Below are 57,671 nucleotides of genomic sequence, written 5' to 3'. Positions count from 1 at the left end.
TGGGCGGGTGGAAACGATTCACGCCCAGGCCGAGAAAGCGGCTCAGGCTGTGGTCGAGACCACGGCCAGTGGCAAGGTATTGGATAGTCTGGCGGCGCAGTTGAAGGCGAGCCTGGGGCAGTTCAGGGCTTGATGGGCTGATCGGGCTGGCCCCTTCGCGAGCAAGCCCGCTCCCACAGTGGGTGGCGTACTCATGAAGTACTTGATCTACTGTGGGAGCGGGCTTGCTCGCGAAGGCGGTTTTAGCGGCTCAGATACATCCGAGTCGCCAGCCAATAAGGGGTAACCCCAGAAACGCAAAAACCCGCTTTCGCGGGTTTCTGTGGGTTCAAGGCCGTAACCTTGAAGCTTGAATTGGTGCCCAGAAGAAGACTCGAACTTCCACGACCTTGCGGTCACCAGCACCTGAAGCTGGCGTGTCTACCAATTTCACCATCTGGGCAGCATCTTCAGCGTTGCCGCTGTCGATGTGGCGCACTATACGGAGCGAGTTTTGATCTGTAAACCCCTGTTTTTGTTTTAGTAATTGCCCGCCAGGTTTCATGGGGGCGGAAACGCAAAAACCCGCTTTCGCGGGTTTCTGTGGGTTCAAGGCTGTAACCTTGAAGCTTGAATTGGTGCCCAGAAGAAGACTCGAACTTCCACGACCTTGCGGTCACCAGCACCTGAAGCTGGCGTGTCTACCAATTTCACCATCTGGGCAGTATCGGCAACGTGTGTACGACGTCGATGGCGCGCACTATACGGAGCGTGTTTTTAACTGTAAACCCCTCCCGAGAAAAAAACCGGTAAATTTCACGAGCGGTGCATTTCCGGGCTTCAAAAGGGGTCAAAAGACTTCAGAAAAAGGCATCGGGTGCTCGAAATTTCCCGTTTCATTACGCCTATGCCAAACTAACCCGCATATAGACAAGGTGAAAACTCTCTAATGGCCGATTGGCAGTCCCTCGATCCCGAGGCCGCTCGTGAAGCGGAAAAATACGAAAACCCTATTCCTAGCCGCGAACTGATCCTGGCGCATCTCGCCGATCGGGGTTCGCCTGCTAGCCGCGAGCAACTGGTCGAAGAGTTCGGTCTGACCACCGAAGACCAGCTCGAAGCCCTGCGCCGCCGTCTGCGCGCCATGGAGCGCGATGCTCAGTTGATCTATACCCGGCGCGGCACCTATGCGCCGGTGGACAAGCTTGACCTGATCCTGGGCCGCATCGCTGGCCACCGTGACGGTTTTGGCTTCCTGATCCCGGACGACGGCAGCGACGATCTGTTCATGAGCCCGGCGCAAATGCGCCTGGTGTTCGACGGTGATCGGGCCCTGGCCCGGGTTTCCGGGCTGGACCGCCGCGGCCGCCGTGAAGGCGTGATCGTCGAAGTGGTGTCCCGTGCCCACGAAAGCATCGTCGGCCGTTACTTTGAAGAAGGCGGCATCGGTTTTGTCGTCGCCGATAACCCGAAGATCCAGCAGGAAGTGCTGGTCACCCCGGGCCGTAATGCCAACGCCAAGGTCGGTCAGTTCGTCGAGGTGAAAATCACCCACTGGCCAACCCCGCGCTTCCAGCCCCAGGGCGATGTGGTGGAAGTGGTCGGTAACTACATGGCGCCGGGCATGGAAATCGATGTTGCCTTGCGCACCTACGACATTCCCCATGTCTGGCCCGAAGCAGTCCTCAAAGAAGCCGCCAAGCTCAAGCCTGAAGTCGAAGAGAAAGACAAAGAGAAGCGCATCGACCTGCGCCACTTGCCGTTTGTCACCATCGACGGCGAAGACGCCCGGGATTTCGACGATGCGGTCTTCTGCGAAGCCCGGCCGGGCAAATTGCGCCTGTTCTCCGGCGGCTGGAAGTTGTACGTCGCCATTGCCGACGTTTCCAGTTACGTGAAACTCGGTTCGGCGCTGGACGCCGAAGCCCAAGTGCGCGGCAACTCGGTGTACTTCCCCGAGCGCGTCGTACCGATGCTGCCCGAGCAACTGTCCAACGGTTTGTGTTCGCTCAATCCTCATGTCGATCGCCTGGCCATGGTTTGCGAGATGACCATCTCCAAATCCGGCGAAATGACCGACTACTGCTTCTACGAGGCGGTGATCCATTCCCACGCCCGCCTGACCTACAACAAGGTCAGCGCGATGCTGGAAACCCCGAAACTTGCCGAATCGCGCAAGCTTCGCGGCGAATACACCGATGTCGTGCCGCATCTCAAAGAGCTGTACTCGCTCTACAAGGTGCTGCTGGCGGCCCGTCACGTGCGCGGCGCGATCGACTTCGAAACCCAGGAAACCCGGATCATTTTCGGCTCCGAGCGCAAGATCGCCGAGATTCGTCCGACGGTGCGCAACGATGCCCACAAACTGATCGAGGAATGCATGCTGGCCGCCAACGTGGCCACTGCTGAATTCCTGAAGAAGCACGAAATTCCTGCGCTGTACCGGGTCCACGATGGCCCGCCGCCGGAGCGCCTGGAAAAACTGCGCGCCTTCCTCGGTGAGCTCGGTCTGTCCTTGCACAAAGGCAAGGATGGTCCGTCGCCCAAGGATTACCAGGCCCTGCTGGCCGGTATCAAGGATCGCCCGGATTTCCATCTGATCCAGACCGTGATGCTGCGCTCGTTGAGCCAGGCGGTATACAGCGCCGATAACCAAGGGCACTTCGGCCTGAATTACGAAGCCTACACCCACTTCACGTCGCCGATCCGTCGCTACCCTGACCTGCTCACGCATCGGGCGATCCGCAGCGTGATCCACTCGAAGATGAACACCCCGCACGTCAAGCGTGCCGGTGCGATGACCATTCCCAAGGCACGCATCTACCCGTACGACGAGGCCGCCCTGGAGCAACTCGGCGAGCAATGCTCGATGAGCGAGCGCCGTGCCGATGAAGCGACTCGCGACGTAGTGAACTGGCTCAAGTGCGAGTTCATGAAAGATCGTGTGGGTGAGTCATTCCCGGGCGTGATCACTGCCGTGACCGGTTTTGGCCTGTTCGTCGAACTGACCGACATCTACGTCGAAGGCCTGGTGCACGTCACCGCGCTGCCGGGCGATTACTACCACTTCGACCCGGTGCATCACCGCTTGGCGGGTGAGCGTACCGGTCGCAGCTTCCGCCTGGGCGATACGGTTGAAGTGCGGGTCATGCGCGTTGATCTCGACGAGCGCAAGATCGACTTCGAGATGGCAGAAAAAACCATCAGCGCGCCGATTGGCCGCAAAAAACGTGGCACTGAAACTTCTGCGCCTGCGGCCAAGACCGCCGCTGAGCCTGCTCCCGCCAAATCCGGGCGCCGCGGTCCGGCCAAGGAAAAGGCGGTCGAGGCCTATCGCCCGAGCGATGCGGCGGCGAAAAACGCCGAGCTGCGCAAAAGTCGTGAGATGAAACAGGCGTTGCTGGCCGAAGCCAAGAGCGGCGGTAAAGCGCCGTCTGGGGGAAAGACCGGACGGTCGGCGCCGGACAAGGCGACCGGCAAGCCGAGCAAACATCGTAAAGGCCCGCCGAAAGCGGGCTCGGCCCCAGCCAAGAGCGGCGGGGCGCGTAAACCCAAGGCCAAGTCATGAGTCAGTTGGAAAAAATCTACGGTGTGCATGCCGTGGAAGCATTGCTGCGTCACCATCCCAAGCGGGTCAAGCAGATCTGGCTGGCTGAAGGCCGCAGTGATCCGCGGGTCCAGACCCTGATCGAGCTGGCTGGCGAGAATCGCGTAGCGGTCGGCCAGGCCGAGCGGCGGGAAATGGATGCTTGGGTCGAAGGTGTGCACCAGGGGGTGGTGGCTGAGGTCAGCCCGAGCCAGGTCTGGGGCGAGGCGATGCTCGACGAGCTGCTCGATCGCACCGAAGGCGCACCTCTGCTGCTGGTGCTGGACGGCGTGACCGATCCTCACAACCTCGGCGCCTGCCTGCGTTCGGCCGATGCGGCCGGTGCATTGGCGGTGATCGTGCCGAAAGACAAGTCGGCGACGTTGACGCCGGTGGTGCGTAAAGTCGCCTGCGGCGCGGCGGAAGTGATCCCGCTGGTGGCCGTGACCAACCTGGCGCGTACCCTGGAGAAACTCCAGCAGCGCGGCCTGTGGGTGGTCGGCACGGCGGGCGAGGCCGAGGTCAGCATTTATGATCAGGACCTGACGGGCCCGACGATCCTGATCATGGGGGCCGAAGGCAAGGGCATGCGCCGCCTGACCCGCGAGCACTGCGACTACCTGGTCAAGCTGCCAATGGCCGGCAGTGTCAGCAGCCTCAACGTTTCGGTCGCGACCGGCGTGTGCCTGTTCGAGGCCCAGCGCCAGCGTGGCGTGAAAGCAGCCGCCAAAAAGCCCTAAGCCAGACGCAAATTAAATGTGGGAGCGGGCTTGCTCGTGAATGCGGCGTGTCATTCAGCGAATATGTTGAATGTTCGACCGCATTCGCGAGCAAGCCCGCTCTCACAGTGTCATGTGTTGGGGCAAGGAACGGTGGTTGTTCAAATAATCACCAATCACCTTGCGCCGCCCTCGGCCCTTCTCTACAATTGCGCCCCTTGCTGTGATGGCAGGCACTTATGTGTCTAGCGTCCACAAGTCCATAAGTGTCATTCACTCCTTGTCTGACCGTTTTTGAGCGGCAGGCTACAACCCGTAAGGAGCATTCATGCGTCATTACGAAATCATCTTTTTGGTCCACCCGGATCAAAGCGAGCAAGTCGGCGGCATGGTTGAGCGTTACACCAAGCTGATCGAAGAAGACGGCGGCAAAATCCACCGTCTGGAAGATTGGGGCCGTCGTCAACTGGCCTACGCAATCAACAATGTTCACAAGGCTCACTACGTGATGCTGAACGTTGAGTGCACCGGCAAGGCCCTGGCCGAGCTGGAAGACAACTTCCGCTACAACGATGCAGTGATCCGTAACCTGGTCATCCGTCGCGAAGAAGCCGTCACCGGCCAATCCGAGATGCTCAAGGCTGAAGAAAACCGCAGTGAGCGCCGTGAGCGTCGCGACCGTCCTGAGCACTCTGACAGCGCCGAAGGCGATGACAGCGATAGCGACAGCGACAACAGCGATAACGCTGACGAGTAATCCACGGACCTTTTAAGGAGCCAATCACATGGCACGTTTCTTCCGTCGTCGTAAATTCTGCCGCTTCACCGCTGAAGACGTGAAAGAGATCGATTACAAAGATCTCAACACTCTGAAAGCCTACGTATCCGAGACCGGCAAAATCGTTCCAAGCCGTATCACCGGTACCAAAGCTCGTTATCAGCGTCAGCTGGCCACCGCTATCAAGCGCGCCCGCTTCCTGGCCCTGCTGGCCTACACCGACAGCCACGGCCGCTGAGACCGGGCAGTCGACACGTAGCAAAGGATTGAATGCATGCGCGCCTTAGCTGAGTTCATCATGCGCGGTCGTATGCAGGCCACTCTGGTAGTGGCTGGATGCGCGGCATTGCCGTTGTTGTATTGGTTGGGTGCTGCCGCGGTGAGTCTTGTACTCCTGCGGCGCGGATTGAAGGACGCCCTTGGCGTACTTGCTCTGGGACTGCTGCCGGCTTTGCTGTGGTGGCTGTATTCCGCTGACCCGCGGGCACTGATGGTGCTGCTGGGGTCTTCGGCGCTGGCGTTGGTGTTGCGCGCTAGCGAATCCTGGAACCGCGTGCTGCTGGTCAGCATAGCGATGGGAGTGGTGTTTTCAGTGGTGCTCGGGGTGGCTTTCGCGCCCCAGATCGAGATGCTGTCGCAGGCTTTGATAAAAATCCTGCCCGAGGCCCTCGGTGATCTCTACCAGCAGATGTCGGTAGAGGAGCAAGCGCGCTTTGCGTCCCTGATCGCACCGGTCCTGACCGGCCTGATTGCGGCCTTGTTACAAATCGTCAGTGTGCTGAGCCTGATTATCGGGCGCTACTGGCAGGCGTTGTTGTACAACTCGGGTGGTTTTGGTCGCGAATTTCGCGCCATCCGTTTCCCGCTTGGGCTGGCGATGTTGCTGCTGGCGGGCATGCTTCTGGGGCCGAACTTCGGTCCGCAGATGGCCATGCTCACGCCGTTGTGCAGTGTACCGCTGGTATTTGCTGCTCTGGCCCTGATTCACGGGCTGGTGGCGCAAAAGCGACTGGCCAGGTTCTGGCTGGTGGGGTTGTACGTCACGTTGTTGCTGTTCATGCAGCTGATCTATCCGTTGCTGGTGGTCCTGGCCATCGTCGACAGCCTGATTGATTTTCGCGGTCGTATGGCGCCGAAAGACGCCGACAACGCGAACGGTGAAGGTTAAAAGTTAGAGGATTTTCACATGCAACTGATCCTTCTGGAAAAAGTCACCAACCTGGGCAACCTGGGTGACAAAGTAAACGTTAAGGCCGGTTACGGTCGTAACTACCTGCTGCCTTACGGCAAAGCCACCGCTGCGACCGCTGCCAACCTGGCCGCGTTCGAAGAGCGTCGCGCTGAGCTGGAAAAAGCCGCAGCAGACCGTAAGACCTCGGCTGAAAGCCGTGCTGCCCAACTGGCCGAGCTGGAAGTGACCATCACTGCCACCGCTGGCGACGAAGGCAAGCTGTTCGGTTCGATCGGTACTCACGACATCGCTGACGCACTGACCGCCTCTGGCGTTGAAGTGTCGAAGAGCGAAGTTCGTCTGCCGAACGGCACCATCCGCAACGTAGGCGAATTCGACGTAGCCGTGCACCTGCACGCCGAAGTTGAAGCCACCGTACGCGTTGTCGTGGTAGCAGCTTAAGCAATACCTGTCGGCTGGCACCCTCGGGTACTAGTCGGTAACATCGGGCACGATCCTGTTTACAGGTCGTGCCCTTTGTCTTTCTGCAATTGCTGATTTTCAAAACCCCCTGCGTTTCCAAAAGAATCAAGTGGCCATGAACGAAATCACCGCTCCCGAGCAATACGATCTGCAAACCGCTGCCCTGAAGGTGCCTCCGCACTCCATCGAGGCCGAACAGGCGGTGCTCGGTGGTCTGATGCTGGATAACAACGCCTGGGAACGCGTGCTCGATCAAGTATCCGACGGCGATTTCTACCGGCATGACCACCGCCTGATTTTCCGTGCCATCGCACGATTGGCCGATCAGAACATGCCGATCGACGTGGTGACCCTGGCCGAGCAATTGGACAAGGAAGGCCAGACCTCTCAGGTTGGCGGCCTCGGTTACCTGGGTGAGCTGGCAAAAAACACGCCGTCTGTCGCCAACATCAAGGCCTATGCCCAGATCGTGCGTGAGCGGGCGACTTTGCGCCAATTGATCGGTATCAGCACCGAAATCGCTGACAGCGCCTTCAACCCGGAAGGCCGAACCGCTGCCGAGATCCTCGACGAAGCGGAACGGCAAATCTTCCAGATCGCCGAGGCCCGGCCAAAAACCGGCGGCCCGGTCAGCGTCAACGACCTGCTGACCAAGGCCATCGACCGCATCGACACCCTGTTCAACACTGATAACGCCATCACCGGTCTGTCCACCGGCTACACCGACCTTGATGAGAAGACCAGCGGCCTGCAGCCATCGGACCTGATCATCGTCGCCGGCCGTCCGTCCATGGGTAAAACCACCTTTGCGATGAACCTGGTGGAAAACGCCGTATTACGCAGTGACAAGGCTGTTCTGGTGTACTCCCTGGAGATGCCAGGTGAATCGCTGATCATGCGTATGCTCTCGTCCCTGGGGCGTATCGACCAGACCAAGGTCCGTTCCGGCCAACTGGAAGATGACGACTGGCCGCGGCTGACTTCGGCGGTCAACCTGCTCAACGACCGCAAGCTGTTCATCGACGATACTGCCGGTATCAGCCCCTCGGAAATGCGCGCCCGAACCCGTCGTCTGGTGCGTGAGCACGGTGATATCGCGCTGATCATGATCGACTACCTGCAACTGATGCAGATCCCGGGATCCAGCGGCGACAACCGGACCAACGAGATTTCCGAAATCTCCCGTTCCCTCAAGGCCCTGGCCAAGGAATTCAACTGCCCGGTGGTGGCGCTCTCCCAGTTGAACCGTTCCCTGGAACAGCGCCCCAACAAACGCCCGGTGAACTCCGACTTGCGTGAATCCGGAGCGATCGAGCAGGACGCCGACGTGATCATGTTCGTCTACCGTGACGAGGTGTATCACCCGGAGACGGAACACAAGGGCATCGCCGAAATCATCATTGGTAAGCAGCGGAACGGCCCGATCGGCTTTATCCGCCTGGCCTTTATCGGCAAGTACACACGCTTCGAAAATCTGGCGCCGGGTAGCTACAATTTTGATGACGACGAGTGACCTGTGGGAGCGGGCTTGCTCGCGAAGGCGGTGTGCCAGACAACCTCAGCATCGACTGACACACCGCCTTCGCGAGCAAGCCCGCTCCCACAGGGGCACCACCAATTTCCGACCATAGCCGTCGGAATTGGTCAAATTTTGTGCTATATTTCGCGCCCGCGATTTTTCATCTTCTATACCGGTCATCGACATGCAAGCAGCCAAGCCGTTATTTGACTATCCCAAGTACTGGGCCGAATGTTTTGGCCCGGCGCCGTTCCTGCCCATGAGCAGGGAGGAGATGGATCAGCTCGGCTGGGATTCGTGCGACATCATCATCGTGACCGGTGATGCCTACGTCGATCACCCGTCGTTCGGCATGGCGATCATCGGTCGGCTGCTGGAAGCCCAGGGCTTTCGTGTCGGGATCATTGCCCAGCCGAACTGGCAGTCCAAAGACGACTTCATGAAGCTCGGCGAGCCAAACCTGTTTTTTGGCGTCGCGGCCGGCAACATGGATTCGATGATCAACCGCTACACCGCCGACAAGAAAATCCGCTCCGATGACGCCTACACCCCGGGTGGCATGGCGGGCAAGCGGCCGGACCGCGCGAGCCTGGTCTACAGCCAGCGTTGCAAGGAAGCCTACAAGCATGTGCCGATCGTGCTCGGCGGTATCGAAGCGTCCCTGCGCCGCATCGCCCATTACGATTACTGGCAGGACCGGGTGCGCAACTCGATCCTGATCGACGCCTGCGCCGACATCCTGCTCTACGGCAACGCCGAGCGGGCGATTGTCGAGGTCGCCCAGCGTCTGTCTTACGGCCATAAGATCGAAGACATTACCGACGTGCGCGGCACGGCCTTCATCCGCCGCGACACCCCGCAAGGCTGGTACGAAGTCGATTCCACGCGCATTGACCGTCCGGGCAAGATCGACAAGATCATCAACCCGTACGTGAACACCCAGGACACTCAAGCCTGCGCGATCGAGCAGGAAAAGGGGCCGGTTGAAGACCCGAGCGAAGCCAAGGTCGTACAAATCCTGGCGAGCCCGCGCATGACCCGCGACAAGACCGTGATTCGTCTGCCGTCGGTGGAAAAGGTTCGTGGCGACGCGGTGCTCTACGCTCACGCCAACCGCGTGCTGCACTTGGAAACCAACCCAGGCAACGCCCGCGCCCTGGTGCAGAAGCACGGCGAAGTCGACGTCTGGTTCAACCCGCCGCCCATTCCGATGACCACCGAGGAAATGGACTACGTGTTTGGCATGCCTTACGCCCGTGTTCCACACCCGGCGTATGGCAAGGAAAAGATCCCGGCCTACGAGATGATCCGTTTCTCGGTGAACATCATGCGTGGCTGCTTTGGCGGCTGCACCTTCTGCTCGATCACCGAGCATGAAGGCCGGATCATTCAGAACCGCTCTGAAGAATCGATCATTCGCGAGATCGAAGAGATCCGCGACAAGGTCCCGGGTTTCACCGGCGTCATTTCCGACCTCGGCGGCCCGACCGCGAACATGTACCGCATTGCCTGCAAGAGCCCGGAAATCGAATCCGCCTGCCGCAAGCCGTCCTGCGTGTTCCCTGGCATCTGCCCGAACCTGAACACCGACCATTCTTCGCTGATCCAGTTGTACCGCAGCGCCCGGGCCTTGCCTGGGGTGAAGAAGATCCTGATTGCCTCCGGCCTGCGTTACGACCTGGCGGTCGAGTCGCCGGAATACGTCAAGGAACTGGTGACCCACCACGTGGGTGGTTACCTGAAGATCGCCCCGGAACATACCGAGGAAGGTCCGCTCAACCAGATGATGAAACCGGGCATCGGCAGCTATGACAAATTCAAGCGGATGTTCGAGAAGTACACCAAGGAAGCCGGCAAAGAGCAGTACCTGATTCCGTACTTCATCGCCGCCCACCCGGGCACCACCGACGAAGACATGATGAACCTGGCGCTGTGGCTCAAAGGCAACGGTTTCCGGGCCGACCAGGTGCAGGCCTTCTATCCATCGCCGATGGCCACCGCCACGGCCATGTACCATTCGGGCAAGAACCCGCTGCGCAAGGTCACCTACAAGAGCGACGCGGTGACCATCGTCAAGAGCGAGGAGCAGCGCCGCCTGCACAAGGCCTTCCTGCGTTATCACGACCCCAAGGGCTGGCCGATGCTGCGCGAAGCGCTGACCCGCATGGGTCGCGCTGACCTGATCGGGCCGGGCAAGAACCAGTTGATTCCGTTGCATCAGCCGGCCACCGACAGCTACCAGAGTGCCCGTCGCAAAAACTCGACGCCCGCTGGCAGCCACAAGGTGGGCAAGGAAACCACCAAGATCCTGACTCAGCACACCGGCCTGCCACCGCGCGCCAGCGACGGCGGCAACCCGTGGGACAAGCGCGAGCAAGCCAAGGCTGCGGCATTCGCCCGCAACCAGCAGGCCGCCAAGGAACGCAAGGACGCCGCCAAGGGCAAAGGGCCCAAGCCTGCACGCAAGCCTGTCGTGCCGCGCTAATCGTCGTGCAACATCGCAGAACGCCAGCTTAGATGCTGGCGTTTTGCTTTCTAGCGGCTGTGCTACTCGTTTGCTATCGTGGCGACCGCCAATGCCAGGCAGTTCCGGGCAATAGAGCTAAACACCGCTTTTGTGGCGAGGGAGCTTGCTCCCGCTCGGCGGCGAAGCCGTCGTAAAACCGGCTGACACGGTCTGCCTGGGAGATTACCTCGGTTTATTTGGGGCTGCTTCGCAGCCCAGCGGGAGCAAGCTCCCTCGCCACAGGTGTCAGTATTGGCCCTGGGAGAGCCCGGCTTGCCCGCACTCATGGCCACACAGGCAATACGTTTCACCCTCGGATTTTCAAGGACGATTCATATGAGCACCCCGTTACCGGGTATCGGCATGGACTACAGCCCCTCCCAGTTCATGGCCCGCCAACGCATCGAAAGCCAGATCAACCTGCCGCGCCTGTTTGCGGCCATCGACGCCGATCCCAGTATCGTCGGCGCGGGCGTAGTGTATATCGATGCGGAATTCAACGTGGTGACCCTGCGCGAGTTCAAGCCGATTTGCAGTATCAAGCCCAAGCGGATCATCTTGCGCGAGGCGCAGAAGTACATTGCGCCGGCTCAGTTTGCCCAACAGGTGCAGGACAACCCTCGTGAATCGCGATTGGTAGCAGAGGCGGTGAACACCGGATTGGCCTGCGCTGCTGCATTTATCAGCTGGACCGTTGTTCTAAGCGGTACCGTGCTGATTCCGTTCAGTGCCGGAGCCAGTACAGTGGTGTCTGCAATTGCTTACACCGCAGCGGCAGCAAGTACCGTCCAGTGTGTTGGTAGTGGTTACCGGGCTCGCAATGAAATAGTCGACCCAGCCATGAATGACTACCTTGATGGCGAAGCTTGGTATCAGAGCGTAATGATTGGATTGGACGCAGCCTCACTGCTGGGTGTAGGGGCTAGTGCACTCACAACCGTCAGATTGGTCACTGTAGCAAAAGCAACTACAGGAAAAAGCTTGCGTGATGTTTTGAAAGGCTTAAATCGCCAGGAGCGAGCAAAACTGACCCAAGAACTGCTAAGTATCAAACACCCGGAAATGTCTCGCAGGATGATTAAGCTGAAGCAATTAGCCGGGGGGCTTCCCAAACGTTACACGCCGACTCAGCTTCGGCATGGCACCGTTACTCAGATACAGGACTCCTTAGGCGCTGCATTGGGGTTCACCGGCAGTGCCTTATCCGGCAATGTAAAAACTATTGCAGTTGGTCTTTATGAGGAGATGGAGCAGTGAAGCAGAACCAGACTATTCGTAGTTTTCTGGCGCGTTACCTCATTGTTTTCATGGGGGTGATTTTTGCAGGCTGCTTCGCTGCCTCGGCAACGGTATCGTTAGCGATGAGTACTTATTTCAGATCTATCCCAGTGGATCTCAGGGCGACTACCGGGTGGGCGACGACCGTTGTCATCGCCATGGTCATCGTGCACAGCAACTATTTGATCGTTCGAGGACGACCTTGGTGCGCATGGGTCATGGTCGCCGTATTTGCTGCTTGCTTGCTAACCGTTTTGCCGACTTTCCAATATGAGCCGCACAAGTTTATTTACGCCGAGGGACTGTTCTGGCCCTTGTTTGGTGTGTTGCTGCTCAATAGCAAGCGTCACCGCGAAATGCGTGCTCGACTTCTGGAAATTCGCCACGAACGTCAGCGGATCAAGCGTGAGACCAAGCGGCAAAGCCGATCAAATTGATGCGCGGGGTTTCAGTGATGGATCGAAGACATTCATTGAAGGCGTTCCTTACTCATTATTTCCCGACCTTCATCTGCGCCTTTTTTCTAGCCTGTTTCGCGGTTTCCGCTTCAATTTCATTAGTCTCCAGTACTTACTTTCGAGGCGATCCTGAACGGGCCAAATATTCTTTTCTGGTTGCGCTGATCCTCTCTCTGCTCTAGGCGTTGAGTCGATTCGCTACCACCGCTGCTACATTTATGTGCTGTCTTTGCAGCCGAATGCGAGCATCGCGCGCTTTTAGTGCTCTACTGCCTTGAGTAGACGAAGAAAGTGTCCGGCCTGCCTGCATGGCATAAGTCTTGCGCCGCTTTCAATAACGCCCAGGCTCGCAGGAGGTACGTCGTGTCGATTCACGTCGCATTGCACCATGTTACGCATTACCGATACGACCGCGCTGTCGAGCTCGGTCCGCAGATCGTTCGCCTGCGCCCGGCGGCCCACAGCCGCACGCGCATCCTGTCTTATGCGCTGAAAGTCTCGCCCGATCAGCATTTCATCAATTGGCAGCAGGATCCCCAAGGCAATTACCTGGCGCGGTTGGTGTTTCCCGAGAAAACCCGGGAGCTGCGCATTGAAGTCGATCTGTTGGCGGAAATGGCGGTGTTCAATCCGTTCGACTTTTTCCTGGAGCCCTACGCGGAAAAAATCCCATTCACCTATGCCGCCGACGAGCGCAAGGAGTTGGCGCCTTACCTTGAAACCCTGCCGTTGACGCCGAGATTCCAGGCCTACCTGGACGGCATCGACCGCACGCCGTTGCCGGCGGTGGATTTTCTGGTGGCGCTCAACCAGCGTCTGAGCGAAGACATCAACTACCTGATCCGCATGGAGCCGGGCGTCCAGACCCCGGAGCACACCCTGGAGCATGCATCCGGTTCCTGCCGCGATTCGGCCTGGTTGCTGGTGCAGTTGTTGCGCAACCTTGGCCTGGCCGCGCGGTTCGTTTCCGGCTACCTGATCCAGTTGACCGCCGATGTGAAAAGCCTCGACGGTCCGTCCGGTACCGAGGTGGATTTCACCGACTTGCATGCCTGGTGCGAGGTCTACCTGCCCGGTGCCGGCTGGATCGGGCTGGATGCAACCTCCGGATTGTTCGCCGGTGAAGGGCATATCCCGTTGGCCTGTAGTCCCGATCCGTCCTCGGCGGCGCCCATCAGTGGCTTGGTGGAACCGTGCGAGTGCGAATTCAGCCACGAAATGTCCGTCGAGCGGATCTGGGAAGCGCCACGGGTCACCAAGCCCTACACCGAAGAGCAGTGGCTGGCGATTCAGGCGTTGGGCCGTAAAATTGATGTCGACCTGCTGGAAGGCGATGTGCGCCTGACCATGGGGGGCGAGCCGACCTTCGTCTCGATCGATGACCCGGACGGCGCCGAATGGAACACCGCCGCGCTCGGCCCGGACAAACGTCGCCTCTCCGCCGAGCTGTTCCAGCGCATGCGCAAGCACTATGCGCCCCTGGGACTGGTGCATTTCGGCCAGGGCAAGTGGTACCCCGGTGAGCAGTTGCCGCGCTGGTCGCTCAACTGTTATTGGCGGCGGGACGGGGTGCCAATCTGGCACAACAGCGCGTTGATCGCCGACGAGCAGCAGGACTACGGCGCCGACGGCGAAATGGCCGGGCGCTTTCTGACCCGCGTTGCCGAGCGTTTGAAAATTCCTGCGCGATTCGTGTTCCCCGCCTACGAGGACAATTTCTATTACCTCTGGCGCGAAGGTGCACTGCCATCGAACGTCACGGCCCAGGACCCACGCCTGGACGATGCCCTGGAGCGGGAGCGGTTGCGCAAGGTTTTCAGCCAGGGCCTGGATAAAGTGATCGGGCAGGTCCTGCCGCTGGCGCGAACCGCCAAGGGCGATCAATGGCAAAGCGGTCGATGGTACCTGCGCGATAGTCACTGCCGGTTGGTACCGGGGGATTCGCCCCTGGGCTATCGCCTGCCATTGGCTTCCCAACCATGGGTGACGGCGGCCGAATACCCTTTCATTCATCCCACCGACCCGAACCAGGACCTGCCGGCGCTGCCCGACGCCGAACGCCTGGCCCGTCATGGTGAGTCGGCAACCGAGCAGGATCGTGCCCCGCTGATCGACGAATCCGCCGACTGGCTGACCCGCACGGCGTTTTGTGCCGAGGCCCGCGAGGGGCGCTTGTACCTGTTCATGCCGCCCCTGGAGCGGGTCGAGGATTATCTGGAGCTGGTCAGCGCCATCGAGGCGACAGCCGAGGAGCTGCATTGCCCGGTACTGTTGGAAGGCTACGAGCCACCCAGCGACCCGCGCCTGAGTAACTTTCGCATCACCCCCGATCCGGGCGTGATCGAGGTTAACGTGCAGCCGTCCGCGACCTGGGATGAACTGGTGGAGCGCACCGAGTTTCTTTACCAAGAGGCGCGACAAACCCGGCTGACCACCGAGAAATTCATGATCGACGGACGGCACACCGGCACCGGTGGTGGTAACCATTTCGTACTGGGTGGCGCGACACCGGCTGACTCTCCCTTTCTACGGCGCCCTGACCTGCTGCGCAGTCTGATCAGCTACTGGCATAACCACCCGTCGCTGTCCTACCTGTTTTCCGGCTTGTTCATCGGCCCGACGTCCCAGGCACCGCGGGTGGACGAAGCGCGCAACGATGCGTTGTATGAGCTGGAAATCGCCTTCGCACAAATGCCGCAGCCTGGCGAAGAATGTCCGCCCTGGCTGGTTGATCGGTTGTTACGCAACCTGTTGATCGACGTGACCGGCAACACCCATCGTGCCGAATTCTGCATCGATAAACTCTATTCGCCGGACGGCGCCACCGGGCGTCTCGGTCTATTGGAGTTGCGGGCTTTTGAAATGCCGCCCCACGCCCGCATGAGCCTGGCCCAGCAATTACTGCTGCGGGCGCTGGTGGCGCGGTTCTGGCGTGAACCCTATGCGCCCGCGAAACTGGCGCGCTGGGGGACCGAGCTGCATGACCGCTTCCTGTTGCCGCATTTCATCGAACAGGATTTTGCCGACGTCATCAACGAACTGAGCGCCGCCGGTTACCCGCTGCGAGCCGAGTGGTTTGCCGCGCACCTGGAGTTTCGTTTTCCCAAGGTGGGCGATTACGCGGTCAGCGGCATCGAACTGCAATTGCGCCAAGCCCTTGAACCTTGGCATGTATTGGGAGAGGAGGGGGCGGTGGGCGGCACCGTGCGGTATGTGGACTCTTCTCTTGAGCGTTTGCAGGTCAAGCTCAGCGGCCTGGCGCCGCAACGCTATCTACTGACCTGCAACGGTATACCGGTGCCGCTTCAAGCCACCGGCCGAGTTGGCGAATTTGTCGCCGGGGTACGTTTTCGCGCCTGGCAACCGGCCAACTGCCTGCAACCGACCATCCCGGTCCACGCGCCGCTGGTCTTCGATCTGCTCGACACCTGGACGCAACGTTCAGTGGGTGGCTGCCAGTACCATGTGGCCCATCCGGGGGGACGCAACTACGACAGCCTGCCGGTGAATGCCAACGAGGCTGAAAGTCGGCGAATGGCGCGTTTTTTCCGTCTGGGACACACGCCTGGGAAACTTCCGATACCCAACCTGGCAGTGGACGACGAGTTTCCCCTCACGCTCGATCTGCGACGTTTTCCAGGGGCTTCAATGTAGGCGTTGTCGAGTTCAACGAGGCTGCGATCTTTCCTTCAGACACTTGAGTCCCAAGTGAAAGATCAAAAGATCGCAGCCTCCGGCAGCTCCTACAGGGCACCCCCAGCGCCTTGTCACAATCTTCCACCTATCCGGGCGTCATGCGCTTGCGCTAGTCTCACGTTTCATTGCTGTCTGCCGAGCTTTCCATGCCTGACCTGCTTGACCGTTACCCGCTGACGACGGGCACCTATCACGAACTGTTGGACGACTGCGGCGCGGTGCGCGGGCACTGGCGGCGCCTGTTCGACCATTTGCAGCGCAGTACGCCGGCCCAACTGGTCCAGCGTCAGGCGCTGTTGGCCCGGCAGATCCAGGAAAACGGTGTCACCTACAACGTCTATGCGGACCCGAAGGGGGCCGACCGACCGTGGGAGCTAGACCTGCTGCCCCACGTGATTGATGCGCAGGAGTGGAAGCAACTGTCGGCGGGCATCGCCCAGCGTGCACGCTTGCTCAACGCGGTACTGGCCGACCTGTACGGGCCGCAACGGCTGATCAGTGAAGGGCTGTTGCCGGCGGAACTGGTGTTCGGGCACAACAATTTTCTCTGGCCGTGCCAAGGCATCACACCGCCGGATGGCATTTTCCTGCACCTGTATGCCGTGGACCTGGCCCGTACGCCCGACGGCCGCTGGTGGGTCACGGCGGATCGGACCCAGGCGCCGTCGGGGGCCGGGTATGCGCTGGAAAACCGCATGATCGTCTCCCGGGCCTTTCCCGACTTGTATCGTGACCTGAAGGTCAAGCACCTGGCCGGTTTCTTCCGCACCTTGCAGCAGACCCTTGCGCGTCAGGCCCCCAGTGATGGCGAGTCGCCGCTGGTGGTGCTGTTGACGCCCGGGCGGTTCAACGAAAGCTATTTCGAACACCTTTACCTGGCGCGCCAGCTGGGCTATCCGCTGGTGGAGGGGAGCGACCTGACCGTGCGCGACGCCACGGTTTACCTCAAGACCCTGAGCGGGCTACGACGGGTCCACGCCATCATGCGCCGGCTCGACGATGATTTCTGCGACCCGTTGGAGCTGCGCACCGATTCGGCCCTGGGCGTACCGGGGTTGCTGGAGGCGGTGCGCCAGGGCCGGGTGCTGGTGGCCAATGCCTTGGGCAGCGGCGTACTGGAATCACCGGGCCTGTTGGGCTTTTTGCCCAAGATCAGCCAGTTTCTATTTGGTGAGGAACTGATACTGCCGTCCATCGCCACCTGGTGGTGCGGTGAGCCGCCGGTCCTGGCCCAGGCCTTGGAAAAGCTGCCACATTTGCTGATCAAACCGGCGTTTCCGTCCCAAAGCTTCAGCCCGGTATTGGGCCGCGACCTGAACGAGCAGCAGCGCGCTCTTCTGGCGGCGCGCATAAAGGCGCGTCCCTACGCCTATGTCGCCCAGGAACTGGCGCAGCTGTCCCAGGCACCGGTCTGGCAGGCCGAAGACGGTCAGCTTCAGCCGCGGGCCATCGGCATGCGCGTGTATGCCGTTTCCGGGGAGGATGACTATCGGGTGCTGCCGGGCGGCCTGACCCGTGTGGCGGCCGAGGCCGACGCCGAAGTGGTGTCGATGCAGCGCGGCGGCGCCAGTAAGGACACTTGGGTGCTGGGAGAACAGGCGCCCAGTGGCGAACAATGGAAGGCCCAGCGAACCGTGGGCGTCCACGATCTGGTTCGACGTGATCCCTACCTGCCGTCCCGCGTCGTGGAAAACCTGTTCTGGTTCGGCCGCTACTGCGAGCGCTGTGACGACAGTGCGCGGCTGCTGCGGATCATGCTGGCGCGCTATGTCGATGGCGACGACCCGCAAGCGCTGCAGTCGGCGGTGTCCCTGGGGGAAAGCCTGATGCTGTTGCCAGAGGAGGGCGAGCTGCCCGAGCGATTGCTGGCGGCGTTGTTGGGGGACGATTGGTCGTTCAGCCTGCGTTCCAACCTGCAGCGGTTGCAGTGGGCGGCCTCCCAGGTTCGCGGCAAGCTGTCCCGGGAGAACTGGCAGGCACTGGTGGAGTTGCAGCGCGAAGCCATGGAGCTGGAAACCGCGGAGCCGGATTTCGGTGAGTTGCTGGATTTTCTCAACCGTTTGGTGATGTCCCTGGCGGCGTTGTCCGGATTCGCTTTGGACGACATGACTCGCGACGAGGGCTGGCGTTTCCTGATGATCGGTCGTCGCCTGGAGCGCCTGCAATTTCTCAGCAGCAGCCTGGCGGCGTTCCTGCGCGGTGATGCGGTGTTCGACCAGGCCGGACTGGACTGGCTGCTGGAGCTGGGCAACAGCAGCATCACCTATCGTTCGCGTTACCTGGCGGTGGCTCAGTTGATCCCGGTACTTGACCTGCTGTTGTTGGACGAACAAAACCCTCACGCGGTGCTCTTCCAGTTGAAGCTGGTGGCCCGTACCCTCAAGCGCCTGAACGATGACTTTGGCGCGCCCAAGGAAACCGCATTGCCAGAGCTGGTCGCACGTTTGTCATGCTTTGACCTGCGTTGCCTGGAGAACCCGCTGTTCGGCGAGGCCAGCCTGCGCGCTGCGCTCGATGGCTTGGCCGATCTGCTGCAGGAAGTGGCTGACGTCAGCGGCCAGGTGTCCGATCGCCTGGCCTTGCGTCATTTCGCTCACGTCGATGGCGTCAGCCAGCGCACGGTGTCCGTCTGATGAGCGCTCGTTACCAGATTTTCCACGATACCCATTACCACTACGACAGCCCGGTATCCCTGGCCCAGCAGCTTGCGCACCTGTGGCCGCGCGCCTGTGAGTGGCAGCGTTGCACCGAGCAGCAGTTGTTGATCAGCCCGGAGCCGACGACCCGCCGCGATGAGCTGGATGTGTTCGGCAACCCGCTGACCCGCCTGGCGTTCGAACGGCCCCATGACGAGTTGCTGGTCAACGCGCGTCTGAGCGTGGAAGTGTTGGCGCGTCCTGTGCTGGACTTCAGTTTGTCCCCCGCCTGGGAGTCCACCTGTCATGCGTTGACCTACAGTGGCCGGCCACTGGCTGCTCCCTTGCTGGATGCGTGCCGCTACCGGTTCGAGTCACCCTACGTGCACCTCAAGCGCAGCTTCGTCGAGTTTTCCGAAAGCTGTTTCGCGCCAGGGCGTCCATTGATGTTCGGTGTTCAGGCGCTGATGGAAAAGATTTTCGAGGAGTTCACCTTCGATGCCGAAGCGACCCAGGTGGCCACGCCATTGGTGGAGGTGCTGGAGCGGCGGCGGGGCGTGTGCCAGGATTTTGCCCACCTGATGCTGGCCTGCGTGCGCTCGCGCGGTCTGGCGGCGCGTTACGTCAGTGGCTACCTGTTGACTCAACCACCGCCGGGCCAGCCACGGTTGATCGGTGCCGATGCCTCGCACGCCTGGATCTCGGTGTTTTGCCCGGTGCTGGGCTGGGTGGACTTCGACCCGACCAACAACGTGCAGCCGGCGCTGGAACACATCACGCTGGCCTGGGGCCGGGATTTTTCCGATGTGTCGCCGTTGCGGGGAGTCATTCTGGGCGGCGGGGATCATGACCCCGAAGTGCGGGTGACGGTGATGCCGCTTGAATCGTAAACAGGTCCCGTTGTGGGTACGGGCTGGGTTGTGAGGGCCGGCAGCGAGGCTGCCGGCCCTGGACACAGAACCGGGGGGCCGGATCGGATCATCGGGCCCTGAGGGTATCAGGCGTCGGGCGTCTGATCTTTCGGTGCATCAACATCAACGTCTGCCGCCACTTCGCCTTCGGTATCCGGGGTCAGTGCAGCTGCTTCTTCTTCAGCGGTAGCTTTCTTGCGCTGAAGCTTTTCCTCTTTCTTCTGCTCCTTGGCCAAGTCTCTCTGACGTTTGGCGAAGGAATAATTGGGTTTAGCCATGGGCGATCCTCTGGGGTCGAAGGTGAGGTTGAGCGGCGCGTATTCTGCCCTGTATCGGGGTCGAGCCGTTAGCGGGGTTTTTGTTCGGCCCACTTTGGCTGCACCGACGGTTGCCATTCGTCCAGCGCATCGAGCAGGTGGTGGGGTGATTCGCTCACTTGCAGCATGTCACGGTGGGGCTCACGGACGAAGCCTTCGCCGACGATATGATCAAGAAAGCCGGTGAGCTTGCTGTAGAAACCGTTCACTTCCAGCAGCCCCAGCGGTTTGCCGTGGTAGCCGAGTTGGCCCCAGGTCCAGACTTCGAACAATTCCTCCAGCGTGCCAAGGCCGCCGGGCAGGGCGATGAAGGCGTCGCTGAGCTGAGCCATGCGCGCCTTGCGTGCGTGCATGCCGTCCACGATTTCCAGGCGGGTCAGGCCACTGTGGCCGATTTCCTTGTCTTTGAGGCTCTGCGGAATGATGCCGATCACTTCGCCGCCGGCCGCCAGGGCCGCGTCGGCGACGATGCCCATCAGGCCGACCGCGCCGCCGCCATAGACCAGGGTCAGTTTTCGTTCCGCCAACGCGCGCCCCAAGGCCTGCGCCGCTTCACGATAGGCTGGGTGGCTACCGGTGCTGGCGCCGCAAAATACACAAACAGACGCTAAAGACATGCCTTGCTCCGTGGTCAGTAACGGGACCAGAGTAAAGCCTGGCTTGGGTTGCGCAAAGCAAATTAAACCTCGCGCCGGGGTTTTTCGTAGGTGCCACTGGCGCCGCAGGCGTAGGTGGCGAGCAGGCTGCACAAAAGGCTGTTGAGGTTCATGATGCGATACTCCAGGGAGGTGATGGAGCCGATCATAGGGGCGCCTCATACCTTTGGCTGGTTGATTATGCTCATCAGGCTGATAGCCTTAAGTTGTATACAATCTTTGACTCAGGTCATAGGAACTTGTCTGAAATTCAGGCAGTCTTCCTCCTTGACGGAATTTTTCTAACCATGCCTTGGAGATTCACCATGTTTGCCAAACTTGCTGCAGTATCCCTGTTGACGCTGGCCAGCAGCCAGCTGATGGCAGCCGAGTGCAAGACCACCATCGACTCGACCGACCAGATGTCCTTCAGCACCAAGGCCATCGAGATCGACAAGAGCTGCAAGACCTTCACCGTTGAACTGACCCACTCGGGCAACTTGCCGAAGAACGTCATGGGCCATAACTGGGTACTGAGCAAAGAGGCTGACATGCAGCCGATTGCCACCGATGGCCTGGCAGCCGGTATCGACAAGGACTATCTGAAAGAAGGTGATGCCCGCATCATCGCCCACACCAAGCTCATTGGGGCCAAGGAGAAGGACTCGGTGACGTTTGATGTGTCGAAGCTGAGCGCCGACGAGAAATACGGCTTCTTCTGCTCGTTCCCGGGCCACATTTCGATGATGAAAGGCACCGTTACCCTGAAGTAAACCTTCAAGCATAAAAAAGCGCCCCATCGCAGGGCGCTTTTTTCATGCCAAATAACCCCTGTGGGAGCGGGCTTGCTCGCGAAGGCGGTGGTTCAGGCAACCTCAATGTTGACCGTGCCGACGTCTTCGCGGGCAAGCCCGCTCCCACAAAGGAATGGCGACCATAGCGGCGATCAAGGCGCGTACGGCATCACCCGCTTGTGCTCGGTCTTGCGGTAGGTCTCGCAAATGATTCGAGCCGCTTCTTCGCGCACCGGCAGCCCATGCAGGAATGCATCGATCTCGCCATAGGTCACGCCGTGGGCGGCTTCGTCGGGCTTGCCGGGCGACAGGTCTTCAAGGTCGGCAGTGGGGACTTTTTCTACCAGCGATTCCGGCGCGCCGAAGTCTCGGGCGATGGCCCGAACCTGGTTTTTCACCAGGCCGCTCAACGGGGCCAGGTCACAGGCGCCGTCACCGAACTTGGTGAAGAAACCCATCACGGCTTCGGCCGCATGGTCGGTGCCGATGACCAGGCCTTGCTCGGCACCGGCGATGGTGTACTGCGCCACCATGCGCATCCGCGCCTTGGTATTGCCCAGCACGAAATCCCGGGAGCCCGGCCCTTTGCCTTCGAACGCCAGCACTTCCTTGGCCAGTGCCTTGACTGCCGGACCGATGTTGACGGTATGGCGCTCGTCCGGCTCGATGAAGTCCACGCAGGCCTGGGCTTCATGTTCGTCGAACTGGGTTTCGTACGGCAGGCGCACGGCAATGAACTTGTAGGCGGCGTTGCCGGTTTTCTCCCGCAGCTCGCGCGCTGCACGTTGGGCCAGCAGGCCAGCGGTCAGCGAATCAACCCCGCCGCTGATGCCCAGTACGAGGGTCTTGAGTCCGGAGTTGACCAGACAATCCTGGATAAAGCCCACCCGACGAGCGACTTCGGCCTTGAGGGCGGCGTCATCGGTGAACGGTGGCTGAACCTTGAGCTGTTCAGCAATCTCACGCTGTACGGCTTGCATGAATTCACTCCTTGCTTGGTGTGTCAAAGGCGGCAGGTACTTGGAAAACGTGTCGCATGTAGGCGACGAAATTCGGGTCCTTGCAGTGGGTCTTGCCGGGCTCATCTGAAATCTTGGCCACGGGTTGCCCGTCACAGCTGATCATTTTAAGCACGATGCTCATCGGCTCCACACCTGGGATGTCACACGTCAGGTTGGTGCCGATACCGAAGCTGACATTAATGCGACCACGCAATGCCCGAAAAATCTCCAGGCATTTGGGCAGCGTCAGGCTATCGGAGAACACCAGCGTCTTGCTCATCGGGTCGATGCCGAGCTTGTGGTAGTGAGCAATGGCTTTTTCGGCCCAGACGACCGGGTCCCCGGAGTCATGGCGCAAGCCGTCGAACAGCTTGGCGAAGAACAGATCGAAGTCCTTGAGGAAAGCGTCCATGGTGATGCAATCGGTCAGTGCGATTCCCAGCAGGCCACGGTACTCCCGCACCCAGCAATCGAGGGCGGCGATCTGGCTGTCGATCAGCCGCGGGCCCAGTTGTTGGTGGGCCATGATCCATTCGTGGGCCATGGTGCCCAGGGGTTTCATGTCCAGCTCCCGGGACAGGTGCACATTGCTGGTGCCGACGAAGCGCCCGGGGAAATCGTGCTTGAGCACGTTGACCACTTCTTCCTGAACGCGGTAGGAGAACCGCCGACGGGTGCCGAAGTCCGCGACTTGCAGTTCGGACAATTCGTCGGCGCTGGCGTTGGCGGTCAGCCAGTCGAACTTGCGATACAGCTGTTCGCGCGCCTGTTCCAGAACGATCTCGCGGTAGCGATAGCGATTACGCACTTCGCTGACAATGGCCAGCAGCGGCACTTCGAACAGAATCACATGCAACCATGGCCCACGCAGGCGGATAAACAGCTCGCCGTTCTCGATACCGGTGTGCACGTAGCGCAGGTTGAAACGGAACAGACCCAGAAAGCGCAGGAAATCGGGTTTGAGGAAGCTGATGCGCTCCAGGAAGCCCAACTGGTCGACGCTCAGGCTCAGCTCGGCCAGGCGTTCGATCTGAAAGCGGATCTCCGCCAGGTATGGGCGCAGGTCTTCGCTGTTGCGGCTGCGAAATTCCCATTCGACTTCGACGTTGGGGTAGTTGTGCAGCACCGCCTGCATCATTGTCAGCTTATAGAAGTCGGTGTCGAGCAGGTTCTGCACGATGCGATCGGCAAACACACTCTCGCTCATGGCGTGAATCTCCAGACAGGCCGCTGCGGCGGGCAGCGGGGTGCAGCGGTTGGTGGTGAAGGGGCTAGTGGCGCATAACCTGGGTGAGTATTGCCAGCGATTTTTCGTCACTGTTTCTTTGTGGCAAAAGATTTATCTGTGGCGAGGGGATTTATCCCCGCTGGACTGCGCAGCAGGCCTCAGAATAATGGGGCGCGACGCGCCCAGCGGGGATAAATCCCCTCGCCACAGGGTTTGGTGTTGGCTGCTACTGTGGTGTATCTGGGTTATCGCCCTGCTCCAACATCCACTCCACAAATAGCCGTACCTTGGGCACTTCCGCCGAATGCTCAGGATAGGCCAGGTAATAGGCATCGGTACTGGGCATCGCATAGTGCCAGGGGATCACCAGCTTGCCGTCAGCCAGTTCTTCTTCCACCAGAAACCGCGGCAGCAGGGCGACGCCGCAGCCAACTTGGGCGGCCCGTATGCACATGTAGAAAGTTTCGAAGCGCGGGCCGTGGTAGCTGTGTTCGGTGTGATAGCCCTGGCTGTCGAACCAGTCGTGCCAGGCCTGGGGGCGCGAGGCGTTTTGCAGCAGCACCAGATCGGCCAGTTGCGTCGGATCGGTGAAGGGCTGGGCCGGCAGATTGCCAGGGGCGCAGACCGGGACCAGTTCTTCGCTGAACAGCTTCAGGGACTCGCTGCCGGGCCGTGAGCCCTGGCCGAAATAGAACGCCAGGTCGCTGCGCCCCTGGAGCAGGTCGTCGGCCTCCTGCTCGCTGCACAGGTCCAGATGAATTTTCGGGTGCCGCAGGCGCCAGCCTTTGAGCCGTGGGACCAGCCAGCGAGCTCCGAAGGTTGGAGGTGTGGAAACCCGTAGGACTTCGGTATCGCCGCCGTAGGAGCGCAAGTAGTGGGTCGACATCTCCACCTGCGTAAGGATTTTTCGTACCTCCCCCAGGTACAAATCCCCGGCCGGGGTTAGCTGCAAGCGTCGACGTACGCGGCGAAACAGCAAATGCTGTAGTAGTTCTTCCAACTGTGCGACCTGTTTGCTGACGGCGCTCTGCGTCAGGTTCAGCTCTTCGGCGGCGCGAGTGAAGCTCAGGTGGCGGGTCACCGCTTCGAAGCACTGTAGCGCCGTGATCGACGGCAGATAGCGTTTATTGATCATGATGAGGCCTTATTTCTTGTGGCTCTGCTTATCCGGTCATGGCCAGCATGAATAAACGGAATGATATCTCGCTTAAAGGTCGTTTGTTGGCAAGTCTCGGGCCAGCTACAACTACAGGTCTGATCAGCCGTGATCGTCCGGCTGCCAATTCTTTGTCTTTTGTTTGAGGAATTAACCATGGTTGCTGCATTGCTTGATCGCCTGGGTGTCGAACCGGCCTTGTACCAGAGCGGCACACAACCGGTGCATTCGCCCATCGACGGCAGTCGCATCGGCGCCGTGAACTGGGAAGGCGCCGCAGAGGTCGAGCAGCAGGTCAGCCGCGCCGAGCATGCGTTCGACCTGTGGCGCCAGGTGCCGGCCCCTCGTCGTGGTGAGCTGGTGCGTCAGTTCGGTGACCTGCTGCGCGAATACAAAGCCGACCTCGGCGAGCTGGTTTCCTGGGAAGCGGGCAAGATCACCCAGGAAGGTTTGGGTGAAGTGCAAGAGATGATCGACATCTGCGACTTCGCGGTCGGTCTGTCCCGTCAGCTTTACGGCCTGACCATCGCCTCCGAGCGTCCGGGCCACCACATGCGTGAATCCTGGCACCCGCTGGGCGTGGTCGGCGTGATCAGTGCTTTCAACTTCCCGGTGGCGGTCTGGGCCTGGAACACCACGCTGGCCCTGGTGTGCGGCAACGCGGTGATCTGGAAACCCTCGGAAAAGACCCCGCTCACCGCGCTGGCCTGCCAGGCGTTGTTCGAGCGTGTGCTGAAGAACTTCAGCGATGCGCCACCGTACCTGAGTCAAGTGATCATCGGCCGTCGCGATGCCGGCGAAGCGCTGGTGGACGATCCGCGCGTGGCGTTGATCAGCGCCACCGGCAGCACCCGCATGGGCCGTGAAGTGGCGCCGAAAGTCGCCGCGCGCTTTGCCCGCAGCATCCTCGAACTGGGTGGCAACAATGCGATGATCCTGGCCCCCAGCGCCGATCTGGACATGGCCGTGCGTGCCATCCTGTTCAGCGCTGTCGGCACCGCCGGCCAACGTTGCACGACGCTGCGCCGCCTGATCGCCCATGAGTCGGTGAAAGAAGAGATCGTCACCCGGCTCAAGGCCGCGTATTCGAAAGTGCGCATCGGCCATCCGCTGGAAGGCAACCTGGTCGGGCCGCTGATCGATAAGCAGAGCTTCGAGGGCATGCAGGATGCGTTGGAGCAGGCGTTAAGCGAAGGCGGCAAGGTGTTTGGCGGTAAACGCCAGTTGGAAGACCAGTTCCCGAATGCCTATTACGTATCGCCGGCCATCGTCGAGATGCCGGAGCAGAGCGACGTGGTGCGCCACGAAACCTTCGCGCCGATCCTTTATGTGGTTGGCTACAAGGACTTTGCCCAGGCCCTGGAGCTCAATAATGCCGTGCCCCAAGGCCTGTCGTCCTGCATCTTCACCACGGACGTGCGTGAAGCCGAACAATTCATGTCGGCGGTGGGCAGCGACTGCGGCATCGCCAACGTCAACATCGGCCCGAGCGGCGCGGAAATCGGCGGTGCGTTCGGCGGCGAGAAAGAGACCGGCGGCGGACGTGAGTCGGGCTCCGATGCATGGCGCGGCTACATGCGTCGCCAGACCAACACCGTGAACTACTCGCTGGAGTTGCCGTTGGCGCAGGGGATTACTTTCGACTGAGAAACCGGATCTTCGACCTATGAAGATCCCCTGTGGGAGCGGGCTGGCTCGCGAAAGCGGACGGTCATTCAACATCAATGTCGACTGGTCTGCCGTCTTCGCGAGCAAGCCCGCTCCCACCATTGAACTGTGTAGTGGTTGGGTTTCATTTCCGGAGTCTGGCAATGCCGTTACGCGAAGAATGTCTGTGGGAAAAACTCACGCCGCAAAGACCTGAGAATACGGCGCTAACCGGCGAAATCACGGTGGATGTCTGCGTGATCGGCGCAGGATTTACCGGTTTGTCGGCGGCGGTGCATTTGCTGGAGCAAGGCAAGCGCGTCGCCGTGCTGGAGGCTCATCGGGCCGGGCATGGTGGCTCGGGGCGCAATGTCGGTTTGGTCAACGCCGGCTTGTGGATCCCGCCAGACGAGATAGAAGCCGGCTTCGGCGAAGCAGTGGGCAGCCAGCTCAATCGCATGCTGGGGGCGGCGCCGGCGCTGGTGTTCAGTCTCGTCGATAAATACCACATTGATTGCCAGCTGCGGCGCGAGGGCACGCTGCACATGGCCCACAACGCCAGGGGCGAAGCGGACCTGCGCAGTCGTGAAGAACAATGGAAGCGCCGTGGTGCCCCGGTGGAGTTGCTCACCGGCCAGGCGTGTGCCCAGGCCACGGGCACCTCGAAAATCGCCGCGGCATTGCTCGACCGGCGGGCCGGCACGCTCAATCCGATGGCCTACACCAGTGGGCTGGCCAAGGCGGTCAGCGACCTTGGTGGCCAGTTGTTTGATCATTCCCCCGTGACCCGTCTGGAACGCCAGGGCCCGCGCTGGTCGGTGCAAACAGCCCAGGGTTCGGTACTGGCCGAGCAAGTGGTGATCGCGTCCAATGCCTACACCGAAGGTGACTGGACCGAGCTGCGACGCAATTTTTTCCCCGGCTACTACTACCAGGTCGCCTCCGCTCCGCTGACCGACGAAGCGGCGCAGCGCATATTGCCGGGTGGCCAGGGCTCGTGGGACACCCGCCAGGTATTGAGCAGCATTCGACGGGACAAGGACGGGCGCCTCTTGCTGGGCAGTCTGGGTAACGGCAATCGCAAGCCCATCTGGTTCCTCAAGGCGTGGGCCGATCGAGTGCAACAGCACTATTTCCCTTACCTCAAGCCGGTGGAATGGGAATGCACCTGGACCGGGTGTATCGCCTTCACCCCCGATCACCTGATGCGCCTGTTCGAGCCGGCCCCCGGTCTGGTGGCTGTGACCGGTTACAACGGCCGCGGCGTGACGACTGGCACAGTAGTGGGCAAAGCCTTTGCCGACTATCTGTGTCATGGCAACGCCAGCGCGTTGCCGATTCCCTTCGCCGCCATGCGGCCCCTGGCCGGGACAGGCTTGCGCAGTTGCTTGTATGAAGCGGGTTTTTCGCTGTATCACGCCGGCCAGTGCCTGCGGATTGTCATTTGAATGTTGAAAAATGTTGCCGCAGCGCTCGTTTTCCACCACAACGTCTAGCCTGTTATGGTGCGGGTTGTAGCAGTTGTGCACCGCCAGTGTGCAGTTCGGTGACGCGGGTTGTTACAGGGGGGTTGCACGTCGTTTCGTGTGCTGGTTGCAATGATGGCTCAGGGAGGGTTGTACCCATTTGGTTCTATGGTTGTACCTTGTGCGATTTAGACGGTTGCACGCCCAATAAAAAAGGGCTCGAAACAGTCGAAATAACAATAAAGCAGCGACTTTTTTCAGAATAAAAAACCGATGGCACGGCGCTTGCTCTGAGCTTTTCAGTGAAGTCGCAGTGCCAACTAAAAAAAACCTTGGAGCACCACCTCATGTCCCAGACGTTTTACAAGAAAGGCTTTCTGGCCCTCGCAGTGGCAGCTGCGCTGGGTGTTTCTGCGTTTGCTCAGGCCGACGTCAAGATCGGCGTAGCGGGTCCGATGACCGGTGCCAACGCGGCATTTGGCGAGCAGTACATGAAAGGCGCACAAGCGGCAGCAGACGAGATCAATGCCAAGGGTGGCATCAACGGCGAGAAAATCGTTCTGGTACAGGGCGACGACGCCTGCGAACCGAAGCAGGCCGTGGCCGTCGCCAACCGCTTTGTCGACCAGGACAAGGTTCTCGGCGTGGTCGGTCACTTCTGCTCCTCGTCCACCATCCCGGCGTCCGAGGTCTACGGTGATGCTGGCATCATCTCCATCACCCCGGGTTCCACCAACCCGCAGGTCACCGAGCGCGGCCTGAGCGCGATGTTCCGTATGTGCGGTCGTGACGACCAGCAGGGCATCGTCGCCGGTGACTACATCGTTGACGTGCTCAAGGGCAAGAAAGTGGTGGTCCTGCACGACAAGGACACCTACGGCCAGGGCCTGGCGGATGCGACCAAGGCGCAGTTGGCCAAGCGTGGCGTAGAGCCGGTGCTGTACGAAGGCCTGACCCGTGGCGAGAAAGACTTCAGTGCCGTGGTCACCAAGATCCGTGCGGCCGGTGCCGACGTGGTCTACTTTGGCGGTTTGCACCCGGAAGCTGGCCCACTGGTTCGCCAGTTGCGTGAGCAAGGCCTCAAGGACGTGAAATTCATGTCCGACGACGGCATCGTTACCGACGAACTGGTCACCACCGCCGGCGGCCCGCAATACGTCGATGGCGTGTACATGACCTTCGGCGCCGATCCGCGCCTGCTGCCCGACAGCAAGGCTGTCGTGGACGCGTTCCGTGCCAAGGGCACCGAACCGGAAGGCTACACCCTGTATGCCTACGCCTCGGTCCAGGCCTTGGCTGCCGGTTTCAACGGCGCCAAGAAAAATGACGGCGAAGCCGCGGCCGAATGGCTCAAGGCCAATCCGGTCCAGACCGTGATGGGCAAGAAGGAGTGGGATTCCAAGGGTGACCTGAAAGTCTCCGACTACGTGGTTTACCAGTGGGACAAGGACGGCAAATACCATCAGCTGGAAAAACAGAAGTGACATGAACGGCTGAATCGCCTGGCGCCCCAGGTGCCGGGCGGTTTACCCGTGTTCATGCAGTACCTGTCTTTTCTCCCGAGAGCTGCGCGCACATCGTGCAGCGTCGGCGGCTGAACCCCGGTCCGTCGCAGCGGTGTGCGTGCAGTCTCTCAAATGCGTGAGATTGCGTTATGGATGGTATTTTCCTGCAGCAACTGATCAATGGCCTGACCCTCGGGTCGGTCTATGGTCTGATCGCCATCGGCTACACAATGGTCTACGGCATCATCGGCATGATCAACTTCGCCCACGGTGAGGTTTACATGATCTCTGCGTACCTCGCAGCGATCAGTCTGGCTCTGCTGGCCTGGTTCGGTATCGAATCCTTTCCTCTCATGATTCTCGGTACGCTGGTGTTCACCGTGGTGGTGACCGGCGTCTACGGCTGGGTGATCGAGCGCGTCGCCTACAAACCCCTGCGCAACTCCACTCGTCTGGCACCGCTGATCAGTGCCATCGGCATTTCGCTGATCCTGCAGAACTATGCCCAGATCAGCCAGGGCGCTCGCCAACAGGGCGTGCCCACGTTGCTCGAAGGCGCCATGCGCGTGGACATCGGCAGCGGCTTCGTCCAGCTCACCTACACCAAGATCTTCATCCTGGTCGCCGCATTCGCCGGGATGGCCTTGCTGACCTACATCATCAAGTACACCAAGCTCGGCCGCATGTGCCGCGCCACCCAGCAAGACCGCAAGATGGCCTCCATCCTCGGGATCAATACCGACCGGGTGATTTCCTATGTGTTCGTCATCGGTGCGGCCATGGCGGCCCTGGCCGGTGTGCTGATCACCATGAATTACGGCACCTTTGACTTCTATGCCGGCTTCATCATCGGCATCAAGGCGTTCACCGCGGCGGTCCTCGGCGGCATCGGTTCCCTGCCTGGAGCGATGTTGGGCGGGATCATCCTCGGGATCTCCGAGTCGCTGTTCGCCGGTCTGATCAACTCTGACTACAAAGACGTGTTCAGTTTCTCCCTGCTGGTGCTGATTCTGATTTTCCGTCCCCAAGGCCTGTTGGGTCGCCCACACGTGGCGAAGGTATAAGTATGTCTGCTGCCAATAAACCGATTGATATCAAAAAGAGCGTCATCGACGCGATCCTGGCCGGCCTGATCTCGCTGATCGTGTTCGGGCCGATTGTCGGCGTGGTGCTCGACGGCTACAGCTTCAACCTGCAACCGGCCCGGGTGGGCTGGCTGGTGGCGATCGTGATGGTCGGGCGCTTTGCCTTGAGCCTGTTTCTGCAAACCCCCAAGGGGCTGAAGATTCTCCAGGGGTTCGAAAGTACGAGCTCCGGCGTGCATGTGCTGCCACCGGACTACAAGTCGCGCCTGCGCTGGATCATCCCGTTGCTGATCGTGATTGCCATCGTGTTCCCGTTTTTCGCCAACAAATACGTGCTCACGGTGGTCATCCTCGGGCTGATTTATGTATTGCTGGGCCTGGGCCTGAACATCGTGGTCGGCCTGGCCGGGCTGCTCGACCTGGGTTACGTGGCGTTCTACGCCATCGGCGCCTATGGCCTGGCGCTGGGCTACCAATACCTGGGGCTGGGGTTCTGGACGGTGCTGCCGCTGGCGGCGATCGCGGCGGCGATGGCCGGGTGCATATTAGGATTCCCCGTGTTGCGAATGCACGGTGACTACCTGGCCATCGTGACCCTGGGTTTTGGCGAGATCATCCGGCTGGTGCTCAACAACTGGCTGTCGTTTACCGGCGGGCCAAACGGCATGCCGGTGCCGTCACCGACTTTCTTTGGCCTGGAGTTCGGCCGGCGAGCGAAGGAGGGCGGGGTGCCGTTCCACGAGTTCTTCGGCCTGGCCTATAACCCCAACGTCAAATTCCTGTTCATCTACATCGTCCTGTTCATCACCGTGCTGCTGGTGCTTTACGTCAAGCATCGCCTGACCCGTATGCCGGTCGGCCGTGCCTGGGAAGCCCTGCGCGAGGATGAAATCGCCTGTCGCTCCATGGGGTTGAACCACGTGCTGGTCAAGCTCTCGGCGTTCACCATTGGTGCTTCCACGGCGGGCCTGGCAGGGGTGTTTTTCGCCAGTTACCAGGGCTTCGTGAACCCGTCGTCGTTCACCTTCATCGAGTCGGCGATGATCCTGGCGATCGTGGTCTTGGGCGGCATGGGCTCGACGGTGGGGGTAGTCATAGCAGCATTCCTACTCACCATCACGCCAGAGCTGTTGCGCAGCTTCTCTGAATACCGGATGTTGATGTTCGGTATGCTGATGGTGGTGATGATGATCTGGCGCCCTCGCGGCCTGATTCGCATCAGTCGTACCGGAGTGACGCCGCGTAAGGGAGTAGCGCCATGAGCGAAGTCGTATTGTCCGTCGAAAACCTGATGATGCAATTCGGTGGGATCAAGGCCCTCAGCGACGTCAGCCTGCAAGTCAAACGCAACTCGATTTTCGCCCTGATCGGCCCCAACGGTGCGGGCAAGACCACGGTGTTCAACTGCTTGACCGGGTTCTACAAGGCCACGGGCGGCAAAATCGAGCTCAACGTGCGCGGTGAACGGACCGATGTCATCAAGCTGTTGGGCGAACCGTTTCGTCCGACCGACTTCGTCTCCCCCAAAACCCTCGCCAGTCGGGTGTTCTACAAGATGTTCGGTGGCACCCACCTGGTGAACCGCGCAGGCCTGGCGCGGACGTTCCAGAACATTCGCCTGTTCAAGGAAATGTCCGTGCTGGAGAACCTGTTGGTGGCCCAGCACATGTGGGTCAACCGCAGTCTGGTGGCAGGTGTGCTCAATACCAAGGGGTACCGCCAGGCAGAAAGCGATGCCCTGGACCACGCCTTCTACTGGCTGGAAGTGGTGAACCTGGTGGATTGCGCCAACCGGCTGGCGGGCGAACTTTCCTACGGCCAGCAACGGCGCCTGGAAATTGCCCGTGCCATGTGCACCCGTCCGCAGATCATCTGCCTCGACGAACCGGCCGCCGGCCTCAACCCTCAGGAAACCGAAGCGCTGAGCGCGATGATTCGGCTGCTGCGCGACGAGCACGATCTGACCGTGGTGCTGATCGAACACGACATGGGCATGGTAATGAGTATTTCCGACCACATCGTGGTGCTGGACCACGGCAACGTGATCGCCGAGGGCGGTCCCGAGGCGATTCGCAACGATCCGAAGGTGATCGCGGCCTACCTGGGTGCCGATGAAGAGGAGCTGGTATGAGTGGACCTATCCTCGAACTCAAGGAGCTGGACGTATTCTACGGGCCGATCCAGGCCCTGAAAAAAGTCTCACTGCACATTGGGGAAGGTGAAACCGTCAGCCTGATTGGCTCCAACGGTGCCGGCAAGTCTACGTTGCTGATGTCGATTTTCGGCCAGCCGCGGGCGGCGAGTGGACAGATTATCTATCAGGGCGTGGACATCACGCACAAGTCGTCCCACTACATCGCTTCCAACGGCATTGCCCAATCGCCGGAAGGACGGCGGGTATTCCCTGACATGACCGTTGAGGAAAACCTGTTGATGGGCACCATTCCCATCGGTGACAAGTACGCCAGCGAAGACATGCAGCGCATGTTCGAGCTGTTTCCGCGGCTCAAGGAGCGGCGCAACCAGCGGGCCATGACCATGTCCGGCGGCGAGCAGCAGATGCTCGCCATCGCCCGGGCGTTGATGAGTCGGCCCAAGCTGTTGCTGCTCGATGAACCCAGCCTGGGGCTGGCGCCGATCGTGGTCAAACAGATCTTCGCCACCTTGCGGGAACTGGCGTCCACCGGCATGACGATCTTTCTGGTGGAGCAGAACGCCAACCACGCCCTCAGGCTGTCGGACCGGGCCTACGTGATGGTCAACGGTGAAATTCGCCTGACCGGCACCGGCAAGGAACTGCTGGTCAACGAAGAGGTGCGCAACGCGTATCTGGGCGGACATTGACACAGGCCCGCAATAAAAAACCGGCGAGTGATCGCCGGTTTTTTTATCTCCTGCGCCCGCCACAGATCCCCTGTGGGAGCGGGCTTGCTCGCGAAGGCGGTAGATCAGACAGATTGATGTTGACTGACACGCCGCTTTCGCGAGCAAGCCCGCTCCCACCTAAAGATTTTCGGCTGTCGGTGGCAATTGTGGACAACAATCCTGAGCCCCTGCGAAACCGCGACATAAAGTCGCCGCAAACGGTTGTTTTGTCACGGTTTTGACTTGTCCCCGTTTGCTGTGGAACCGGCTGTGGGTAACGTGGGAGTAGCTGGCTGTAAGCCTCTGAATACGTGGCTTTCAGGCGGGTGATTGTTTTTTGATCAGGCGTTTTGGCTCAAGCGCAAGCGTGGGTTGTCAACACTTTTATGAGTCACGCAAAAGGTTTGAAAATCTGTGCGCAAGCCTGTGGATAAGTCTGTGATTAAACTCTGGAAAGACCGCGCTGAGGGCCGAGTTTACTGGCTTGAAGCCATCGTCCTTTTTACCGTCGGCTTATAGCAGATAAGTGGATCTGCACAACCTGCATTCCAGGGTCAAGGGAAAAAATTTTCCAAACCCCTCGCAAAGCCTTATGCACAGCGGCTTGTAGGATTTGTACTTGCCCCCGATTGCTGTGGACCCGCCTGTGGATAAGGTGCGCGCAACCGCCTGTGGCCCTTGTTTCATAAGGCCTGGCGCCGGTTGGTTGTTTTATGAGCAATGCTCGAATGAAACCTCGCTTGCAGAAGTCTTGCCCCTACTGTGCCAGGCCGGGCATGCTGGGGGCCGATTTCCATTCACTGGCTGTTTTGAGCCCCAAGGAGAACACGATGTCCAACACCCTGTTTATTACCGGCGCAACGTCCGGTTTCGGTGAAGCCTGTGCCCGTCGTTTTGCCGAAGCCGGCTGGAAACTGGTGCTGACCGGTCGTCGTGAAGAACGCCTCAATGCCCTGTGCGCCGAGTTGTCGAAGCAGACTGAAGTCCATGGCCTGGTGCTTGACGTGCGTGACCGCAAAGCCATGGAAGAGGCCATCGCCAACTTGCCGCCGTCTTTCGCCAAGTTGCGCGGGTTGATCAACAATGCCGGCCTGGCGCTGGGCGTTGATCCCGCGCCCAAGTGCGACCTCGATGACTGGGATACGATGGTCGATACCAACGTGAAAGGCTTGATCTATAGCACCCGCCTGCTGTTACCGCGGCTGATCGCTCATGGCCGTGGTGCCGGGATCGTCAACCTGGGATCCATCGCCGGTAACTATCCGTACCCTGGCAGCCACGTGTACGGGGCGAGCAAGGCGTTCGTCAAACAGTTCTCCCTGAACCTGCGTTGCGATCTGCAAGGTACAGGTGTTCGGGTGAGCAACATCGAGCCGGGTCTGTGCGAGAGCGAGTTTTCCCTGGTGCGCTTTGCCGGTGATCAGGAACGCTACAACGCGACCTATGCCGGGGCCGAGCCGATCCAGCCGCAGGACATCGCCGACACCATTTTCTGGGTGCTCAACACACCGGCCCACATCAACATCAACAGCCTGGAGTTGATGCCGGTAAGCCAGACCTGGGCCGGGTTTGCCATTGAGCGCAACAAGGCATAAGACCGCGTGATCGTTCATCGCGGGCAAGCCTTGCTCCCACAGAAATGGGGCAAGGCATGCTCCCACAGGGATTTGGTCGACCTTGCCCCTCATAGACCAATCAACTCTGTGGGAGCAAGGCTTGCCCGCGATAGCGATTTACCGGTCAGGCCAGATAATCGGCCAGCCCGCGATAACAGGTCAGCAGGTGATACGGCGTGGTCGATGGCATGTCCTGGCGGCTGACAGTGCCGTCGGCGTCCAGGCATTCGTTCCAGCCTTTGGCATGCAGAAAGTGCTGCTGCAACGCCTGTAGTTGATGCAGCAATGCGCCCGGATTGCCCGGGCGTACAGTCAGTGCCCGCAAATATTCCGCCTGAGCCCAGATGCGCTGAGTGGCGTCCCGTGGCGCAACCTGTGATCCCAGGCTCAGCATGGCGCACACCGCGCCGGACTGCGGGCTCACGCCTTGCTGTTCGGTATGGCTGAAGCTGCTCTGAAGGGCGGTGTGCAACTTACCGCCGCGCAACAGGGGTGATGAGGCCAGCAAGTAATACCACTCGAACTGATGGCCTGGCTCAAACCAGTTATCCACAGACTTCACCGGTTTCTCCAGCATGACGCGCTCCTGCGGGTCGATGAAGTGCTTGAACAGGGCATCGCACAGGGCCAGCAATGCCTGGCGCACGGTGGCGTCGTCTCGAACCGAGAGGGTGGCGAGGAAGGCTTCGGCCAAGTGCATCAGCGGATTTTGCAACGGACCGGATTCGCGGGTCGACCAATCGCGCCCCAGGCTGGCCTCGTAAAGGCCGTCTCCGGTCGCAAAGCGCCGGGCGATGACTTCCAGGGCCGCGTTGAGCACCGACTCCACCAGCGGTTCGCGAACCTTGCTCCAGTAATGGGCGCAGGCAAACAGGATGAAGGCGTGGGTGTAGAGGTCTTTGCCGGTGTCCAGCGGTGCGCCTTGGGGGTCAATGCTGTAGAACCAGCCGCCATGTTCGCCATCATGGAAGTGCCGCTGCAGCGAGCGGAACAGTGCGCCGGCCCGCTCTTCGGCCTGCGGCACTTCGCCGATCAGGCTGGCGAACACATACAACTGCCGTGCACAGGCCATGGCCCGGTAGCGCTGGGGCGCGAGCGGCGTGTGCCGGGTATCGAGGGATTCATAGGGCAGCGCCAGCTCGGCATTCCATCCCGGGCCTTGCCACATCGGCACGATCACCTCGTGAAAGTGCTGACGTACCGTGGCGAACAGGGCAGTCAGTTCAGGTGCAGGAGCGGGGCGGCAAGCATCGGGCATTGGTGGGCGTCGTCACGGCTGGAGGGGTGATTGCGCGACATGGTAGCAGAGTGGCAAGTTCGAGAGATGGGGACCTGCCAAGCCGCCTTCGCGAGCAAGCCCGCTCCCACAGTTGATCGGTGTACACCGAACTTGTGTGGGAGCGGGCTTGCTCGCGAAGGGGCCCTTGAAGGCGCCGATAAAATCAACCCGCCAACAACCACACCCCAGCCGCCGCCGAACCCGCTCCGGCCAGACGCACCAGGGGGGCGGCCGCTCGCGGCAAAACGCGAACCACGGCGTAGCCAGCGCCATGCAACGCCGCCGTTGCCGCGACAAAACCGGCCGCATAAGCCCAAGGACTGGTCATGTCCGGCAGTTCCAGGCCATGGGCCACGCCATGGAACAGCGCGAACACCGCCGTCGCGCCCATCGCCAGGCTCAGTGGTGGACGCACCGCCAGTGCCACCGCCAGGCCCAGGGCCAGCACTGAGGCGGCAATCCCGCTTTCCAGCGCCGGCAGGTCCAGGCCTTCAAAGCCCAGCAAGCCGCCGATCAGCATGCTGGCGACAAAGGTGCACGGCAGTGCCCAGCGCGCCGTGCCCTGTTGTTGGGCAGCCCACAAGCCGACCGCCAACATGGCCAGCAAATGATCGAGCCCGCCGATGGGGTGACCGAGGCCGGCCATCAGGCCGTTATCGCCGTGGCCGGGGTGGGCAAAGGCCAAGGCCGGAGTCAGCAACAGGGCGAAAGCGCCAAGCAGGCGTTTGTATGTCATGGATAAGCTTCCTTGTTGAACGTGTGAACCGTTGAAGTTGAAAAGTCAGGCGGCGGTCAGCAGGCCCTGGCGTTCGATGAAGGCGATGATCTGCTCCAGGCCCTGGCCGGTTTTCTGGTTGCTGAACACGAACGGCTTGCCGTTGCGCATCCGTCGGGTATCGCTGTCCATCATGTCCAGAGACGCACCCACCAGCGGCGCCAGGTCGATCTTGTTGATCACCAGCAAGTCGGATTTACAGATGCCCGGCCCGCCTTTGCGTGGCAGCTTGTCGCCGGCCGAGACATCAATCACATAAATGGTCAGGTCCGACAGCTCCGGGCTGAAGGTCGCCGAAAGGTTATCGCCACCCGATTCCACCAGGATCAGATCCAGCCCCGGAAAACGTCGGTTCAATTGATCCACGGCCTCCAGGTTGATCGAGGCGTCTTCGCGAATCGCCGTGTGCGGGCAACCGCCGGTTTCCACGCCGATGATCCGCTCCGGCGCCAGGGCTTGGTTGCGCACGAGAAAGTCGGCATCTTCGCGGGTATAGATGTCGTTGGTGACCACCGCCAGGTTGTAGCGCTCACGCAAGGCCAGGCACAGGGCCAGGGTCAGGGCGGTTTTGCCGGAGCCTACCGGGCCGCCGATACCGACGCGCAGAGGTTGTGTATTCATGAGGGTCTCCTAGGAACGGAACAGGCGGCTGTACTGGCGCTCATGGGCCATGCACGCCAGGGACAGGCCAAACGTGGCGCTGCCGTAATGGTCGGGATCAATGTTCGAGGCGTTGTGTTGGGCCTGTTGCAGCAGCGGCAGCAGTTCGCTGGTCAGGCGCTGGGCGGCTTGCTGGCCCAGGGGCAGGGTCTTCATCAGGACGGCCAACTGGTTTTCCAGCCAGCTCCATAACCAGGCGGCAAGAGCGTCCCGGGGGCTGATGTTCCAGGCGCGGGCCGCCAGGGCCCAGCCCAGGGCCAGGTGCGGTTCGGTACGTTGTTCAAGGAAACTCCGTGCCGCGGCATCGAGTTCCGGCAAGCCGACCAGCAACTGCTGCAACGAGTAACCCATCTGCCGACTTTCCTGATGCAGCTCGCGGGTTTCCCGGCTGGCGCGGTGTTCCTCGCAGTGTTGCAGCAAGGCGTGCCAGTCGTCGGCTGCGGCCGCGGTGCAATGGGCCAGCAGCAAAGGAGCCTCGAAGCGCGCCAGGTTCAACAGCAACTGATCACTGATCCAGCGACGGGCGTCGTTGCAGGTTTTGACCTGGCCGTTATCCACCGCCATCTCCAACCCTTGGGAATAGCTGTAGCCGCCGATCGGCAACTGCGGGCTGGCCAGACGCAGCAGCGCCCACGCCGGGTTCATGTGCGTACGCCGAACTGATGCAGGCGTGGTGCGTAGTTGAAATCTTCGTCGCCGTGTCGGGAATGATGATGGCCACCGCCATACGCGCCGTGTTCCGGCTGGAACGCGGCCTCGATGGTTTCGGCACGGGCACCCAATTGTTCGAGCATCGCCTTGAGCACGTAATCGTCCAGCAGGCGCAGCCAGCCATCACCTACTTGCAGGGCGACATGGCGATTGCCCAGGTGATAGGCCGCGCAGGTCAGTTCAAATGCATTGGCGCAGGTGACATGCAGCAATTGTTCGGGGCGGGCGCAGACGCGCACGATGCGGCCGTCTTCAGCTTGCAGGCATTCGCCATCGTAGAGCGGCGGCTGGCCTCGCTCCAAAAACAAACCCACGTCTTCACCCTCGGCACTGAAACAGCGCAGGCGGCTTTTGCTGCGGGCATCGAAGGTCAGGTGCAGCTCGGCGTCCCAGCGGGGTTGAGTGTCGATTCTGCGATGAATCACCAGCATCGGAAGGCTTCCAGCAATGAACGGTGCTGTGTTTAGAGCAAGGGGCTTGCCAATCGAAGGAGATGTAGGAAATAGGAGGGGATGGTGGGGAAGGTGTTTCAAAGCGCAGTGGAAGGTGCGTTCATTTGGTGCGCTTCCTTTAGTGGTGCACCATTTTGCGGCTTGCGAAGAATTTGTGGGAGCGGGTTTGCTCGCGAAAGCGGTGGGTCAGGTCAGCCTGATGTGACTGTCCCGCCGTCTTCGCGAGCAAGCCCGCTCCCACAGGCATTACTCGGTGCTACCCAAGCCCTGCCAATGCTTGAGCCCGATGAAGATAAAGCGCAATTGCTGGGTGATCTTCACTTGCGGGGTGAGGTGCTCGGGCAAGGCTTCGGCGGGCGGGTCGATGATGTCCGGCAGGGTGGCGAACACGCTTTTGACGATCAGGTCGGCCATTACGCTCAAGGCGGCCAGGTCCAGGTGCTGCAATTTGGGCATCAGGGCCAGGTCGGCGGCCAAGTCCGAGCTGATGTCTTCACGCAGACAGGCGATGGCCTTGCGCACGGGCAGGGAGCCGCCGTACTGCTCGCGGGCCAAAAACAGGAATTGCGAGCGGTTGGCCTGCACCACGTCGAGAAAAATACGCACCGAGGCATCAATGATGCCGCCCATGACGAATTCGTTGTGGCGTACCAGCCGGATCGTCTCGCGAAAGGTCTGGCCGACTTCGCTGACCAGTGCCAGGCCCAGGTGGTCCATGTCGTCGAAATGCCGGTAGAACCCGGTGGGGACGATGCCGGCGGTCCTGGCGACTTCGCGCAGGCTCAGGCTGCCGAACCCTCGGCCGCACTCCATCAAATGACGGGCTGCATCCATCAAGGCATTTCGGGTCTGTTGTTTCTGTTCGGCGCGGGGCAGCATCGCTGGGCTGACTTCTGATTCACGGAAGCAACGCACTCTAGCAAATCGGCTTTGCCGACGTCGAACGGTAGAGGAGGATCAAGCGGGGAAACGAGCTTCTCGGAAAATCAAAAGCCCGATTGCAGGAATCGGGCTTTATCGCAGGCCACCATGGGCTCAGCTCAATGCGCTGTTGCGTTCGATCACGCGGTCACCACCGCCTTCGGCAACGGCCTGACCTTGTGGAGTGCGCTCGTAACCGCCTTCAACCAGGCCTTTTTCTTCAAGGCGATCACGGCCACCTTCAGCGACTTCCTGGCCTTGACGGGTGCGTTCGTAGCCACCTTCAGCGACTTCCTGGCCTTGAGGGGTACGTTCGTAGCCGCCTTCAGCGACTTCCTGGCCTTGAGGGGTACGTTCGTAGCCACCTTCAGCGACTTCCTGGCCCTGACGGGTGCGTTCATAACCGCCTTCAGCGACTTCCTGACCTTGAGGGGTACGTTCGTAGCCGCCTTCAGCCAGTTCCTGACCTTGACGGGTCTGGTCGTAACCATCTTCAGCAACGGTCTGGCTGTAGACTGAGCGGCTGTCCTTGACCTGGGGCGTGGCTTGCTCGGAAGCTGGCAGCGCGAAAGCGGTGGAGGCCAGCATGGAAAGGGTGAGGCTCATCAGTAATTGGCGTTTCATGATCATTGCTCCTTGGGGGGGCGATAAAGTGGGTACGGAGGCAATGCTACTCTCGATAAGTCGATATAAAAGTTCATAAAGGCAATGGTAATAATCAACGGAATTGATTGTTTGGCCTGAAGGCTCTAGAACGGGCGTTTCCGAGGCGATGTTTTGCACCGGAGTGGGTATTTTGTACCCATTGATGCTTCGCAAAAGTGCGGTGTCGGTAACACGTAGCTGGCGGTTCGGTCAGGTTTTTCGAGTTATTTGTGCCGTTCATCGCCCCCGGAGTTAAACCAGTTGGCTGTTTCCCCGGTCCTACTCTTCACAACGAACCGATTACAGGTTCGTGCTTCCAAGGCGTCATTTGTCCGGACGCAGATTTGTCATCAGGAGCCTTGTGCATGACGCGCACCTCAAAAATCTTCGCCTGGACCTTCGCCAGCCTTGTTGTCCTGCTGGCCGTATTGGTGCTGGTCATCGCGTTCTTCGATTGGAACCGGATAAAACCGCCGCTCAACGCCAAGGTTTCTGAAGAGTTGCATCGCCCGTTCGCCATCAATGGCAACCTGGCGGTGGTTTGGCAACGCGAACCGCAGGAGGGCGGCTGGCGGGCCTGGGTGCCATGGCCTCATGTGGTGGCCGAAGACTTGAGCCTGGGCAACCCGGACTGGTCGAAAACTGCGCAAATGGTCACGCTCAAGCGCGTCGAATTACGCATTTCGCCCCTGGCCTTGCTGGCCCGGCGAGTGGCAATCCCCCGCATCGACCTGACGGAGCCCGATGCCAACCTGCAACGCCTGGCTGATGGCCGTGCCAACTGGACGTTCGAGTTCGATCCGAAAGACCCGGATGCCGAGCCGTCCAGCTGGACCGTCGACATTGGCACCATCGGCTTTGACAAAGGCCATGTGACCCTTGATGACCAGACGCTGAAAACCCGCCTGGACCTGCTGATCGATCCGTTGGGCAACCCCATCCCGTTCAGCGATATCGTCGGTGACAGTGCTGCGAAAAAAGCCCGGGACGCGGGCGCGTCTCCCCAGGATTATGCGTTTGCCTTCAAGGTCAACGGCCAGTATCACGGACAGAGCCTCGCAGGCTCCGGCAAGGTCGGTGGTCTATTGGCCCTGCAGGATGCGTCGCAACCTTTTCCGTTGCAGGCCCAGGCGAAGATTGGCGATACCCGTGTCGAACTGGCCGGTACGCTGACTGACCCGATGAATCTGGGCGCGCTGGATCTGCGCTTGAAACTGGCGGGTAACAGCCTGGCCAATCTTTATCCGCTGACTGGCGTGACCCTGCCGGATTCGCCGCCCTATTCCACTGATGGCCGCCTGATCGCCAAGCTCCACGAACCGGGCGGGGCACTGTTTCGATATGAGGCCTTCAACGGCAAGATCGGTGATAGCGATATCCACGGTGATTTGGCTTACGTTGCCAGTCAGCCGCGGCCCAGACTCAGTGGCGCGCTGGTGTCCAATCAACTGTTGTTCAGCGACTTGGCGCCGCTGATCGGTGCTGATTCCAACGCGCAACAAAAGGCCCGCGGCGGGGCGAGCAAACAGCCGTCCGATAAAGTCCTGCCCGTGGAAGAGTTTCGTACCGAGCGCTGGGGCGTGATGGATGCCGACGTGGAGTTCACCGGCAAACGAATCGTCCACAGCGAACAGTTACCCTTCACCGACCTGTACACGCACCTGGTGCTCAACGATGGACAACTCAGCCTCGAGCCCCTGCGCTTCGGTGTGGCCGGTGGCCGGCTCGATGCGCAGATCCGCCTCAACGGTCGCACCCGGCCCCTTGAAGGAAAGGCCAGGCTGACGGCGCGGGGTTTCAAACTCAAACAGTTGTTCCCCGGTTTCGCGCCGATGAAAACCAGCTTCGGTGAACTGAACGGTGATGCCGATATTTCCGGCCGTGGCAATTCGGTGGCGGCGTTGCTGGGCACCGCCAATGGCACGCTGAAAATGCTCATCAACGACGGCGCCATCAGTCGGGAGTTGATGGAGCTGGCGGGGCTGAACGTCGGTAACTATGTGGTGGGAAAAATCTTTGGCGACGAGGAAGTGAAGATCAACTGCGCGGCGGCGGACTTCGACATCAAGACCGGCCTGGCGACGACTCGCCTGTTCGTGTTCGACACTGCAAACGCGATCATTTACGTCGATGGCACGGCGAACATGGCCAGCGAACAACTGGACCTGACCATTACGCCGGAGTCCAAGGGCTGGCGCTTGATTTCCCTGCGCTCGCCCTTGTATGTGCGTGGCACCTTCGCCAAGCCCGCGGCGGGCGTCAAGGCTGTGCCATTGATGCTGCGTGGCGCCGGGATGGTGGCGCTGGGCGTCATTGCCGCGCCGGCGGCCGGGTTGTTGGCCCTGGTTGCGCCCAGCGGTGGCGAGCCGAACCAGTGCGCGCCGTTGCTGGAACAGATGAAAGCCGGCAAGGCGCCAGCGACGGTCAAGCCAACCCGGTAGCCAGATTTGCCTGCTCGCGCTAAGTCTGAGTGACGCGATCCTCGAATAGTTTTACTGAATTTTTCAATGCATGACCGGACAACCGAGCCTCTTCTTCCAGCCACTGGAAGAATGCCCGCACGGGTGCATGGCGTTCGCGACCCGGAACGCACAGAGCACTGTAGCCAGCGCCGTTGACCTGGATCTGCGGCCGATAAGTCACCAACAGGCCACTGGCGACGCTTTCAGAAACCAGAATATTGCTCGCCAGTACCAGGCCTTGCCCGGCTATCGCCGCTTGCAGGGCGTAATGCTCCTCGTCGTACTCGCGCACGCAGGGCTGTCGGGTCAGCCAGGTTTCGCCGGCCTGGGCACACCAGGCCTCCCAGCCATGGGCATACAGTTTGGCGTTGTGCCAGCGCACGCTGATCAGCGTGGGCGGCCTCTGCGCCGCCAGGGCCACTTGTTCCGGCGAGCCGTACACGCCGAAGTGTTCATCGAAAAGGCACAGGCCGTACAGGTTCGGGTAGCTGTCCAGGCTGTAGCGCACCACCAGATCGACGCTGGCGTCCTGATGCAGATCGACCACTTCGCAATGAGTGTCCAGGCGCACGTTGATGTTCGGATGACGCGCATAAAACCGGCCCAGGCGCGGCACCAGCCACAGGCTGGCAAACGCTGCTGTGGTGGAAAGGGTCAGGTGAGTGTTGGTGCGTTGCGGACGCAGGGTGTCGACGCTTTGTGCCACTTCCAGCAAGGCACCGTGCAAGCTTTGGAACAAGCGCTGGCCGCCGTCGGTGAGCCGCACCTGGCGCGGCAGGCGTTCGAACAACGGCACACCCAGCCAGGTTTCCAGGGCGCGAATCTGATGGGAGACCGCCGTGGGTGTCACCGACAGCTCCGCCGCCGCTGCCTTGAAGCTGAGCAGCCGTGCGGCAGACTCAAAGGCGCGCAGTGCGTTGAGGGGCAGCGTGGCAAACATCGCAGAGCTCCTGAATGGCCATGGATGAAACTACCTCATCCAAGTTGATGATCGCTCATTTGTCCGCCCGTAGCGTTGGACGTCAAGCTGGAAGCGAAAAGAGTCGATTGATTCTAGTCGCAAACCCAGGAGATTCAGATGAGCAAAATTCTTGTCGTGCATGGCAGCCCTCGGGGCGAGCGCTCTCACTCCCGACGTCTGGCCGAAAGCTTTGTCTCGGCCTGGCAGGCGGTTCATCCGCATTCCCAGCCGACCCGTCGCGAAGTGGGGCGCACCGTGATTCCTCCGGTCAATGAAGCATTCATCGCGGCGGCGTTCTACCCCGAACCGCAAGCCCGCCCGTTGACCATGCAGGCGGACCTGGCACTCAGTGATGCATTGGTGACGGAGTTGCAGGCCCATGATCGGTTGGTCATCTCTGCGCCCATGCACAACTTCAGCGTGCCCAGCGGCGTGAAAGCCTGGATCGACCAGATCGTCCGGATCGGGCTGACGTTCAACCACAGCCTGGATAACGGCGTGTCGCAGTACGAACCGCTGGTACTGGGCAAGAAAGCGCTGATCGTGACCAGTCGTGGCGACTTCGGTTTCGGGCCCGGCGGTCAGCTTGAGGGGATGAACCACGCCGACACGCTGTTGCGCACCGTGCTGGGCTTTATCGGCATCACCGACGTGACGGTGGTTGCTGCCGAAGGCGAGGAGTCGGCCGAGCGCAGTTTCGCCCAGTCTTGCGCCGAGGCCGAGCAACGCCTGCTGGCGTTGGCGCAGACGTTCTGATGGCGCGGGTGTCATAGACGGGTCATCATCGATACCGATGCTGACCACCTATTGATCAAGGATGTCGCCATGTCACAACAGTGCGCCACTCGTTACCCGCTGGTGCTGGTCCCCGGAATGCTCGGGTTCATTCGTCTGGTGCTGTATCCATATTGGTACGGGATCGTCTCGGCGTTGCGCCGGGGTGGGGCAGTGGTGATTGCTGTGCAGGTGTCACCGCTGCACTCATCCGAGGTGCGCGGCGAGCAGTTGCTCGCGCGGATCGAGGAGATCCTGAAGCAAACCGGTGCGCAGAAGGTCAACCTGATCGGCCACAGCCAAGGCGCCCTCACGGCACGCTATGCGGCGGCCAAGCGCCCGGACCTGGTGGCATCGGTCACTTCGGTGGCCGGCACCAACCATGGTTCCGAGCTGGCTGATTACCTGCAGACTCACTACCCGGCTGACAGCGTCAAGGGGCGCTTGCTCAGTGCCTTGCTGCGGTTGATTGGCGCCCTGATGAGCCTGCTGGAAACCGGTTATCGCGGGCCCAGGTTACCGGTGGATATCCAGGCGTCTCACGGTTCTCTCACTACCGCGGGCGTGGCCCTGTTCAACCAGCAATATCCTCAGGGCCTGCCAGAAATGTGGGGCGGGAACGGACCGGAAGTGGTCAATGGCGTGCGTTATTACTCCTGGACCGGCACCTTGCAGCCCGGCAAGACCGACAAGGGACTTAACCTCTTGGACGGCACCAACCGTACCTGCCGGCTCTTCGCTCGCACCTTCGTGCGCGAGGAGGGGCAATGCGACGGCATGGTCGGGCGCTACAGCTCGCACCTGGGCACGGTGATCGGCGATGACTATCCGCTGGATCACTTCGACATCGTCAACCAGTCGCTGGGGCTGGTGGGCAAGGGCGCCGAACCGGTCCGGTTGTTCGTCGAGCATGCGCAGCGGTTGAAGGCGGCGGGGGTGTAGAACGTCAGGATGACCGCGTTATCGTTCTTCGCGAGCAAGCCCGCTCCCACATTTAACCGCATTCCTTCTGACGAAACTCGGTCGAATGTGGGAGCGGGCTTGCTCGCGAAGACGGTCAATCAGGCACAGAAAATCACGCAGATGAAGGTGCGACAGGCGTTGTCTACACTGCATTTCATCGCCGTACCCCTCGTGCGGCAGTCAGGAGAAAACATCATGAAGATGCTGCGTGTTCCTTTGTTGGTGCTCGGGTTGCTGCTGTCTTTCCAGGGCTTCGCCGCCACGGCCCAACAGAACAAGATGACTACCTGCAATGCCGACGCGAGCGCCAAGGCCCTCAAGGGTGATGAGCGCAAAGCCTTCATGAGCAACTGCCTCAAGGCCACCCCGCAGGAGCGTATGAAGACCTGCAATGCCGACGCCACCACTCAGGCCCTGAAAGGCGATGCCCGCAAGGTATTCATGAGCGAGTGCCTGAAGAAGAAATAACGACTGGAATTTTCTTCAGCCTGTGAAGGCCCCATCGCGAGCAGGCTCGCTCCCACAATGGACCGGGCAGTGCAAATCTACTGTGGGAGCGAGCCTGCTCGCGATGGGGCCTTCACCGGCGCTGCAAAAAACACCTGCACTGTGATCCAGGTCAGCCGATACAATCCCTAGTGCTGTTGGTGGAACGCTGGCAGACTGCCGATCCTTTTACGCCGTTTTGTTCTGAGGCTGTATGCCAACGTTTTCTCAGCGTCATGTCTTGTTGGTGGTCAGTTGGGTGATCATTTTTGGTGGGCTGTTGCTGGTGCTGCCGTTGCGCCTGTTGCCGAGCCTGCTGGCCGGTTTGCTGGTGTTCGAGCTGGTCAACATGCTCACCCCGCAGCTGCAACGGCTGATCGAAGGTCGGCGTGCCCGCTGGTTGGCGGTGGCGCTGCTGGGCACGCTGGTGGTCAGTGTGCTGACGTTGATTTTCGCCGGGGCCATCAGTTTCCTGCTGCATGAGGTGGAAAACCCAGGCGCGTCCCTGGACATGTTCATGGCAGTGGTCGACCGCGCTCGGGGGCAGTTGCCGCCGTTCATCGACGCCTACCTGCCGGCCAGCGCGGCCGAGTTCCGGGTGGCGATTGGCGACTGGATGACCAAGCACCTGAGCGACCTGCAACTGGTGGGCAAGGATGCGGCGCACATGTTCGTGACGCTGTTGATCGGCATGGTCCTGGGGGCCATCGTCGCCCTGCAGCGCATCCCCGACCTGACCAAGCGCAAACCCCTGGCTGCGGCGCTGTTCGACCGTCTGAACCTGTTGGTCAAGGCGTTTCGCAACATTGTGTTCGCCCAGATCAAGATTTCCCTGCTCAACACCTTCTTCACCGGAATTTTCCTGGCGGTGGTGCTGCCGCTGTTCGGCATCCACCTGCCGCTGACCAAGACCCTGATCGTCATGACGTTCCTGTTGGGGCTGCTGCCGGTCATTGGCAACCTGATGTCCAACACGCTGATCACCATCGTCGCCTTGTCGCTGTCGATCTGGGTGGCAATGGCGGCGCTGGGTTACCTGATCGTCATCCACAAGCTCGAATACTTCCTCAATGCCCGCATCGTCGGTGGGCAGATCAGCGCCAAGTCCTGGGAATTGCTCATGGCGATGCTGGTGTTCGAAGCCGCGTTCGGCCTGCCGGGCGTGGTGGCGGGGCCGATCTACTATGCGTATCTCAAGAGTGAGTTGAAGCAGGTGGGGATGGTTTGATCCAGGAAATGTGTTGGCTGATCTGACGCCTTCGCGAGCAAGCCCGCTCCCACATTTGAACCGCATTCTTTCTGAAGAGCTCGGTCAATTGTGGGAGCGAGCTTGCTCGCGATTCAGGCGCATCGGTCCTGGATCAGACCTGCGTGCCGTAGCGCTTCATCGCCTCGATCGCCAACCCGCTGCCGATGCTGCCGAAGATGTTGCCTTCCACATGCCGGGCCAGGGGGAGCATGGCCGAGACGCTGTTGCGCAACGCCGGGATGCCGCTGGAACCGCCGGTAAAGAACACCGTATCCACCTGATCGACGCGTACGTTGGCATCGCCCAGCAATTGCGTGACGCTGCCGCGTACGCGCTCCAGCAGGCCGTCAATGGCCGATTCAAACAGTTCCCGGCTCAGGTCCACGCTCAGGCCCGCCTCGATCCGGTCCAGTGCCACATGGCGCTGGTCGGTGTGGGTGAGCTGGATCTTGGTTTCTTCCACTTCCATCGCCAGCCAGTGCCCGGCGCGCTGGTCGATCAGCTTGAACAACCGGTCGATGCCCCCGGTGTCTTCGATGTCGTAACGCATGCTTGCCAGGGCCAGGGTGGATTTTTGTGAGTACACGCCGTTGATGGTGTGCCAGGTCGCCAGGTTCATGTGGTGGCTGGTGGGCATGTAGGCGCCGCTTTTCATGCGGCTGCCGTAGCCGAACAGCGGCATCAGGCCGGCCAGCGAGAGCTGCTTGTCGAAATCGGTCCCGCCGATGTGCACGCCGCCGGTGGCGAGGATGTCCGCGTGGCGGTTGTCGTGGGTGCGGCGTTCGGGCGACAGGCGCACCAGGGAGAAGTCCGACGTACCACCGCCGATGTCGACGATCAGCACCAGCTCTTCTTTCTCGATGGTCGATTCATAATCGAAGGCCGCCGCGATGGGCTCATACTGGAATGAGACTTCCTTGAAACCGATGGCGCGGGCCACGTCCACCAGGGTGTTTTCCGCTTCCTGATCGGCCATTTCATCGTCGTCGACGAAAAACACCGGGCGACCCAGTACCACTTCTTCGAATTCCCGACCGGCGGTGGCCTCGGCGCGTTTCTTCAACTGACCGATGAACAGCCCCAGCAGGTCCTTGAAGGGCATGGCCGTGCCCAGCACGCTGGTGTCGTGCTTGATCAGCTTGGAGCCCAGCAGGCTCTTGAGCGAGCGCATCAGCCGGCCTTCGTAGCCTTCCAGGTACTCGTGCAAGGCCAGACGGCCATATACCGGGCGGCGTTCCTCGAGATTGAAAAAGACCACCGAGGGCAGGGTGATCTTGTCGTCCTCCAGCGCAATCAGCGTTTCCATGCCGGGGCGCAGCCAGCCGACAGTGGAGTTGGACGTGCCGAAGTCGATGCCGCAGGCACGGGCCGGAGATGCGTTTTTCATGTCTTTCGGATTCCAGTTGAAAAAACGGCCGCGCAGTGTATGTCAGTGCGGCCCGGATTCGAAGGCCGGTTATCTGCTAATTCGCAATCACGGGCCTTGAAAGACGCTCTTATACCCCCAAACTTGCTGGCATGAGCCTGGTAGCGCAAGGCGGGTACAAGAACCGCCGCCAGCTGCCGATAAACTTCTGACGTGCCGCCCGGTCCCAATCTTGAGGTCGGTCAACCCGCTGTCCGGTCATTCGGGCAAGCTGTGCGTGGCGGTGCGACATCGATAACGGATGGTGATGCTTAGATGGACTTCAAAGACTATTACAAAATCCTGGGTGTTGAGCCCACGGCGGACGACAGCACGATCAAGGCTGCCTACCGCAAGCTGGCGCGCAAGTACCACCCGGATGTGAGCAAGGAAAAGGATGCCGAGACCAAGTTCAAGGACGTCTCCGAAGCCTATGAAGCGCTGAAAAGTGCCGACAAACGCGCCGAATACGACGATCTGCGTCGCTATGGCCAGCACGGCCAGCCGTTCCAGGGGCCGCCAGGCTGGCAGAGCCGCGGCGGTTTTGGCGGCGGCCAGGACACGGGCGATTTTTCGGATTTCTTCAGCTCGATTTTTGGTAATCGCGGGCCGGGTTTCGGTGGTGGACAGTCAGGCCGCAGCACCGGCCGTCGAGGGCAAGACGTGGAAATGGAATTACCGATCTTCCTGGAAGAGACCCTGTCGAGCGAGTCGAAAAAGGTCAGCTTCCAGGTGCCGCAGTACAACGCCGCCGGCCAGCACGTGAGCAATACCAGTAAAAGCCTGAACGTGAAGATCCCGCTGGGCGTGACCGACGGCGAACGCATCCGCCTCAAGGGCCAGGGGGCGCCGGGTATCGGTGGCGGCGCCAATGGCGATTTGTACCTGACCATTCGCTTTGCCCCGCATCCCAAGTTCGACGTCGAAGGCCAGGACCTGATCATCACCTTGCCCCTGGCTCCATGGGAGCTGGCACTGGGCACGGAGGTGGCGGTGCCGACCCTCACCGGCAAGATCAACCTCAAGGTCCCGGCCGGCAGCCAGAACGGCCAGCGCATGCGCGCCAAGGGCCATGGTTTGCGTAACAAAGCGGGCGAGCGCGGCTACCTGTTCGTGCAGCTCAAGGCCGTAATGCCCAAGGCCAGCGACGAAGCGGTCAAGGCGCTGTGGGCGGAGTTGGCGAAGAAAGCGGCGTTCGATCCGCGGGAGAATTTCTGACCTGTGGTTGATGACCCGCTGAACACAAAGCCTGTGGCGAGGGAGCTTGCTCCCGCTGGGCTGCGAAGCAGCCCCAAAACCATTGGACGCGCAGTGCCAGGAAAAAACAGTTGGCAGGTTTTTCCGACTGCTACGCAGCCGAGCGGGAGCAAGCTCCCTCGCCACAGTCATGGCTAGACTCGACAGTTAAAGCATTGGGAGAAGCAGATCATGAACACCCCGATCATTGAACTGAACCTGCTGGAATTCTGTGAAGCCGCCGCATTGGCCGACGTCCATGTGATCGAAATCGTCGAGCATGGCATCCTCGATCCCCACGGCGCGGCTCCGACGGATTGGCGTTTTACCGATTACGAACTGGCCTTGGCCAAGCGCGCCGCGAAGCTGCGGCGCGACCTGGACCTGGAATGGGAAGGCGTCGCCCTGGCGTTGGACCTGCTGGAGGAAGTCCAGCAACTGCGAATCGAGAACCGTCGACTGCGCCAGCAACTGGGCCGCTGGGTGGACTGACAGTGGCGGCTCGTGTCCGTCATGTCTTGTCGAAAAAAGCGATAAACAGTTACCGCACGCCTCGGTGGCACACTGGTTAGGCTCGGGTTTTCCATCGTCAAGGATGACCCGATATGCCAGGCTTCACCCCCCGTCTCGCCATTCCCCAAGGCGAGCATTTCGACCTGCTCAAAACCCGTATTCCCGGCTGGTACAGCGGGGCCATCGTGCAACGCCAGCAGGAACTGAGCGACCATGAGCTGACGCTTCCGGGCTGGTATGCGAAAGCCTCCCCCGACCTCTGGAGCAGCCTGAAGGACAGCCACTCTCTATACCGCGAGCGCCTGAACCAGGTCGACAACCGGCTCGGCAATATCCAGGACATTCGCGCCTTTGCCGAACCCTTGCTCGAGCAGGCGCTCCTGGATGAGTTCAACCTCGCGTTGAACGTCAACGCGGTGTATTTCGTCCGCAAGTACGGGCGCAAGACCCGCGATGATTTTTTTGGGGCGCTGGTCCTGGACAGCGAGGGCGGCCACTTCGATCGCTACGAATATCGTGGCACCTCATTGCTGGAGGCGGCGCTGGCCAATTTCGCGCCAGAGGAAGCGCGCAAGGCCGCCTGCACCGATTGCAGCCTCATTACCACGGTGCGTCCGTCCCAAGGCGGCGCAGTGGTGCCTTTCATCGACGCCGTTCGCGCAGGAGCGTTGCCGATTGCCCCAGAAGCCTTCGCCAAGTTGTGCCGCACGCTGGACCTGGGGCGCCGGTATCAGGACCACATCAACGCTGTCCTGCGACCCGACGGCGGCAAGACGTACAACCCGCTGGAGCATTCTCTGGAGGAGCATCACCGGCACGGCTTGGCGCTGTGCATCCAGATCGCACGGGCCAAGGCCGACATCAGCCCGGCGGTCTATAAGCTGCTGCAGCAGGTGATTGATGGGGAGCGCGACGTCACCCTCGATGGCCAGGCCGTGACCTTCACCTCCCTGAAAGTCTTCGACATCGAACTGGTCGGCCCGTTGTTGATCGGCCCCAACCTTGAAAACAGCCGTCGGGTGGTGCCGGTGGTGGCCTACCTTCCGGGCGATCCCGAGCATCCCCTCAAGGAGTATGCCTCCAGCGCCGAGTTCATGGCTGAACTGCGGCGGCGCCTGCACGCCACCGCCTACCGCCGTTTCTTCAGCCGTTTTGTGCCGTTGCGTCAGCAAGGGGTGTTTTTCCGGCAGTTCAAGCACTTCTATCAAACCTCTCCGACGGCCGATGATCAGGCCGATTACCCCCTCAAATCGTCGTTGCGCAACCTGCCCATGGGCACGGCGCCGATTGCCGGCGACCTGTGGGGCTCGCTACGCCTGCGGCAGATCGAGAAGATCCAGGCTGACGCACGCGCGGTGGCGGTGCCTACCGGTGATGAAGACCAGAAAGCCCGCCTGGCGCGCCTGGACAGTTACCTGGACGCGGTGGTCGATGTGTTCAACCTGGCGGCGTTCGTCGTGCCAGGGTTGGGGCCGTTGATGTTGACGGTCGGGGCCGTGCAGATGTTCAACGAGGCATTCGAGGGCATCGAAGCGTTCGAACGTGGGGAGACCCGGGAAATGTGGGCGCATTTTTCCAGCGTCGCCCTCAACACGGCCTTCGTCGCCACCGGTGCGGCGGTACTGCCGCACATTCGATGGTCGAGCACGGTGGATCAGTTGGAGGCGGTTCAATTGACCAATGGCCAATCGCGTCTGTGGCGCCCCGACCTGAGTGTTTACCAGAGTGAGCTGGCGCCTCCCGAAGCCTCAAGCCCGGATAGCCAGGGCCTGTATCGGGTCGGCGATCAGCAGATCCTGCCACTGGGTGGGCAACGTTTTGAAGTGCAACAGGACCGGCAAACCCTGCGTTATCGCATTCGTCATCCTTCCCGTCCGCAGGCTTACCAGCCCGAGTTGACGGACAACGGCAGCGGTGCCTGGCACCACGAACTGGAACAGCCGCGTTCCTGGGAAGGCACGACACTGATGAGGCGGCTGGGGCATGGCGTCAAGGATTTCAGCGATGCCGAACTGGAGCAGATCCGCCTCGCCAGCGCGACCCCGCAAGACGTCCTGCGACGGTTGCATGTCGAGGGCGAGCCGGTGCCGGCGTTGCTGGCCGACACCCTCGATCGTTTCGACCTCTGCCGACAAATCGACACATTCATCGGGCAGTTGCAAAGCGAGGACCCGCTGCACCCTGAACAGACCAAGCCGTTGCTGCACTTGCTGACTCAATACGGCCCGTGGCCAAGAGGGCTGAAACTGAAGATCGTCGACGACGCCGGCCGGACACGTTGGGAATACGTCCGCCCTTCGGAAGGGGAGGCCCCGGTTCGTGAGGCCAGCCTTACCGAGGCCAGGGCCCGCACACCGTCGTTGTTGAAAAACCTGATCGAAGCGGTAGATGCCGCAGGCGTCGATCTGTTGGCCACGGCGAGTCCGCCGATTGCGAAAACCAACATGGACGCTCGCGTCCGGCACCTGCGCCAGGCACTCGCCAAAGCGGCGGTGAATGAAAAGGTGCCGTTGCTCAACGATTACTACGCCCTGAGCGAGACGAGAAGTGACCCCCATGTCACGCTGATCAAGTCCCGTTTCCCCTCGGTTCCGATAAAGGCGATCGAGCAGATCATCACCCTGGCCGGTACCGAAGAGTTGCAGCAAATGGCCGCCTGGGATTTCACCGAGGCCGACCAGACCAAACCCATCCCGCTGCGCATCGCCGAAGAGCTGCGCCACTATCAGCGCAGGGTGCGTCTGAACCGAGCCTACGAGGGCCTGTATCAGGACGCCTTGGCCACGGCGGACACGCCTCGATTGGTGTTGGCCACGCTGGAAACCTTGCCTGGCTGGAGTGACACGCTGCGCATCGAACTGCGCGAGGCGACTGTTTCCGGTGCCTTGATCGACAGCATCGGGCCGCAAAATGCGGCGCAGACCAAGGTCGTGGTCAAGGACGATGATCTCTATCAGGCCTTTGACGACAGCGGCAATGAACTGAGCCATTGGGGCAGCGTCTTCGAGGCCTTGCAGCATGCCCTGCCGGATGCCGAACGCCGGGCCATGGCTCGGCCCTCGATCCATCACGGCGCCCTGTTGAGAGAGGCCATCGGCGCTTCGCCAGTGGACCGGGACGCGCTGGCGAGCCGCTTGAAGATACCCGCGCTCAAGCCCGCCTTCCAATCGCCGATGCGCCTGGCTTCGGGCAACGTCGGTTACCCCCTGGGTGGACTGCGGGATTGGTTGCGCCTGGGCCGCTCGCCGGAGAGTCGGGTGCTGGAGCTGTACCCCAGCTACACGGCGCAACAGACCGAGGCGTTGTTGCGATCACTGGGCAACGGCGCGGTGAGGGAGCTCAAGCGACGTAAAGTCGAGTTGAAAATGCTACGTCAGGATCTGGACCGCTGGATTGCTACCTTTGGATGGCGTTACGAGGGTAATCACCGTCGGCAAGTACCGACGGGGGTCAGAGAGATAGCGGCCGAACACATCGAGCGATGCTGGCGGCGTCAGACCCGGCTCGTTGTAGGGGCCGATGGCCGCACGCTCGGGTATGAGCTTGATTTGAGCGGATTGAACATCGGCGCATTGCCGCATCTGATGGCCGACTTCAGCCATGTGGGTGTGCTCATTATGTCTGACATGGGCTTGACGCTGGACTACTGCGACAGCTTCCTCAGCGCGTTCTCCTCCCTCAAGCGCCTGGAAATGTCCAGCAACAGGCTGATGGATATTCCCGGAACTCTGGAGGGGATGCGAGATCTGGAGACGCTTCGACTGGCGAATAACCAGATCGGCCTGACACGTCGTAGCGTTGAAGTCCTGCAAAGCCTTAGGCAGCTGAAAAACCTCGACCTGGATCACAACTTGCTGATACGCCTGCCGGACTTCAGCAGGCTACCTGAGCTGGAACGACTGCAGTTGAAGAACACCGGGATCACTGCCTGGCCCTCTGGCCTGCGCGATCAACCGCTGGAGCTGATCGACCTGCGCGACAACGGCTTGACCCAGGTACCGGATCACCTGCTCGACCCGCCCGCCGAGCGTGCCCATGCCACCGCACGTCTAAATCGCGTGACGTTGTTGCAGGGCAACCCGTTGAGCGAGGAGGTCCAGCAGCGCATGCGTGATTATTGGGCGACGGTCTTGCGGACGCGTCCTGAATGGGTCGTTCTGCGTTTGCCCGAGGCGTTTGGGTTCTCAGCGCCGGTCGGGCCGCCGAACATGCAGCAATGGCTGCGCGACCTGCCTGCGGACCAACTGGCGGAAAAAAGAACCTTGTGGCAAAGCCTGGCGGGTGAGCAGCACTCGGGAGAGTTTTTTGAGTTGTTGCATCGGTTGGCCGACTCCTATCAGGGGCTGGAAGATTATTCGGACCTCCAGGCCCGCGTCTGGCAGATGCTCGAGGCGATGGGCAACGCCACCGACTTGCGTCATGAACTGTTCGACCTGGCTGGCCAACCGGCCTGTGAAGATCGCGCAGCCTTGTCCTTCAGCTACCTGGAAATCCGTTTGATGATCCACAACGCCAGGGCCTTGGCGGTTGGAAAGGATGAGGCGGCAGCACTGGTCCGGCTGGCCAAGGGGCTGTTTCGCCTCGATGAGGTAGAGCGTATTGCCCTGCAGGATATTCAGCGGCGCCGTGATGCGATCAATGCCCGCACCGACCTGACCAACGATGAAAAGCGCGAAAACCTGGCGCTGATAGAAGAAGTCGAGGTCCGTCTGGCTTACCGTGTGGGGCTCAAGGATCGACTGGGGCTACCGGGGCAACCCGCAGGCGGGGTTTTTCTCACGCTGGGAGATGTCACCCCTGGAAAGCTCGATGCCGCTGCCAATGAGGTGCTGGGGCTGGACGATTCCCCCCAGCAGTTTCAGTCGCTGGTGGGCCGGGATTTCTGGATCGATTATTTGAAGCAGGCGCATGGGCCCTCCTTCCAGGCGCTGAATGACACCCTTATCGCCAACCAGATCGAGCTGGATGAAGCGAAGACAGCCGGGACCCTGGAGGACGCCGACTACATCAGCCAGTCCGAGGCGTTGGGCCTGCAACACAAGATCAAGGAAGCGGAGCTGGTCCAGTCGCTGACGCGAACCGAGCTGGAGCAGTTGCCGGGAAGTACCGACCTGTAAGCTGACCCTTTCAGGCAATGAAAACCGTGACGAGGACGCGTGCTCCCGCCGAACCGTAGGAGCGTAGGAGCTGTCGAGTGCAACGAGGCTGCGATCTTTCCCCAAACGCTTGAGTCCCAAGCGAAAGATCAAAAGATCAAAAGATCAAAAGATCGTCCGAACGCGGCCCGAGCCTTCGGCAGCTCCTACGGTCCAGCGGGAGCAAGCTCCCTCGCCACAAGAACCGCGCTGGTTCAAAACAGAAAATACCGCTGCGCCATCGGCAGCACCTCAGCCGGCTCACACCACAACAACACCCCATCGGCCTTGACCTGATAGGTCTGCGGATCAACGTCGATGTTTGGCAGGTAGTCGTTGTGGATCAAATCGGTTTTCTGCACATCCCGACAGCCTTTGACCACGGCAATTCTCTTCTTCAGTCCAAGCTGTTCCGGCAACCCGGCCTCGGCGGCGGCCTGGCTGATGAAGGTCAGGCTGGTGGCGTGCCGCGAGCCGCCGTAGCTGGCGAACATCGGTCGGTAGTGCACCGGTTGCGGTGTCGGGATCGAGGCGTTGGCGTCGCCCATCAGGCTGGCCGCAATCGCCCCACCCTTGAGGATCAGGGTCGGCTTGACGCCGAAAAATGCCGGGCGCCACAGCACCAGGTCAGCCCACTTGCCCACCTCGATGGAGCCCACTTCATGGCTGATGCCATGGGTGATCGCCGGGTTGATGGTGTACTTGGCGATGTAGCGCTTGATGCGGAAATTGTCGTTGCCTTCGCCGTCGCCAGGGAGCGCGCCGCGCTGCTTCTTCATCTTGTCGGCGGTCTGCCAGGTGCGCGTGATGACTTCGCCGACGCGGCCCATGGCCTGGCTGTCGGAACTGATCATCGAGAAGGCGCCGAGGTCGTGGAGGATGTCTTCGGCGGCGATGGTTTCACGGCGGATGCGGCTCTCGGCGAACGCCACGTCTTCGGCGATGCTTGGGTCCAGGTGATGGCAGACCATCAGCATGTCCAGGTGTTCGTCGATGGTGTTGCGGGTGAACGGCCGGGTCGGGTTGGTGGAACTGGGCAATACGTTGGGGAAACCGCAGGCCTTGATGATGTCCGGCGCGTGTCCGCCGCCGGCGCCTTCGGTGTGATAGGTGTGGATGGTGCGGCCCTTGAACGCGGCCAGGGTGGTTTCCACGAAACCGGATTCGTTGAGGGTGTCGGTGTGGATCGCCACCTGCACGTCGTACGCGTCGGCCACGCTCAGACAGTTGTCGATGGCCGCCGGCGTGGTGCCCCAGTCTTCGTGCAGCTTCAGGCCGATGGCCCCGGCCTTGACCTGTTCGATCAGCGGCTCCGGCAGGCTGGCGTTGCCCTTGCCGGTGAAACCGATGTTCATTGGGAAGGCATCGGCGGCCTGGAGCATGCGCGCCAGGTGCCACGGCCCGGAGGTGCAGGTGGTGGCATTGGTTCCGGTGGCTGGGCCTGTACCGCCGCCGATCATGGTGGTCACACCGCTCATCAACGCTTCTTCGATCTGTTGTGGGCAGATGAAGTGGATGTGGCTATCGATACCCCCGGCGGTGAGGATCATGCCTTCGCCAGCGATCACTTCGGTGCTGGCGCCGATGGCGATGGTCACGTCAGGCTGAATGTCCGGGTTACCGGCCTTGCCGATGGCCTGGATGCGCCCGTCCTTGAGGCCGACATCGGCCTTGACGATGCCCCAGTGGTCGATGATCAGCGCGTTGGTGATCAAGGTGTCCACGACTTCGGCGGCCAATAACTGGCTCTGGCCCATGCCGTCGCGAATCACCTTACCGCCACCGAATTTCACTTCTTCGCCGTAGGTGGTGAAGTCCTTTTCCACTTCGATCCACAGTTCGGTGTCGGCCAGGCGGACCTTGTCACCGACGGTGGGGCCGAACATGTCGGCGTAGGCTTGTCTCGAAATCTTCATGTGCTTGCCTTGGAATTCAATTGAATGTTGAAACCGTTCGCTGCGCTCACTCATCGCGAGCAAGCTCGCTCCCACATTTGATCGCGCTCCCCT

General features: G+C 60.7%; 47 protein-coding genes and 2 tRNA genes (1 of these 49 running past the window's edge). 31 read left to right on the top strand and 18 right to left on the bottom strand.

Annotated elements, in window-relative coordinates; genetic code table 11:
- On the top strand, positions 1-133 hold the final stretch of the coding sequence (locus AAIS01_RS10395) for a methyl-accepting chemotaxis protein (protein WP_343468890.1). Its footprint begins 1,802 nt before the window's first position; the window shows 133 of its 1,935 coding nt (coding positions 1,803-1,935); its start codon lies off the left edge, out of view; the stop codon is at positions 131-133.
- 222 nt (positions 134-355) lie between these two features.
- Here AAIS01_RS10395 and AAIS01_RS10390 read toward each other — a convergent pair.
- Together AAIS01_RS10390 and AAIS01_RS10385 are read right to left on the bottom strand one after the other, a co-directional pair.
- Positions 356-442: transfer RNA gene (locus AAIS01_RS10390), tRNA-Leu, on the bottom strand.
- 173 nt (positions 443-615) lie between these two features.
- A tRNA-Leu gene (locus AAIS01_RS10385) sits at positions 616-702 on the bottom strand.
- A gap of 226 nt (positions 703-928) precedes the next feature.
- Between AAIS01_RS10385 and rnr the strand changes: the two genes are divergently transcribed.
- From rnr to AAIS01_RS10320, 13 genes are all read left to right on the top strand, one after another.
- A complete protein-coding gene (rnr, locus tag AAIS01_RS10380; protein ID WP_343468889.1) occupies positions 929-3,547 on the top strand; it encodes a ribonuclease R in 2,619 nt (872 codons plus the stop codon).
- Positions 3,544-4,305: a 23S rRNA (guanosine(2251)-2'-O)-methyltransferase RlmB gene (gene rlmB, locus AAIS01_RS10375; RefSeq protein WP_092395762.1), complete on the top strand. Its 762-nt coding sequence runs from the start codon at positions 3,544-3,546 to the stop codon at positions 4,303-4,305. The genes rnr and rlmB overlap by 4 nt, the downstream gene beginning before the upstream one ends.
- A gap of 307 nt (positions 4,306-4,612) precedes the next feature.
- Positions 4,613-5,041: a 30S ribosomal protein S6 gene (gene rpsF, locus AAIS01_RS10370; RefSeq protein WP_025211554.1), complete on the top strand. Its 429-nt coding sequence runs from the start codon at positions 4,613-4,615 to the stop codon at positions 5,039-5,041.
- A 28-nt stretch (positions 5,042-5,069) separates the two neighbouring features.
- On the top strand, positions 5,070-5,300 hold the full coding sequence (gene rpsR / locus AAIS01_RS10365) for a 30S ribosomal protein S18 (protein WP_002551829.1): 231 nt from the start codon (positions 5,070-5,072) through the stop codon (positions 5,298-5,300).
- Positions 5,301-5,336: 36 nt separating this feature from the next.
- Positions 5,337-6,230: a YybS family protein gene (locus AAIS01_RS10360; protein WP_343468888.1), complete on the top strand. Its 894-nt coding sequence runs from the start codon at positions 5,337-5,339 to the stop codon at positions 6,228-6,230.
- A gap of 18 nt (positions 6,231-6,248) precedes the next feature.
- Positions 6,249-6,695, top strand: a complete 447-nt coding sequence (rplI, locus tag AAIS01_RS10355; protein ID WP_047227319.1) for a 50S ribosomal protein L9 — start codon at positions 6,249-6,251, stop codon at positions 6,693-6,695.
- A 136-nt stretch (positions 6,696-6,831) separates the two neighbouring features.
- Positions 6,832-8,229, top strand: coding sequence for a replicative DNA helicase (gene dnaB / locus AAIS01_RS10350; RefSeq protein ID WP_027911801.1), 1,398 nt, complete (start codon positions 6,832-6,834; stop codon positions 8,227-8,229).
- 190 nt (positions 8,230-8,419) lie between these two features.
- Complete coding sequence (locus tag AAIS01_RS10345; RefSeq protein ID WP_092395764.1) at positions 8,420-10,720, top strand: YgiQ family radical SAM protein; 2,301 nt, start codon at positions 8,420-8,422, stop codon at positions 10,718-10,720.
- Positions 10,721-11,077: 357 nt separating this feature from the next.
- Positions 11,078-11,998 (top strand): Ssp4 family T6SS effector, encoded by a 921-nt coding sequence (ssp4, locus tag AAIS01_RS10340; protein WP_343468887.1) that lies wholly within the window; start codon positions 11,078-11,080, stop codon positions 11,996-11,998.
- Positions 11,995-12,456 carry a hypothetical protein gene (locus AAIS01_RS10335; protein ID WP_092395768.1) on the top strand — a complete coding sequence of 154 codons (462 nt, stop codon included), beginning with the start codon at positions 11,995-11,997 and terminating at the stop codon, positions 12,454-12,456. Before ssp4 ends, AAIS01_RS10335 begins: the two co-directional genes overlap by 4 nt.
- A 384-nt stretch (positions 12,457-12,840) precedes the next feature.
- Positions 12,841-16,131: a transglutaminase family protein gene (locus tag AAIS01_RS10330; protein WP_343468886.1), complete on the top strand. Its 3,291-nt coding sequence runs from the start codon at positions 12,841-12,843 to the stop codon at positions 16,129-16,131.
- A gap of 188 nt (positions 16,132-16,319) precedes the next feature.
- Positions 16,320-18,806 (top strand): circularly permuted type 2 ATP-grasp protein, encoded by a 2,487-nt coding sequence (locus AAIS01_RS10325; RefSeq protein WP_343468885.1) that lies wholly within the window; start codon positions 16,320-16,322, stop codon positions 18,804-18,806.
- A complete protein-coding gene (locus AAIS01_RS10320; protein ID WP_343468884.1) occupies positions 18,806-19,699 on the top strand; it encodes a transglutaminase family protein in 894 nt (297 codons plus the stop codon). The genes AAIS01_RS10325 and AAIS01_RS10320 overlap by 1 nt, the downstream gene beginning before the upstream one ends.
- A gap of 107 nt (positions 19,700-19,806) precedes the next feature.
- On the opposite strand, the gene AAIS01_RS10315 is transcribed toward AAIS01_RS10320, so the two are convergent.
- The 3 genes from AAIS01_RS10315 to AAIS01_RS10305 form a co-directional block, all read right to left on the bottom strand.
- Positions 19,807-19,998, bottom strand: coding sequence for a hypothetical protein (locus AAIS01_RS10315; RefSeq protein ID WP_092452331.1), 192 nt, complete (start codon positions 19,996-19,998; stop codon positions 19,807-19,809).
- Between the two features lie 68 nt (positions 19,999-20,066).
- Positions 20,067-20,654, bottom strand: coding sequence for a cytokinin riboside 5'-monophosphate phosphoribohydrolase (locus AAIS01_RS10310; RefSeq protein ID WP_214913582.1), 588 nt, complete (start codon positions 20,652-20,654; stop codon positions 20,067-20,069).
- Between the two features lie 62 nt (positions 20,655-20,716).
- Positions 20,717-20,842 carry a hypothetical protein gene (locus AAIS01_RS10305; protein ID WP_343468883.1) on the bottom strand — a complete coding sequence of 42 codons (126 nt, stop codon included), beginning with the start codon at positions 20,840-20,842 and terminating at the stop codon, positions 20,717-20,719.
- Positions 20,843-20,998: 156 nt separating this feature from the next.
- On the opposite strand from AAIS01_RS10305, the gene azu reads away from it, so the two are divergent.
- A complete protein-coding gene (gene azu / locus AAIS01_RS10300) occupies positions 20,999-21,445 on the top strand; it encodes an azurin (RefSeq protein ID WP_343468882.1) in 447 nt (148 codons plus the stop codon).
- Positions 21,446-21,618: 173 nt separating this feature from the next.
- On the opposite strand, the gene nadE is transcribed toward azu, so the two are convergent.
- From nadE to AAIS01_RS10285, 3 genes are all read right to left on the bottom strand, one after another.
- Entirely contained in the window at positions 21,619-22,446 is an 828-nt protein-coding gene (gene nadE / locus AAIS01_RS10295) for an NAD(+) synthase (protein ID WP_343468881.1), read from the bottom strand.
- 4 nt (positions 22,447-22,450) lie between these two features.
- Positions 22,451-23,674 (bottom strand): nicotinate phosphoribosyltransferase, encoded by a 1,224-nt coding sequence (pncB, locus tag AAIS01_RS10290; protein WP_343468880.1) that lies wholly within the window; start codon positions 23,672-23,674, stop codon positions 22,451-22,453.
- 247 nt (positions 23,675-23,921) lie between these two features.
- Positions 23,922-24,830 carry a LysR family transcriptional regulator gene (locus AAIS01_RS10285; protein ID WP_343468879.1) on the bottom strand — a complete coding sequence of 303 codons (909 nt, stop codon included), beginning with the start codon at positions 24,828-24,830 and terminating at the stop codon, positions 23,922-23,924.
- A gap of 177 nt (positions 24,831-25,007) precedes the next feature.
- On the opposite strand from AAIS01_RS10285, the gene amaB reads away from it, so the two are divergent.
- From amaB to AAIS01_RS10245, 8 genes are all read left to right on the top strand, one after another.
- Positions 25,008-26,498 (top strand): L-piperidine-6-carboxylate dehydrogenase, encoded by a 1,491-nt coding sequence (amaB, locus tag AAIS01_RS10280; RefSeq protein ID WP_343468878.1) that lies wholly within the window; start codon positions 25,008-25,010, stop codon positions 26,496-26,498.
- 164 nt (positions 26,499-26,662) lie between these two features.
- Positions 26,663-27,946, top strand: a complete 1,284-nt coding sequence (gene amaA / locus AAIS01_RS10275) for an L-pipecolate oxidase (RefSeq protein ID WP_343468877.1) — start codon at positions 26,663-26,665, stop codon at positions 27,944-27,946.
- Between the two features lie 365 nt (positions 27,947-28,311).
- The gene (locus AAIS01_RS10270) at positions 28,312-29,448 is read left to right on the top strand and encodes a branched-chain amino acid ABC transporter substrate-binding protein (RefSeq protein ID WP_343468876.1); all 1,137 of its coding nucleotides are present in this window, start codon (positions 28,312-28,314) and stop codon (positions 29,446-29,448) included.
- Positions 29,449-29,618: 170 nt separating this feature from the next.
- A complete protein-coding gene (locus AAIS01_RS10265; protein ID WP_047227336.1) occupies positions 29,619-30,533 on the top strand; it encodes an ABC transporter permease subunit in 915 nt (304 codons plus the stop codon).
- A 2-nt stretch (positions 30,534-30,535) separates the two neighbouring features.
- Positions 30,536-31,816: a high-affinity branched-chain amino acid ABC transporter permease LivM gene (gene livM / locus AAIS01_RS10260; protein ID WP_343468875.1), complete on the top strand. Its 1,281-nt coding sequence runs from the start codon at positions 30,536-30,538 to the stop codon at positions 31,814-31,816.
- A complete protein-coding gene (locus AAIS01_RS10255; protein ID WP_214913573.1) occupies positions 31,813-32,685 on the top strand; it encodes an ATP-binding cassette domain-containing protein in 873 nt (290 codons plus the stop codon). The genes livM and AAIS01_RS10255 overlap by 4 nt, the downstream gene beginning before the upstream one ends.
- Positions 32,682-33,398 carry an ABC transporter ATP-binding protein gene (locus tag AAIS01_RS10250; protein ID WP_343468874.1) on the top strand — a complete coding sequence of 239 codons (717 nt, stop codon included), beginning with the start codon at positions 32,682-32,684 and terminating at the stop codon, positions 33,396-33,398. The genes AAIS01_RS10255 and AAIS01_RS10250 overlap by 4 nt, the downstream gene beginning before the upstream one ends.
- An 851-nt stretch (positions 33,399-34,249) precedes the next feature.
- Positions 34,250-35,014 (top strand): SDR family oxidoreductase, encoded by a 765-nt coding sequence (locus AAIS01_RS10245; protein WP_214913572.1) that lies wholly within the window; start codon positions 34,250-34,252, stop codon positions 35,012-35,014.
- A 145-nt stretch (positions 35,015-35,159) separates the two neighbouring features.
- Here the strand turns inward: AAIS01_RS10245 and AAIS01_RS10240 are convergent, their stop codons facing one another.
- The 7 genes from AAIS01_RS10240 to AAIS01_RS10210 all read right to left on the bottom strand — a co-directional run bounded on the left by AAIS01_RS10240 (position 35,160) and on the right by AAIS01_RS10210 (position 40,457).
- A complete protein-coding gene (locus AAIS01_RS10240; protein WP_343468873.1) occupies positions 35,160-36,293 on the bottom strand; it encodes an AGE family epimerase/isomerase in 1,134 nt (377 codons plus the stop codon).
- Positions 36,294-36,477: 184 nt separating this feature from the next.
- On the bottom strand, positions 36,478-37,050 hold the full coding sequence (locus AAIS01_RS10235) for a HupE/UreJ family protein (protein WP_343468872.1): 573 nt from the start codon (positions 37,048-37,050) through the stop codon (positions 36,478-36,480).
- 45 nt (positions 37,051-37,095) lie between these two features.
- Positions 37,096-37,710 carry an urease accessory protein UreG gene (ureG, locus tag AAIS01_RS10230; RefSeq protein ID WP_343468871.1) on the bottom strand — a complete coding sequence of 205 codons (615 nt, stop codon included), beginning with the start codon at positions 37,708-37,710 and terminating at the stop codon, positions 37,096-37,098.
- A gap of 9 nt (positions 37,711-37,719) precedes the next feature.
- The gene (locus tag AAIS01_RS10225) at positions 37,720-38,394 is read right to left on the bottom strand and encodes an urease accessory protein UreF (RefSeq protein ID WP_343468870.1); all 675 of its coding nucleotides are present in this window, start codon (positions 38,392-38,394) and stop codon (positions 37,720-37,722) included.
- Positions 38,391-38,891: an urease accessory protein UreE gene (gene ureE / locus AAIS01_RS10220; RefSeq protein WP_343468869.1), complete on the bottom strand. Its 501-nt coding sequence runs from the start codon at positions 38,889-38,891 to the stop codon at positions 38,391-38,393. The genes AAIS01_RS10225 and ureE overlap by 4 nt, the downstream gene beginning before the upstream one ends.
- A gap of 267 nt (positions 38,892-39,158) precedes the next feature.
- Positions 39,159-39,791 (bottom strand): TetR family transcriptional regulator, encoded by a 633-nt coding sequence (locus tag AAIS01_RS10215; protein ID WP_343468868.1) that lies wholly within the window; start codon positions 39,789-39,791, stop codon positions 39,159-39,161.
- Positions 39,792-39,947: 156 nt separating this feature from the next.
- Positions 39,948-40,457, bottom strand: a complete 510-nt coding sequence (locus AAIS01_RS10210) for a hypothetical protein (protein WP_343468867.1) — start codon at positions 40,455-40,457, stop codon at positions 39,948-39,950.
- A gap of 386 nt (positions 40,458-40,843) precedes the next feature.
- Here AAIS01_RS10210 and AAIS01_RS10205 point away from each other — a divergent pair, with 386 nt between their 5' ends.
- Positions 40,844-42,919: an AsmA family protein gene (locus AAIS01_RS10205; RefSeq protein ID WP_343468866.1), complete on the top strand. Its 2,076-nt coding sequence runs from the start codon at positions 40,844-40,846 to the stop codon at positions 42,917-42,919.
- A 19-nt stretch (positions 42,920-42,938) separates the two neighbouring features.
- Here the strand turns inward: AAIS01_RS10205 and AAIS01_RS10200 are convergent, their stop codons facing one another.
- A complete protein-coding gene (locus tag AAIS01_RS10200; RefSeq protein WP_343468865.1) occupies positions 42,939-43,880 on the bottom strand; it encodes a LysR substrate-binding domain-containing protein in 942 nt (313 codons plus the stop codon).
- 138 nt (positions 43,881-44,018) lie between these two features.
- Here AAIS01_RS10200 and AAIS01_RS10195 point away from each other — a divergent pair, with 138 nt between their 5' ends.
- The 4 genes from AAIS01_RS10195 to AAIS01_RS10180 all read left to right on the top strand — a co-directional run bounded on the left by AAIS01_RS10195 (position 44,019) and on the right by AAIS01_RS10180 (position 47,352).
- Entirely contained in the window at positions 44,019-44,657 is a 639-nt protein-coding gene (locus AAIS01_RS10195) for an FMN-dependent NADH-azoreductase (RefSeq protein WP_343468864.1), read from the top strand.
- A gap of 69 nt (positions 44,658-44,726) precedes the next feature.
- On the top strand, positions 44,727-45,617 hold the full coding sequence (locus AAIS01_RS10190) for an alpha/beta fold hydrolase (protein ID WP_343468863.1): 891 nt from the start codon (positions 44,727-44,729) through the stop codon (positions 45,615-45,617).
- A 216-nt stretch (positions 45,618-45,833) separates the two neighbouring features.
- Positions 45,834-46,106 (top strand): PsiF family protein, encoded by a 273-nt coding sequence (locus AAIS01_RS10185; RefSeq protein WP_343469042.1) that lies wholly within the window; start codon positions 45,834-45,836, stop codon positions 46,104-46,106.
- A 232-nt stretch (positions 46,107-46,338) separates the two neighbouring features.
- Positions 46,339-47,352 carry an AI-2E family transporter gene (locus AAIS01_RS10180; protein ID WP_343468862.1) on the top strand — a complete coding sequence of 338 codons (1,014 nt, stop codon included), beginning with the start codon at positions 46,339-46,341 and terminating at the stop codon, positions 47,350-47,352.
- Positions 47,353-47,485: 133 nt separating this feature from the next.
- On the opposite strand, the gene AAIS01_RS10175 is transcribed toward AAIS01_RS10180, so the two are convergent.
- On the bottom strand, positions 47,486-48,760 hold the full coding sequence (locus AAIS01_RS10175; protein ID WP_092395826.1) for an Hsp70 family protein: 1,275 nt from the start codon (positions 48,758-48,760) through the stop codon (positions 47,486-47,488).
- Positions 48,761-49,054: 294 nt separating this feature from the next.
- On the opposite strand from AAIS01_RS10175, the gene AAIS01_RS10170 reads away from it, so the two are divergent.
- The 3 genes from AAIS01_RS10170 to AAIS01_RS10160 all read left to right on the top strand — a co-directional run bounded on the left by AAIS01_RS10170 (position 49,055) and on the right by AAIS01_RS10160 (position 55,644).
- Positions 49,055-49,996: a DnaJ C-terminal domain-containing protein gene (locus AAIS01_RS10170; RefSeq protein ID WP_343468861.1), complete on the top strand. Its 942-nt coding sequence runs from the start codon at positions 49,055-49,057 to the stop codon at positions 49,994-49,996.
- A gap of 210 nt (positions 49,997-50,206) precedes the next feature.
- A complete protein-coding gene (locus AAIS01_RS10165) occupies positions 50,207-50,506 on the top strand; it encodes a chaperone modulator CbpM (RefSeq protein ID WP_343468860.1) in 300 nt (99 codons plus the stop codon).
- A 113-nt stretch (positions 50,507-50,619) separates the two neighbouring features.
- Entirely contained in the window at positions 50,620-55,644 is a 5,025-nt protein-coding gene (locus AAIS01_RS10160; RefSeq protein ID WP_343468859.1) for an NEL-type E3 ubiquitin ligase domain-containing protein, read from the top strand.
- Between the two features lie 233 nt (positions 55,645-55,877).
- Here AAIS01_RS10160 and ureC read toward each other — a convergent pair whose 3' ends face one another.
- Positions 55,878-57,578, bottom strand: a complete 1,701-nt coding sequence (ureC, locus tag AAIS01_RS10155) for an urease subunit alpha (protein ID WP_343468858.1) — start codon at positions 57,576-57,578, stop codon at positions 55,878-55,880.
- Positions 57,579-57,671 lie beyond the last annotated feature (93 nt).

This window comes from Pseudomonas halotolerans, from assembly GCF_039581215.1.
Taxonomy (GTDB): Bacteria; Pseudomonadota; Gammaproteobacteria; order Pseudomonadales; family Pseudomonadaceae; genus Aquipseudomonas; species Aquipseudomonas tehranensis.
This window is presented reverse-complemented; position numbering and strand designations above follow the sequence as displayed.

Bases quoted from the DNA above. Each gene is read 5' to 3' on its own strand.
- AAIS01_RS10265 (WP_047227336.1), top strand. From the start codon at position 29,619: ATGGATGGTATTTTCCTGCAGCAACTGATCAATGGCCTGACCCTCGGG.
- AAIS01_RS10240 (WP_343468873.1), bottom strand. From the start codon at position 36,293: ATGCCCGATGCTTGCCGCCCCGCTCCTGCACCTGAACTGACTGCCCTG.
- livM (WP_343468875.1), top strand. From the start codon at position 30,536: ATGTCTGCTGCCAATAAACCGATTGATATCAAAAAGAGCGTCATCGAC.
- AAIS01_RS10270 (WP_343468876.1), top strand. From the start codon at position 28,312: ATGTCCCAGACGTTTTACAAGAAAGGCTTTCTGGCCCTCGCAGTGGCA.
- pncB (WP_343468880.1), bottom strand. From the start codon at position 23,674: ATGAGCGAGAGTGTGTTTGCCGATCGCATCGTGCAGAACCTGCTCGAC.
- AAIS01_RS10200 (WP_343468865.1), bottom strand. From the start codon at position 43,880: ATGTTTGCCACGCTGCCCCTCAACGCACTGCGCGCCTTTGAGTCTGCC.
- AAIS01_RS10320 (WP_343468884.1), top strand. From the start codon at position 18,806: ATGAGCGCTCGTTACCAGATTTTCCACGATACCCATTACCACTACGAC.
- AAIS01_RS10165 (WP_343468860.1), top strand. From the start codon at position 50,207: ATGAACACCCCGATCATTGAACTGAACCTGCTGGAATTCTGTGAAGCC.
- AAIS01_RS10215 (WP_343468868.1), bottom strand. From the start codon at position 39,791: ATGCTGCCCCGCGCCGAACAGAAACAACAGACCCGAAATGCCTTGATG.
- AAIS01_RS10285 (WP_343468879.1), bottom strand. From the start codon at position 24,830: ATGATCAATAAACGCTATCTGCCGTCGATCACGGCGCTACAGTGCTTC.
- rplI (WP_047227319.1), top strand. From the start codon at position 6,249: ATGCAACTGATCCTTCTGGAAAAAGTCACCAACCTGGGCAACCTGGGT.
- AAIS01_RS10235 (WP_343468872.1), bottom strand. From the start codon at position 37,050: ATGACATACAAACGCCTGCTTGGCGCTTTCGCCCTGTTGCTGACTCCG.
- AAIS01_RS10310 (WP_214913582.1), bottom strand. From the start codon at position 20,654: ATGTCTTTAGCGTCTGTTTGTGTATTTTGCGGCGCCAGCACCGGTAGC.
- rnr (WP_343468889.1), top strand. From the start codon at position 929: ATGGCCGATTGGCAGTCCCTCGATCCCGAGGCCGCTCGTGAAGCGGAA.
- dnaB (WP_027911801.1), top strand. From the start codon at position 6,832: ATGAACGAAATCACCGCTCCCGAGCAATACGATCTGCAAACCGCTGCC.
- AAIS01_RS10190 (WP_343468863.1), top strand. From the start codon at position 44,727: ATGTCACAACAGTGCGCCACTCGTTACCCGCTGGTGCTGGTCCCCGGA.
- AAIS01_RS10360 (WP_343468888.1), top strand. From the start codon at position 5,337: ATGCGCGCCTTAGCTGAGTTCATCATGCGCGGTCGTATGCAGGCCACT.
- ureE (WP_343468869.1), bottom strand. From the start codon at position 38,891: ATGCTGGTGATTCATCGCAGAATCGACACTCAACCCCGCTGGGACGCC.
- nadE (WP_343468881.1), bottom strand. From the start codon at position 22,446: ATGCAAGCCGTACAGCGTGAGATTGCTGAACAGCTCAAGGTTCAGCCA.
- AAIS01_RS10170 (WP_343468861.1), top strand. From the start codon at position 49,055: ATGGACTTCAAAGACTATTACAAAATCCTGGGTGTTGAGCCCACGGCG.
- AAIS01_RS10305 (WP_343468883.1), bottom strand. From the start codon at position 20,842: ATGATCGGCTCCATCACCTCCCTGGAGTATCGCATCATGAACCTCAAC.
- amaA (WP_343468877.1), top strand. From the start codon at position 26,663: ATGCCGTTACGCGAAGAATGTCTGTGGGAAAAACTCACGCCGCAAAGA.
- AAIS01_RS10225 (WP_343468870.1), bottom strand. From the start codon at position 38,394: ATGAACCCGGCGTGGGCGCTGCTGCGTCTGGCCAGCCCGCAGTTGCCG.
- ssp4 (WP_343468887.1), top strand. From the start codon at position 11,078: ATGAGCACCCCGTTACCGGGTATCGGCATGGACTACAGCCCCTCCCAG.
- AAIS01_RS10245 (WP_214913572.1), top strand. From the start codon at position 34,250: ATGTCCAACACCCTGTTTATTACCGGCGCAACGTCCGGTTTCGGTGAA.
- AAIS01_RS10255 (WP_214913573.1), top strand. From the start codon at position 31,813: ATGAGCGAAGTCGTATTGTCCGTCGAAAACCTGATGATGCAATTCGGT.
- rpsR (WP_002551829.1), top strand. From the start codon at position 5,070: ATGGCACGTTTCTTCCGTCGTCGTAAATTCTGCCGCTTCACCGCTGAA.
- AAIS01_RS10195 (WP_343468864.1), top strand. From the start codon at position 44,019: ATGAGCAAAATTCTTGTCGTGCATGGCAGCCCTCGGGGCGAGCGCTCT.
- AAIS01_RS10210 (WP_343468867.1), bottom strand. From the start codon at position 40,457: ATGAAACGCCAATTACTGATGAGCCTCACCCTTTCCATGCTGGCCTCC.
- AAIS01_RS10250 (WP_343468874.1), top strand. From the start codon at position 32,682: ATGAGTGGACCTATCCTCGAACTCAAGGAGCTGGACGTATTCTACGGG.
- AAIS01_RS10175 (WP_092395826.1), bottom strand. From the start codon at position 48,760: ATGAAAAACGCATCTCCGGCCCGTGCCTGCGGCATCGACTTCGGCACG.
- AAIS01_RS10180 (WP_343468862.1), top strand. From the start codon at position 46,339: ATGCCAACGTTTTCTCAGCGTCATGTCTTGTTGGTGGTCAGTTGGGTG.
- azu (WP_343468882.1), top strand. From the start codon at position 20,999: ATGTTTGCCAAACTTGCTGCAGTATCCCTGTTGACGCTGGCCAGCAGC.
- rlmB (WP_092395762.1), top strand. From the start codon at position 3,544: ATGAGTCAGTTGGAAAAAATCTACGGTGTGCATGCCGTGGAAGCATTG.
- ureC (WP_343468858.1), bottom strand. From the start codon at position 57,578: ATGAAGATTTCGAGACAAGCCTACGCCGACATGTTCGGCCCCACCGTC.
- AAIS01_RS10315 (WP_092452331.1), bottom strand. From the start codon at position 19,998: ATGGCTAAACCCAATTATTCCTTCGCCAAACGTCAGAGAGACTTGGCC.
- amaB (WP_343468878.1), top strand. From the start codon at position 25,008: ATGGTTGCTGCATTGCTTGATCGCCTGGGTGTCGAACCGGCCTTGTAC.
- rpsF (WP_025211554.1), top strand. From the start codon at position 4,613: ATGCGTCATTACGAAATCATCTTTTTGGTCCACCCGGATCAAAGCGAG.
- AAIS01_RS10345 (WP_092395764.1), top strand. From the start codon at position 8,420: ATGCAAGCAGCCAAGCCGTTATTTGACTATCCCAAGTACTGGGCCGAA.
- ureG (WP_343468871.1), bottom strand. From the start codon at position 37,710: ATGAATACACAACCTCTGCGCGTCGGTATCGGCGGCCCGGTAGGCTCC.
- AAIS01_RS10160 (WP_343468859.1), top strand. From the start codon at position 50,620: ATGCCAGGCTTCACCCCCCGTCTCGCCATTCCCCAAGGCGAGCATTTC.
- AAIS01_RS10325 (WP_343468885.1), top strand. From the start codon at position 16,320: ATGCCTGACCTGCTTGACCGTTACCCGCTGACGACGGGCACCTATCAC.
- AAIS01_RS10205 (WP_343468866.1), top strand. From the start codon at position 40,844: ATGACGCGCACCTCAAAAATCTTCGCCTGGACCTTCGCCAGCCTTGTT.
- AAIS01_RS10185 (WP_343469042.1), top strand. From the start codon at position 45,834: ATGAAGATGCTGCGTGTTCCTTTGTTGGTGCTCGGGTTGCTGCTGTCT.